A 52,641-nucleotide genomic window follows, 5' to 3' on the forward strand; every position below is an offset into this window, starting at 1 on the left:
TATATCGTTATAATGATGCACCTATGGAGACGTGGCAGAGTGGTTGAATGCACCGGTCTTGAAAACCGACAAGGGTTTGTAGCCCTTCGAGAGTTCGAATCTCTCCGTCTCCTCCAAATTTGAAAGCCGCAATCATTATTAATGATTGCGGCTTTTTTTGTTGCATTTTTATTTTATATCGTTATAATGATGCACCTATGGAGACGTGGCAGAGTGGTTGAATGCACCGGTCTTGAAAACCGACAAGGGTTCGTAGCCCTTCGAGAGTTCGAATCTCTCCGTCTCCTCCAAATTCGAAAAAAGCCCCAATCACTATTGATTGGGGCTTTTTTTATGTGTTTTTATAATGACTTTTTTAATGAAATTGCGACGAACTAACTTTTAATGAACTAGGGCGTGTCATCAATTAGATTGTAAGGCTTAAAATGAGAAAAATTGTAGATAAACAAGGAAGGAATTGCCGTTAATATGAATATATTGACAAAATTACTAGCGCTGTTTAGCAAAATTTAGCCATTTTAAGGCCACTAAATGTATTAATGTGCTAATGGATGACACGCCCTAGCAATGACATCCTTTATTTCATTAGCGACTCATCAAACTCCACGGTTTGTCCGTCCTCTAACTTTAAAACACCTTCGCTAATCATGATGGTCAAGTCCTTGGTGTTTTTTATGGCACGCATAACGTTGATGTCTTCTATGCTACTCTCGATGATGATTTTGCCAGACTGCTCGGGTTGAATGGGCGGAGCAAACTGTGTCGAGGGCACATTGAATCTTTTGCCTTTCGTCAGCTTCGCATCTTGCATGATTAGCGTCCCTTTAAAGCTTTGAATAGCGACCTGACCGTGGTTTGATAGCATGAACTGTAGTTTTACTTGGTTTAGGCTATCGTCGTCGCTGGTCTTGACTGGCAGTAGGGCGATAGGGTAATTCTGTGCATTAGCGGTTGCTGCTTGCTGACCCTTGACGATAGGGCTTTTCTTACCCGTAGGATTGTTTGGATGTAAGCGCTCGTATTCACGCTGCTGTATGAGAGCCTGTTTGATAGTGGTACGTGGCATCGCGCCTGACTCATAAGCGCCGCTGAGCTTCATTCGCAACATATAGCGGCTAAGGACTTGCTGATCAGCCTTGGGTAGCTGCTCAAAGGTAGTACCGAGCTTTTTTTGCCACAGGTCTGAGTTGGTCGGTATTGTTTTTTTGTTTGGATCCGTTTGTGGCTGTGAGCACGCAGAAACGACTGGCAGCACTGCCAAAGCAACTGCTAGTAACAACGCTTTGTCTAAACGCTGATATAAACCCATCATCGTACACCTCCTTGTAAACCCCTATGAAAAATAAAGAGCGATAATATAGTCACGTTTATATAAATCTGCTACACCGTCATCTTTGCTTAGTCTTTTGATATCGACATTATATTGAACCGACTATAGTGGTCTTTTTATTAATATACCTCGTTTGAAGATTACTTGTGTTTAATTATCGCTAAAGGGAGCATGGAAATAAAACAGATATGTTTTTATGTTTGTGACAGCAGAAAGGTGTTGGTCAGAGTGGATGATAGTAAGGACTAGCAAAGGATATGTTTATGATGCCCATAAAAAAAGACTGAGTGCGATTAGGTGGACTCAGTCTTTTTTTATTAAAAGCCGTAAAACTGGATGATTAATAGTGGTTTTGAACGGTTATTATTATTCAATATACATTGGCATGTTGCTTTTAATGTAACTGGTTAGTTATTAGTTTGGTCATTAGCTTGATCGTTTTGTTGTAGCTCAGATAATGAATGCGTAATATTATTATTATGCGTCACAACAATAGCCTCATCAATAATATGCTGGCTAACACCGCGCTTACGTAGTGTTTCGATAAAAACTTCATCATGGGCTAACGTATAATCCTGATGATCACGATCAAGACCCTGACGAATATATAGGCGGATAAGACCTTGAATACGTTTAAAACCTAAATCCGACGAAGTCGCTTCTAGTAGCGAAATCATTTCTTCAGACAGGCGAATGCTGACTGGACGCATGATTTTTTGTGGATGATCAGAAAATCTATTTTTTACACGTACAGGTATCATAATAAACCATTACTTTTAGTGAGTAGGAGTAAAGCGCTCAGACAAAAATTAACCCAATCAATACTTCACTTACCATACAACAAAAATGCACAAAAGAACACAGTAGCCATGCGAATATTATGACCATCACATATATAAATGGCGACCATAAAAAAAACCTTCATCAAGTAATGATGAAGGTTTTCAGTATATGGCTCTCCAACCTGGGCTCGAACCAGGGACACACGGATTAACAGTCCGTTGCTCTACCAACTGAGCTATTGGAGAATAGATGGTCATAACAGTAAGTTTAGTAAGCATTATATAAGAACAATTGCTTATCTTGTTTGCGTTATGTGGGGCGTATTTTAGCCAAGTCATCATAGGCTGTCAACCTTATTACGCCATTAATTATCAATATTGTTGTAATTAATTCAAAATAGCTCGTTATCGCCTGTTAAATGGGCAGTTCTAGTAGATAGGTGAGTCTCAAGTTGTTATTTATTGGCTCGGCCGTCGATAATTTTATTAAGTGCATCGACCAAAGAGAAAAGTGCTTCTAATAAGTAGTCGAAGTAACCTTGCATTCGTCTTTGCGCTTAGGTTTCAAGCCTATATTTGATTAGACAACTCGTCTATCTTTTTGAATATTAACGCAATACATACATCACTTGAAACAAAAAACTTATGAGTTAGCCCTTCACATTGCTAGAATATGTCTATAGAATACCGACCGTACGGTATCTTTAATACATGCTCAAACAATTTATTATGACCAATTGATATTGAATCGAGAAACATGCTTGATTCGAAAAGGTATGTTAAATATGAGTCCTACCACTATTGCTTATGGTTACTTAGCCATTGCCATCATTTGTGAAGTGATCGGCACTACTTTTTTGATGAAGTCAGAGCAGTTCACGCGTTTGGTGCCGACGCTCATTATGGGTTTGCTTTATGTCATCTCATTTTACTTGTTGGCGCAGACCCTTAAGACCATACCGCTTGGTATTGCCTACGCGCTGTGGGGCGGACTCGGAATCGTACTGACATCGCTTGTTGGCTTGGTGTTTTTTAAGCAAAGCCTTGATACAGCGGCAATGGTTGGTATTTCTATGATTGTAGGCGGTGTGATGGTGATGAATTTACTCTCTAATTCTGTGGTGCACTGATATGGAAATTGAAAACGCTCATAAACGTAAAAAACAACCAGAAGTTATTCGTCGTGCGCTGCTCGATCAGGCTGCACGAATAACGCTAGAGCAAGGGTTGTCGAAAGTCACTTTCCAAGCCGTGGCAGATGCGGTTGGGGTGACCAAAGGTGGCATCATGCATCATTTCGCCACTAAAAACGCGCTCATTCTTGAAGTATTTCATGATGCGATGGCGAAGTTTGAGGCAGAGGTGGATAGCGCAATGGCGAAAGATCCAGTGCGTTATGGCTCTTTCACCCGCGCTTATATAGATGCCACGATAAGTCTAGGCGAAAAAGGGCAGGAAGAGTTTGACAGTCAAGCGACGCTATATGTATTGATGCTAGGTGATAGTGAGCTGCGTGAATTGTGGGCCAAGTGGTCAAACGAGCAATTGAAGAAGCATGAGGCAACCGATAATACCGAGACATTGTGTATGGTGCGGTTGGTCGCTGATGGGATTTGGCTTTCTGACTTCTCAGGTATCAATATCTCGGATAAGAAATCGCTACGTGAGCGTCTAATAAAAATGACGCAACGTGGTTTTGATTCATAAGCATGATATAGCACGTTAATTAAAGTGCCACACCCAAAGATTTATTAAAGAACAATTGATAATCGCATAACGACTTTTAACCACATAACGACTTGTCATCATATAACGATGCAACTTTTATTTTTAAAACTGAAACCATGACGAAATTATTCGGTAGGCGTGATTTTATAGCGCTTGTACCAGTCGTCGTAAGGAGCACTCCATGACAGCTACTCATACAAACTCAAATAACTTAACAGACATTATCGACTTAGAAAAAATACAAACTGCTTATATCAATGGTCGTTATCTGGCTGTCGATGAGTCTTTGACTACTTTTGAAGACATCAACCCAGCGACAGGTGAGTTGTTGGCTACCGTTCAACAAACGACCAATGAGCAAATCGACGAGGCTGTGAAAGCAGCACAAAAAGGTCAAAAAGTTTGGGCGGCGATGACATCAGTTGAGCGTGGTCGCATTCTATTAAATGCAGTAGCCATACTGCGCGAACGCAACGATGTACTGGCATTGCTTGAAACCAAAGACACAGGTAAAGCGTATTCTGAAACCAAGTATGTCGATATCGTTACGGGTGCTGATGTCGTTGAGTATTATGCGGGTCTTGCACCAATGATAGAAGGTCGTCAGATTCCACTACGTGATACCAGCTTTGTTTATACTCGCCGTGAACCACTTGGCGTGGTTGCTGGTATTGGTGCATGGAACTATCCAATTCAAATCGCGATGTGGAAGGCAGCACCAGCACTAGCTGCTGGTAACGCGATGATCTTTAAGCCGTCAGAAGTGACACCGTTAACTGCATTGAAACTGGCAGAAATTTTGACAGAAGCAGGTTTACCAGATGGCGTATTCAACGTCGTGCAAGGCAATTATAAAGTGGGTGAGGCATTAACTCAGCATCCTGATATCGCTAAAGTCTCGTTTACCGGTGGCGTACCAACGGGTAAAAAAGTCATGTCGAGTGCGGCAAGCTCATCTCTTAAAGACGTGACATTAGAGCTGGGTGGTAAATCGCCATTGATCATCTTTGATGATGCAGACATCGATACGGCTGCGGACATCGCGATGATGGCGAACTTCTATAGCAGTGGTCAGGTATGTACCAATGGCACGCGTGTGTTTATTCCTAAAGCGATGCAAGCTAAGTTTGAGCAGGCTATTTCAACGCGTGTTGAGCGTATTAAGTTGGGTGATCCAATGGATGAAAACATCAACATGGGCCCACTAGTCAGCTTCCCGCATATGGAAAGAGTACTTGGCTATATTGAGCAAGGTAAAGCCAGTGGTGCACGACTGCTAACAGGTGGTGACCGTGTGACAACAGGCGAATTGGCAAATGGCGCATTCGTTGCCCCGACTGTATTCACTGACTGTACTGATGAAATGACTATCGTCCGTGAGGAAATATTTGGCCCAGTAATGTCGATATTGACTTATGAGACTGAAGAAGAAGTTATTCGCCGTGCCAATGATACCGAATATGGATTGGCAGCTGGCGTCGTGACTGCTGACTTGACCCGAGCACATCGAGTCATCGCTCAAATTGAAGCAGGTATCTGCTGGTTAAATACATGGGGCGAGTCAGCCGCTCAAATGCCAGTCGGCGGTTACAAGCATTCAGGTGTTGGCCGAGAAAATGGCATTGAAGCCCTTGAGCATTATACTCAGACCAAATCTATCCAAGTAGAGTTGGGTGCGTTTGAATCTGTCTTTTAATTACTTTTATTGAGAAAGTTTTTGATCAGTTTTTTAATCAGTAAAGTAGTTCAGTAGAGATAATTTGTTTTTTATTCGACTTTACTGATAGTAAATGATTTATTTTTCAATATTATGGAGCGTTTTATGACATCAACCACACCTGAGTATGACTACATCATCGTTGGCGCAGGATCAGCAGGCAATGTGCTGGCCACGCGTTTGACCGAAGATGCCAACATTAAGGTGCTGCTACTAGAAGCGGGTCGTCCAGACCATCGCTTAGATTTTCGTACGCAGATGCCAGCAGCGCTCGCCATGCCGTTGCAAGGAACAACCTATAACTGGGGCTACAAGACAGATCCTGAACCGAATATGAATAATCGCGTCATGGACTGCGGTCGCGGTAAAGGACTTGGCGGCTCGTCACTGATTAACGGTATGTGTTATATCCGTGGTAACGCACTAGATTTTGATGATTGGTCTAAGATTAAAGGCCTAGAAGATTGGACGTATCTGGATTGCCTGCCTTATTTTAAAAAGTTAGAAAACCGTGATGCTGGCGAGAATGACTATCACGGTGTAGGTGGCCCTGTTGAGATGACCACTTCAAAACCTGGGGTCAACCCACTGTTTCAAGCAATGATTGAAGCAGGCGTGCAAGCTGGCTATCCAAGTACCGACGATTTAAATGGCTATCAGCAAGAAGGTTTTGGGCCAATGGATCGTTTCGTGACGCCTAATGGTCGCCGCGCTTCAACGGCTCGTGGTTATCTTGACCGTGCTAAGCCACGCAGTAATATCACGATTTTGACGGGTGCGCTAACCGATGTGATCTTGTTTGATGGCAAACGCGCTATCGGTGTCAAAGTCGAGCATCAAGGTCAAACCAAGAACTTTCATGCCTCTCGTGAGGTGATTGTCTCATCTGGTGCGATTGCTTCGCCACAATTATTGCAGCGTTCTGGTATTGGCCCCGGTCAATGGCTAAAAGATTTAGGTGTCAATGAGATTCTGGATTTGCCGGGTGTGGGTAATAACCTACAAGATCATTTAGAGCTGTACATGCAGTATGAATGTAAGCTGCCAGTGTCGATTGCACCTGCCAATAAATGGTGGAACAAGCCCGCCATCGGTGCAGAGTGGTTATTCAATGGTACGGGTCTGGGCGCGTCAAATCAGTTCGAAGGTGGTGGTTTTATTCGTACCGATGAAAAATTCACCCATCCTAATATTCAGTACCATTTTTTACCACTCGCGGTACGTTATGATGGTCGTAGTGCGGTTAAATCGCATAGCTTCCAAGCGCACGTGGGCTCATTACGCTCGCCAAGTCGTGGCCGTGTCAAGCTGACATCGAAAGATCCAAGCGCTCATCCAAGTATCTTGTTTAACTATATGTCTCATGATCAAGACTGGCAAGAGTTCCGTGCTGCCATGCGTATCACTCGTGAGATTATGCATCAGCCAGCGCTTGACCCTTATCGTGGTCGCTCGATTGCACCAACCGATGATCTAGTGACCGACGCGCAGTTGGATGAGTATGTCCGTAACCACAGCGAGACGGCTTATCATCCATCTTGTACCTGTGCGATGGGCGAAGACAATGATTCGGTCGTCAATGGCGAAGGTCTGGTACATGGTATCGATGGTTTGCGAGTCGTTGATGCCTCTATCATGCCCAACATCATCAGTGGTAATCTCAACGCGACCACGATTATGTTGGCAGAAAAAATTGCCGATAAGATGCGCGGTGTGCAGCTACCACGTTCGACGGTAGATTATTTTACTGCTAATGGTGCACCATTGAGAGCTGAGCCGATGCGTGCTTATGGTTCTGTTTAAATTAAATATTAATAAACAACTGTCTAGATATATGATATATAGTCGATTTAATTCAAAAGCAGTACAAGGCAGCCGAGTGTAGATGTATATTAAATACTTCAAGCGAGGTTAACGCAGTAATACTTTTATAGTGAAATGACTATAGTGTTTATGAATAATGTTGATAAGAAGGCCTTTTGATAAAGGTCTTTTTTATCCCCTCTACTGTTTTAGAAAATGAATACGATTAAGATTGGTTTTTTAATCACTTACCTTGTTGCTTAAGTGCTAATTATTGAAGTAGCAATTACTGAAATGATCATTACTTAAGTAGCAAATCTTTATTTATTGGTACTGCTTTGTCCGTCATAATCTTATGACTGATAGTCATAAGATTATGACGGACAAAGCAATATCAGACCCTGTTTAATTTACCTATTGAGGTCTTTTATGTACAGCTCGCCATCAAAGGATGCGGCAAAACCCCTGACTCTAAATAAGACGGTTTTTTTAGGCTCAGCTATTATTTCTATTTTATTGATAATTTGGACGATTGCGTTTCCAACTTATAGTGAGACATTGTTAAGTTCGAGTATGTCATGGATATCAGAGAGCTTTGGCTGGTATTACATGCTGGTGGTTGCCGCTTACAGTATATTTTCCTTGTTTGTTGGTTTCTCCAAGTACGGTGATATCAAGCTTGGGCAAGACCACGAAAAAGCACAGTTTCCTTTCCTAGCATGGGCGGCGATGCTGTTCTCCGCTGGTATCGGTATTGATTTATTGTTCTTTGGTGCCTCTGAGCCTTTGATGCATTATTTGACACCGCATACTGGTTTAGAACCTGCCAGTGCCGAGGCCATGCGCGAAGCACTTGCGCAGACCTTTTTACATTGGGGGCTACATGGCTGGGGTATCTATGCCTTGATCGGTATGGCATTGGCATACTTTGCTTATCGTAAAAACATGCCATTGGCGCTACGTTCGCCGTTGACGCCTATCTTTGGTGAACGACTCATCAAAGGCTGGCTTGGTGATGGTATTGATACCTTTGGTGTTGTTTGTACCTTGATGGGTATCGCCACCAGTTTAGGTATTGGGGTATTGCAGGCCAATGCTGGACTGACCCATGTCTTCGGTATCGAGTCTAGCAAAACGGTTCAGACAATTATTATCGTCTGTGTTGTTGCGGCGGCAGCTGTCTCTGCGATGACAGGTGTTGAGAAAGGCGTACGCCGTCTCTCTGAATTCAACATGCTATCGTCGATATTGCTATTGATTGCGATATTAGTAATGGGTAATACGGTCTATTTGCTCAATACCTTTACTCAAAATATTGGACAGTATTTCCAAACCATTATTTTCAAAACCTTTGATGTTTATGCTTATGACGGTCAAGCTGGTGCTGATTGGAAGTCAGGTTGGACGATATTTTTCTGGGCATGGTGGGTCGCTTGGGCACCGTTTGTAGGATTATTTATCGCACGTATTAGTCGTGGTCGTACCTTGCGTGAGTTTGTCTTTGGCGTGATGTTTATCCCGCTCGGTTTCATCTTTGCTTGGTTCTCTATCTTTGGTAATTCAGCGATAGACTTGGTTGCCAATGGTGCCACTGAGCTTGGCGAAATCGCTGTTAATGATGCAGCGATGGGTATGTTTGCTCTGTTTGAGCACTTTCCTTACAGCGATATTTTATCATTCGCTGGTGTGATTATTGGCCTTATCTTTTTTGTGACCTCAGCGGATTCAGGCGCGTTAGTATTAGCGAACTTGAGCTCAAGAGGCATGACCAATGACACAGATGCCCCTGTTTGGTTGCGCTTGTTTTGGGCAGCGGCAACAGGTTTTATCACTTTAGGACTATTATTTGCCGGTGGTTTCGCCTCATTACAGTCAGTATCTGTCATTGCAGGCTTGCCATTCTCGCTCATTCTCGTGCTCTATATGGTATCGATGTGGAGGTCATTAAAAGAAGAAGGCAATAAACGTAAGGCCAGTACGATTGGTACAGCTAATGTGCTAGATAGCGGTAAGAGCTGGAAAGCACGCTTGCAACGTATTGTCAGTTTCCCTAAACATGCACAAGTGGAACAGTTCTTACAAAATGTGGTCAGACCTGCCATGACGGAAGTTGAAAAAGAGTTTGCGGCAGGCGGTCTAAAAACATCTTTGGATATCCGTAACCCTGCACATATCGGACAAGATATAGACGAAGGCATGGATGAGAGTAGCGGTCAAATAGATGGTCTAAAATTGCGAGTTGGACATGGCGATGAAGATGACTTTATTTATGAAGTTAACTTGATTAAAGCGGAACGTCCTAACTTTACATTGAGCACCTCAACTAAGAATGCAGAGTACTATTATCGTGCAGAAGTGTTCTTAAGCGAAGGCTCGCAAGAGTATGACTTGGTTGGCTATTCCAAAGAGCAAGTATTGGTTGATATCCTAAATCAATACGAGCGTCATTTACAGTATCTACACTTAGAGCGTTAATTGATTTATCAACACGTTCTGAATATTTAAGTAAATATATCGTAAAAAATAACCCCATAAGTTGAATTCAGCTTATGGGGTTTGTTTATGCCTCACAACCTAAATGATGACACGCTCTAATAAAGCGCACCAATATAAGGTAAAATTCATTTAGACCGCGTCGATACGTGGTAACGCATCAGTAAAGGATAGGTTCGTGACCAAATTAAAATACATCGCTCATTATTCTGAGCAAGTTCAAACCCAAGCCGCGCTACTCATTAGCGATGGTAACTTGGGCGCCTATCTAGAAAAAAAGTATCCCACTCAGCACCAAATAAAAAGTGATAAGGCTCTTTATCAGTATATCAATGATATTAAAAACCAGTATATGCGCAAAGTGGGACAGCTATCGAATGTCAGCTATAGCAGCAAGTTAAAAGTTCTCAAACATGCGCTAGGTATTCATACCACCCAGTCTCGTATACAAGGCAGCAAGCTCAAATCGCACAACAGCATCACGGTGGCCAGCTTGTTTCAAGAAGCGCCGCCTGAGTTTTTGCGCATGATCGTCGTGCATGAGTTGGCACATTTTAAAGAGCATGAGCATAACAAAGCGTTTTATCAATTATGCTGCCATATGGAGCCTGAATATCACCAGTTTGAGCTAGATACGCGGCTTTGGTTACACTGGCGAGAGTTGTAACCTGAATAGCAACCTTAATAAGATTCATAGCAATGCTAATAACAGCCATATAAATATTGTGTCCTTTTCTGCAGCAATCATCTGAGCCGCTAGTGTAGGGCGTGTCCTCAATTCAATTGATCATATCTAAACGGGCTAAAAATGGCTAAATTTTGCCAAACATCGTTAAATAGCTGGTTAATATCCCGATATGACCTGCGCTATTTTCCTTGTTTGACTGCAATTCATCTCATTTTTATCACCATTTTTAAAATGAGGACACGCCCTAGAATTACGTTATAATCCTAACCAAATAATCTATACCCCAAGTCAATAAAAGGTTGTAAGCAATGATTAATACCAAAATATATAAATCTATTTATAAATTGGCAGAAGAATTACTAGAGGCTGACCGTATCGGTAATCAAGAAAAATTTGATGCGTTTTATGCTGAGTTAAAAGCCGTCTGTACGGATAACGAAAACACAGACAAAGATCATCCAGAGCAGTGGGAAACGCTTGCTGACTTTACAGAAGATTTGGACGAAGCACTGGTCATTTATGACAAAGCACTGGCCAAAGCCACGGCGATCAATTCAAAGGATCATCTGTCGTCGATTGCTTTTTCTATGGCGGTGTTACAGCTTGAGACAGGTAACAAAGAAGCGGCTATTCAAAGTCTACAAAATGCCAAAATCACGGCAAATAAGATTGAAGATAAAGAGTTTAAAGTTGAGATAGATGAGATGCTGACTAAGTTGTTGGGTGAGTAGTTTCACTCGAACAATTTTGATCGAGTAGTCCTGATTAAATGTACTTGATGAGATAGGACGTATTTGATATGCAAAACGTACCAGTGGTGATAGTCGGTGGCGGATTAAGCGGATTGTATGCCGCCTTTTTGTTAGAACAAAAAGGTATCGACTATATATTGATAGAGGCTCGTGATAGATTGGGCGGGCGTATCACTGTTGCCAAATCATCAGTAGCTCAGAATGCTAGCAGTCAAAGTGGCGATCATGAAAAATCAAACGATGGCTTTGATTTAGGGCCGTCGTGGTTTTGGCCAGAGTATCAGCCGCAGCTGAGCAGTCTTATCGAAGCATTAGGTTTACCACGTTTCGCTCAGTTCGAAGAAGGCGATATGATGGTAGAACGTGGTGCTAGTGAGTTGCCTATTCGTGCGCAAGGTTATCAGAGTTCGCCACCATCTATGCGCCTCGTGGGTGGACTGACGGCGCTAACTGATGCTTTATACGCTCGCTTGGATGCCAAGCGTATCGTAACAGGACAGACAGTAAGACGCTTAACCAAGACTGGTCAGCATATTAAAATAGACAGCGAATATGATTCTGAACATATCAACGCTGGTCAAATAATCACTTATCAAGCGCAGCATGTATTACTTGCGCTACCACCGCGGTTGGCTGTTAGTAATATCGTATTTGAACCTGCTTTACCGCAAGATTTAGCGATAGAGTGGCAAGAGACCGACACTTGGATGGCACCACATGCCAAGTATGTGGCAGTCTATGATTCGCCCTTTTGGCGAGATAACGGTCTCTCGGGTGCAGCACGAAGTGCGATAGGGCCGCTTACTGAGATTCACGATGCCTCACTAGTGGAAGGCGAAGGCGCTGTGTTTGGTTTCTTTGGTGTTCCCGTTAAGGTACGCCAAAACGTTTCAGAGATGGCGCTAAAAGCACATTGCCGAGCGCAGATGGTACGTCTATTTGGTGTACAAGCAGACAAACCAAAGGCTGAATATATCAAAGACTGGTCTCAAGATGTATTTACCGCGACAGCTGCCGATGCGAGTGGCTCAGGGCAGCATGCTGTAGCCCCGCCATCAAAACCAAAGACAGGCGAGTGGCAGGATTGTCTAACAGGTTGCGGTAGTGAGTGGTCAGAGGCGTTCCCTGGCTATGTCGCTGGGGCTATCGACGCGGCAAGCAAAGCGGTACAAAGCTTATAGGATCGTTGATGAGTGAGCCTACGGAACAGCAAATATCTCGCAATAGAAACACATGGCTGATTCCTTTCGCTTGCTTGTTGACTGGCGGTGCACTCACCGGTATCTCAACCAATTTGGCGAAATATGCAGGCGACATTGGCCTTACGCCATTAGGGTTTTTGTTTTGGTCGATCACTGGTGCGGCCTTCATTTTATCAATTGTTGCACTAGTAAGGCATGAGCCACCGCCGTTTAGCAAGCGTAGCTTTGAGTACTATTTTATCGCTGCACTGGTCAGCGTTGCAGGGTCCAATTTACTGCTGTTTTCTGCTATCCCTCATGTCGGGGCAGGTTTCGTTGCGCTGACTATCTCGCTACCACCACTTCTTACCTACCTCGGGGCACTGGCTCTACGCATAGAAAAATTCAACATCATTCGTGCTACTGGCGTGGCTACCGCACTGATTGGGGCTGGAGTATTGGCTGTGCATAAATTCTCTGCACCAGATGCCAGTATTTTTTGGATATTAATAGCGCTTTGTGGCCCTGTCTTACTCGCCATTGGCAATATATATCGCACGCTACGCTGGCCTGATAAGGCATCTCCTAGCGCACTTGCTCCAGGTATGCTGATTGCGGCGGCATTCCTGCTAGGCTTATTCAGTATGATGTCTGATTTTTCTATCGATATACCACGAGAAGGGCTGTTGCCACTAGGTTTAATCGCTGTCCAATCTTGTGTGTTTGCTGGTCAGTTTTTGTTGTTATTTCTGCTGCAAAAAACAGGCGGGCCAGTGCTATTAAGTTTGTTAGGCTCGGTAGGGGCCATTGTCGGTGTACCTGTCGCTATATTTCTGCAAGGAGAGCAGCCACCAGAAGGCTTATTCTTAGGGGCTACATTAATAGCCATTGGCGTAGCTCTAGTGACATGGGGTGGGGTGAAAATGGCACGACCGTAACAGGAAATAAAATTAAATAAATGCGTATTCAGCGACAGAGCTATTAAAGCCTCTATGTGCTTGCGAGCATTCTTTCACCTGCTTTGATTATCAGTACCTGCTATGGTTCAATAATTGGTTACGATTAACTTAAATCACTTTTTGTAGATACGATGAAAAAGGAGTATAAGTATCGTGGTTATTGTTGTCATGGACTCAGGCTATGAATGCAGCCACACGTTATCGCTTATTGAACAATTTTACGATTCTCATTAGTGTCATCGGAGTAGCTATTGCTCTATTCGATAGTGGTTTCACACTACCGACGTGGCTACAGCAAGTGTTCCATATTTTTTATCTGGTGATTATATTTTTAAGTTTTATAGTGACTGCTGGTCGCTATATCTACACAAAAAAACCGCTAACCTTCAATAAAGTTGCTGTCTTTGACACATTGACCAGCATCGCAATTATCATTCTATTAACCGCGCATTTCACAGACCTAGTGCGCTCGGGATTGTCCGCTGCGGTTGATGGATTTGTTGCAATCAAAATAGCCGTGTTCGTCACCTTTATCCGCGAACTCTCTGATCATAACTTCAATCTCAATCGTACCTTTCTGCACCCCGCACAGTTTTTTATTCTGAGCTTTCTCGTAGTGATATTGGTTGGCGCGCTACTACTAATGATGCCTAATGCGACGACGCAGCCACTGTCTTTTATTGATGCGTTGTTTACTGCGACCAGTGCGGTTTGCGTGACAGGGCTTATCGTCGTCGATACGGCTACCTATTTTACGACTTTCGGGCAAGTTATCATCATGGGGCTGATACAAATCGGTGGCTTAGGTATCCTGACCTTTGTGACGTATTTTAGTTACTTTTTTAAGGGTGGTGTCAGCTATGAGACGCAAGCAAGTATCAGCGAGATGTCTTACATGCGCGGTATGGGTAATGTGGTCTCGACACTCAAGTCTATCTTGTACGTCACCTTTGCCGTCGAGGCAGTGGCGGCAGCGTTGATTTATATTAGCATCTACGACATCCCCGATATGAATTGGTCTGAACAGTTATTCTTTTCTGTCTTTCATGCGATTTCTGCCTTTTGTAATGCTGGGTTTTCTACCTTTAGCGCTGGCTTGTATGATGATTCACTACGCTTTAACTATCCACTACAGCTGATCCTTGCGATGACATTTATCTTTGGTGGCATGGGCTTTACCATCGTGGTCAATGTTTTACGGTATTTGCGTCATCGTGCTCAGCGGCTGATATATCGTCATGACCAGCGCTACATTTATCAGCCTTGGCTACTCAATATTAATAGCCGCATTACTTTGATTACGACAGGCGCGTTATTGCTGGTCGGTCTGATCGGCGTGATGATATTTGAATACAATAACGTGCTCGCTGAGCATAGCAGCTTCTTTGGTAAGCTAGTGACTGGCTTCTTTACGGCGGCTACTCCGCGTACGGCAGGGTTCAATGTCATTGATATGGGTGAGCTTACGTTTCCAACGGTGATGCTGACGATATTTTTGATGTGGATTGGTGCTTCGCCAAACTCGACAGGTGGTGGTATCAAGACCAGTACTTTTGCTATTGCGCTATTAAATACGTTGAGTCTGGCGCGTGGGCAGACCAAAATAGAGATATTTAAACGGGAAATTGCGGAGATTTCTGTACGCCGCGCATTTTCTATTATGTGGTTGTCGCTACTGGTCATCGGTACGGGCGTGACACTCATTAGCTATGATCAGCCAGAGCTTGACTTGATTAAAGTGGTGTTTGAGTGTTTCTCAGCTTACAGCACAGTGGGGCTCAGTTTGAACTTGACGGCAGACTTATCAGATTTCAGTAAAATCGTGGTTTCGGTCATTATGTTCGTTGGGCGTGTCAGTATGCTGACGATATTTATTGCGCTGCTCAAAAATATGCGCCAACGCAATTATCGCTATCCCACTGAAGAGATTACAATCAATTAAACCGTCACGAACTGGCTGTTTTATGCTCAAAAAATACTAAAGAAAGGTCATAAATATTATGAGATATATCATCGTAGGGCTAGGAAATTTTGGTGCATCGCTAGGCGCGGCGTTGACCAGTCAAGGCCATGAAGTGATTGCCATTGATAGTAGTATGCAAAGGGTAGAAGCCTATAAAGAAGTCATCTCTCATACCCTCTGTATGGATGCCACTGACGAGTATGCTGTTAGTGGATTACCCATCGTTGATACTGATATTGTCATCGTAGCGATTGGGGAAGACCAAGGTGCGAACGTCATGGCAACGGCACTGTTTAAAACCTTAAAAGCCAAACGTTTAATCAGCCGTAGTATCAACCCGTTGCACGAAAAAGTCCTACAAGCTATCGGTGTGGATGATTTGATTCACCCTGAAAAAGAAGCGGCCAATCGCTGGGCCAAACGACTGTCGCTACGCTACTTTGTTGATTCGTTTGAGTTGAGCGATAACTTCAGTATGGTAGAGATTAAGATTCCAAACGTTCTAATCGGTAACACCGTTGACGAGTTACAGTTGGAGCAAAGGTTCAATATCCGATTGCTTAGTACCATGCGCTATGAGTATTATGAAGACAGCTTTGGTCGTACGCAGAGTAAGCCTAGTATTCAAGGTTTGGCGACGCCTGAGCAAGTATTGCAAGAGCGAGATGTATTGGTTATTTATGGTGCCAATAAACACATCAACCAGTTCTTACGTAGTGTGGGTGTAAAAATAAAGGTGTAAAAATCAAATAACGGTTTGCCAATCGCAGTGATGCTGAGGCCACAGGGAAATTATTATGAATAAGCGCAGAGTATCCGTTCTATTGATTGCTGTGATGGCACTACTGTCAGGCTGTGATGAGTCCGCACAAGACCCGAACGTCCTTCTGTCCGAGCATCAAAAAGATCCAATTGAAGCATTAGAGATTACCTCAGACGTGGATCACAGTCAGTTCGGTTATAAACAAACCTTTTATGTGCCGATTTATTCTGATATTTATACCGATAGAGACGCTCGCAAAGTGTTACTGTCGGCGACGCTGAGCGTGCGTAATACGACGTTCAAAAAATCGCTGTATATCAATAAAATTGATTATTACGATACAGATGGTGCACTGGTAAAGTCATATCTAGACAAACCCATTGAGCTACCAGCGATGGCCACGCTCAATTATATCGTCGAAAAAGAAGAAGATAGAGGTGGCTCAGGTGCCAACTTTATTATCGAAGTCGAAGGCATAGATGAAACGGTGAGACCAGTTATCGAAGCCGTCATGATTGGTAACTTTAGCAATAAAGGATTTGCCTTTAGTACGGAAGGCACGCCAGTGGTACATTAGTGGATAAAGTGGGCAGGTCATCATCTATAAAACTAAAAGCGCGCAGTAGCAAAAACTGATGGGCTCTTTTGGTAGTCAGCGATAACGATATAAAGCTATTCAGTCAAATCAAGGTATTAAGTGCAGTAACAAGGACCATTCAATTCAAGGAAGAATTATGTCTGCAACCAAAGAAGAAATCAGTGCCTTTATGGCATTGGAGTTTCCACAAACCAAATGTGTCGTCGAGGCAGTCAGTGAAAAAGGCGCGATCTTATCGCACGAAATTGGTGTAGATGAGCTGCGCCCTGGTGGCACAGTCTCTGGCCCCGTCATGATGGCCGTTGCTGATGTCGCCATCTATGTGGCGATACTCGGAAGAATCGGCATCGTCCCACTGACAGTAACGACAAGCCTGACCATCAACTTTTTGCGTAAACCATCAGCAGATGCTCGTATTATCGCCGAATGTACCTTGATGAAAGTAGGGCGTATGCTGATAGTAGGTGAGGTGTCTCTTTATTCAGAAGGCTCTGATGATGCCGTGGCTCACGTAGTCGGCACCTATTCTGTACCGCCCAAACGTATTTAGCTCTTTTCATAGCAACCTATCACTTAAGAAACCTATCACTCAAAAAATAGGTGCTCTTCCAATATTTGGATACTAGGGCGTGTCCCCATTTTTAACCCACTTAGATCACTATTGATTGAAGTGAGGACACACCCTAACCACTTATGACTTCTAAGAGGTTTTTAGTCATGTAGTATATCGGTGTTGTGTTTTTCAAGATCTCTAAACTGCTTACTCTCTCTAATCAACGTTGAAAATTTCGACTTATTACTAAAAGCAGTGAGATGTTCGTTCTCTCTCTTCAAATTGCCTTCTTTGGATAACGCTTTTTTAATCAATGCTGTTTCAGTAGTAGACGTGGTTTCAGATAACTCTGTCTGAAAAAACTCTGAGCCCAGTGGCAATATAGCAACCGCAGAAGTCACCGGCATGATGGTCGATCCAAATACGGCTAAGCCCAGTAGTAACTGTTGATTGGTACGAGTCAGTTTGTATTTCATGATAAAACTCCTTTTACACAGAAAATAGGCTACTACGTTGCTAGCAGAATATAGCGTAACCAGTATTAGAGCGTGATATTGGATGTCTGTTAAAGATACCTGATATCACAGTCGAGATTTTTTGCTTAATTAAGATTTATGATTTTTGTCGTATTTACTGTCTGTCGATTTATGGTCAGATGTTACGTTTTTAGACTTGCTAGGTTGTTGTTGTGCTGTAGATTTTTTTGGCGTGACAGCTTTTGTGTTTACAGACTGCTTTTTATTATTGGTCTGGTCAGCCTTTTTGACGACTTTAGCCGCTGGTTGTTGTTTGACAGTCTTTTGATTTGTAGATTTATTTTTCTGTGCAGACGTGTCGTCTTTATGGTTTTGTACTTGGACGCTATGCTTTGATGAGTCGTGTAGCGCCGCATTGGCTGATCCCATCATTGCAACGCAAGTAGAAGTCGCTAGCATTAGGCTTATTATTATTTTTTTCATTATTTTTATTTCCTATTGAGGTAAAACATAGTGGCAACGCGTTACACGTTCGATAGAAGAGATGATAAACGATTGCAATGTTACGTATATTTATGAAACTTAAAGAAAGGTAACGATTGTCATTAAGTATTGTTCGAACATACCATGTGGCATTTATATGGACATGCACTAAAACCATTCTTTTTATATATAAAAGCACCTCACTGGAGCAGTAAGTTGTATCAAAACAGTGCTTTTTCTACTCAAATTAAGCGATAAGACGGATTTTTCTGTGGCATAAAACTTGCGCTACCCTAGATGTAAGACAATGTTGTTATGTTTCATTTATCAAGGGTATATTCTATGTTTAAAAATACAGTTCTTTCATTATTCGTTCTCAGTGCACTAGGCGTATCAGCCGCTCAGGCAGAAGACTTTACTGTGCTTAAGCAGATGTCAGATAAACCCACGCAGCTAACAAATGGCGAATACAAAGGGAATTATTACGTACCTTCGACTCTAGATACGATAACGTGGGGATATTTGCCGAATAGAGATGCCAAACCTATCATTTCTGTAGCCTCTGGTAGCGTGGTAACGTTTGATACAGTCTCACATGAAGGCTTACTCGAAGATCAGGGACGTGATGCCGCCAAGTACTTTAAGTCCAAAGGGGTCAAAGATGACTTTATCTTGGATGAAGCAAAGAAAATCACGCAATCCAAATTAGATCATGACTTTGATAAAGATGGTCCGCATATTGTGACAGGACCGATTGAAATTAAAGGCGCGCAACCGGGCGATATTTTAAAAGTAGAAGTCATCAAAGTTGAGCCGCGAGTGCCTTATGGCGTTATCTCTAATCGCCATGGTAAAGGCGCATTAGCAGGAGAGTTCCCAAAGACCCCAAAACAAGCCAATGCTTCCGCTGCTCATCCTGAGCGTTATGGCAATGTGTCCGTGTTTACCCCGATAGAAAAAAATGCCAAAGGCGACTATGAGGGTGTGCTAAAGACCGACTCTGGCAAATCTATCCGTTTTCCGCTTGAGCCTTTTATGGGTTTGATGGGCGTCGCAGCCAATACCTCAGATAAAGTACACTCTGTGCCACCTGCTATGTATGGCGGCAACATCGATATCAATGAATTGGGTGCAGGTTCAACCGTTTACTATCCTGTGCAAGTTGCTGGCGCGTTGTTTTACACAGGTGACAGTCACTTTGCACAAGGCGATGGTGAGGTTGCGTTAACGGCGCTTGAAGCCTCTGCGCGTGCTACGTTCAAATTTACCTTGTTAAAAGCTGGCAAGGATAAAATCCCTGGTAAAGAAATTGTTCAACCTTTAGCCGAAAATGCGGAGTTTTGGATCACACCAGGGCTAGATGAAGATTTGGATGAAGCGATGAAAAAGTCGACTCGTGAAGCCATCCGCTTTTTAAATCAAGAGTACGATATTGATGAAGCGACCGCTTATGCTTACCTCAGTGCTGCTACAGATTTTGAAGTATCACAGGTCGTGGATAAAACCAAAGGCATCCACGCTAAAATTCGTAAAGCAGATTTTAAAGAGTTCGATAAGTAATTTGATAAATGACAGCAAGGTTATCATCAGCTAGTTAGAACTCTTCTAGTTAGAGCCCTTGAAGGCAGCATGATAGCTCTCAAGGGTTTCTAATTGAGTGATTAACAAGCAGTACAAAGTCCAAGTTACTGGTTATTTGTTGACTATAAATCAAGCTAATACATTCACAGACGGGCATTTCGTCCAAAGTTGTGACAGTTAGGTTTCTCAATACGTGTAGATAGGCTAATATACTGTCTTTAGAAAAACAACAAAGCCACATCTATATCTGGTTATACAAAATAAGCCACTTTGAGTGGCTTATTTGTTTTTCTAAAAACTACTATCAGTTCGCGTATTTTAGCGTGGCTACTGTGATGTGAAAACAGCAATCGCCTGCATCAGTTTTACATGGTTTTTATCAATAAATAATCTCAAAGGAGAGAATCAATGTCAGTTTCAATGTCGGTTAATGACGCATTGCTGGACGAAGTCAAACAATGGCGTAAACAGATTCATAGCCAACCTGAGCTAGGATTTAAAGAATTCAAAACCTCGTCATTTATCGTTGATAAGTTACAGTCTTTTGGGATTGAGGTTCATCAAGGATTGGGTGGTACTGGCGTTGTCGGCACATTAAAAAACGGCACAGGACCTACCATTGGTATAAGAGCCGATATCGACGCTTTGCCCATCGAAGAGCAAAATGACGTTGAGCATAAGTCTACGCATGCAAACTGTATGCATGCCTGTGGCCATGATGGTCACACTTCAGTCTTGCTAGGTACGGCTAAGTATCTGAGTGAAAATAAGAATTTTAGCGGTACTATTCACTTAATTTTCCAACCTGCTGAAGAAGTCTTGGGCGGTGCCAAAGCCATGATTGATGATGGCTTATTTGATAAGTTCCCAATGGATGCAGTCTACGGGCTGCATAACTGGCCGGGTCTGCCTGTGGGTCAAATCGCCGTAAATGATGGACCGATGATGGCGTCTTTTGATACGTTTGAAATTACTCTAACCGGTAAAGGCACGCATGCTGCCATGCCGCATTTAGGCGCTGATCCTATTGCAGCGGGTGCCGCGCTTATTACAAACATCCAGTCGATTATCTCGCGCCGCATATCACCATTGCAGTCAGGCGTCATCAGTGTCACGCAGATGAATAGTGGTGACACGACCAATGTCATTCCTGATGTTGCGATTTTGAAAGGTACGGTACGTAGTTTTGATATGGATGTACGCCAGTCGCTACAGAGTTTGCTCACAGAAATGGTGACGACGTTGCCACCGTTATATGGCGTCACAGGCGAGATGGATTATCATATCCGTTATCCAGTGACCACCAATGACAGTCAGGCTTATCTCGAAATAAAAAATGCAGCGACCAAAGCATTGGGTGCTGACAAGGTAAACACGGACGTAGAACCATCAATGGCTTCTGAAGATTTCTCATTCATGAGTCAAGTCGTAAAAGGCGCTTATTTTTGGTTAGGTGTTGATGGCAGTACGCCGTCTAAACCTTTGCACAATGCAGCCTATGACTTTAATGACGATGCTATTGAAACCGGTATAAAGGTTTGGGTGTCTCTAGTTGAGTCTGAATTACCGAAAACATCTGCATAAGAAAAACTTTATAAAAACTCTTGATGGACATTTGCTTCATAAAAAGCGTCTTCGTAAAAAGTTGCTTCGTAAAAAATTTCTTCATAAAAAATCGCTTCGAAAGTTGAACGATTAAAATATACAGTAATCATATACAAAGAGAATTGATATGAATAATAATAGCGTGTTGTCACCGACAATGACAAAGCACCTACTGGATTGGAAGCTGCATTTATTGGTCATTGCTGTGTCATTACTGGCAGAATGGATCGGTATTATCAAGATTCCTATCGGCATTGGTATTTTGGTATTACTGCCTCTACTTTATGCTTTTATCTTTGCAATTCTACTCAACCCAAACGTCATTCCTTCTATGAAGGCGGTCATAACCAAAAAACGCGCCAAGTTTGCCAGTTATGCCATTCTTTTAAGCATCATGCCTTTCATTGCAAAGTTCGGTGTGGGCGTTGGTCCTAATATCGAAGAAATCATCGCGGCAGGTCCTGCATTGCTATTACAAGAGCTGGGTAATGTAGCGACTGTACTGATTGCACTACCGGTTGCGGTATTGGTCTTTGGTATGGGAAGAGAGGCTATCGGTGCAACACACTCGGTTGCTCGTGAGCCTAACGTGGCATTGATTGCTGATAAATATGGTCTCCAAAGCGCCGAAGGTATCGGTGTGATGGGCGTCTATGTGATGGGTACTTTGTTTGGTGCCATTTACTTTTCATTGATGGCGGGCATCATTGCCTCTATGGATATCATGGATGTTCGAGCGCTCGCTATGGCTTGTGGTATTGGTAGTGGCAGTATGATGGGTGCGTGTTCTGCTGCGTTGGCAGAGACAGTGCCAGATCAAGCTGAGACCATTACAGCATTTGCAGCAACTTCTAACTTATTAACCTATGCTACCGGACTATTCGTTAGCTTATTTGTCGCGCTACCTTTTACAGAGTTTTTATATAAGGTCGTTAGCAAATTTAAAAAGAACACTGCAGACGCTACTACCGACACAGATTTCGGTGCGGTTATGGAAGAGCCTGCCGTATTGTCGATGGGACAGACATTCATCTTGCTAGCTGTGATATGTGTGGTGCTGCTACTCAGTAACTGGGTAGGGCAAGGCGTTGATCCAATCGATGGATTACCTGCCATGCTGATTCTGTTTGCTTGCTGTGTGGTCGGCATATTACTCAAACGAGTCATCCCTTTCAACGTGCCTGCTATCGCATGGATATCGATTGTGGCTATCCTTATATCCTTGCCACAGTTTCCGTTTAACGCCTATGTGTTGGAAGAAACTGCGAAAATGGGTGTATTACAATTACTGACACCTGTGCTTGCGTACGCTGGTTTTGCTATCTCGCAAATGGAAGTGGATTTATTCAAAAAATCTGGATTTAAGATTGCAGTGGTTGCGATACTGACCTTTACAGGCACGTTCATCGGTTCGGCTATGATTGCACAAGTGATGCTGTAGTAAGTACTCACTTTTAGATCTGATATTGAACCGACTGTAGATTAATCGTTCAAACTAAAAAAACCCGAGGATTTAATGAACTTAAATCTTCGGGTTTTTGTTAAATAGATAATGGAGGTGTTTTTGCAGTGATTTTGGTAGGAATGTAGGAGCCTTTTTCTAGAAAAAATTATTAAATCGTCTAGTCTTTAGTATTATCAGGACTCATCGTTGCCACCAAGTCTGTAAACTTCTCTCCCTGAACTGACACGTGCTCTTTAATCAAACGCTCAGCCAAATCTTCATCAGAATTGATAACGGCATCCACGATGCTTTGATGTTCCTCAAAAGAGTGCTGCATTCGATTGTTTACTCGCAACTGTAGTCGTCTATAAGGGTGCAGTCGGTTATGTAAGTTGCTGGCTTGCTCTATCAGAAAACTGTTATGACTGAGTTGATATAGAAAAAAATGGAACTTTCTATTTGCTTCATAATAGCTTTCTGTATTCCCTTCCATCAAATACGCTTTACATTCATTATGCAGCGCCAATAGCTCAACTTTCTCTTCCTCATTGATTCTTCGAGCAGCCAACCGTCCACACATACCTTCAAGATACGCCATCACCTCAAACATCTCAAACAGCGTCACGATATTTAGTGTAGGGATAATTGCGCCTCTACGAGGGCGGATTTCTACCAAACCTTCAGATGCTAAAAGCTTTAGAGCCTCACGGATAGGTGTTCTTGATACCTCATATTTTTCACAAAGTTTTGCCTCATCAAGTTTAGTACCAGGTGGAAGACGACCGTAAATAATTTCATCTTCTATCTTTTTACTAACTTGTACAGATAAAGGTAAGTCGTCAATTAAACTCATAAATACTCCATTTGTATACAATAAGTGATTTAATAAATACAATATGGTTGCACTTTCAAACCAACTGTATTAGATTATATCAAACAAGTGGGTGGTAGGTGGTAGATCCTTACAAAGGTTTTGAGCTTTATCAAGGCTGATATTCTTTGTGAAGGGGAGGGGGTAGATAGGGAAAGTCAAAGAACCTCAAAAAGTATTACCAAACGACAGTTACCCGTACTTGGTTCTCTATCTGGTTGTTATCAATTGAGGTTTTTATTTTATGCAGCCCGTGTATCAAGTTAAATACTACTAAAGCGGCTGTCATTCATATCCAAGGAAGGTTTTTATGATCATATATGGTACTGCTTTGCTAGCAGTTTGTTATCTACTCGGGGTGTTCCTCGGTGGGCTATTGGGACAAATACTAGGTGTCCAAGCCAACGTCGGCGGTGTAGCAATCGCAATGATTCTATTAATTATCGGTAAAGAGCTGCTTGCCAAAAAAGGTATGCTGCCGAAATCTACGCAGTTTGGAGTTTTGTATTGGGCAGGAATGTATATTCCTATTGTAGTTGCAATGGCGGCCAAGCAAAACGTAGTCGCTGCACTATCTGGTGGAATGGTAGCAGCCGTTGTTTCTGTTATTGCGCTGACTGCGACCGTGTTCGTTGTACGTTGGCTTAATAACATAGCCAACGATTACGACACATTCACATGGGACGATGATAAAGAGGTAGTTGTCGAATAACTCTTATCTATAAATGAGAACTATTAATAATATACGAAAATCTACGCAACTAATTAAAGCGCGAAATGGAGTAATTAAATGGACTTAATTATACAGACGCTCACTAAAAACGCCTTCGTCACTGCTATTGCAGTAACAGGTCTGGTGATGCTTTTCTCTCAAATATTATCTAAATATCTAACTAGAGGCAAACTACAGTCATCTGCTATTGCTATCACCCTCGGTTTGATTGCCGCTTACTTTGCAGGTCTATATACAACTGGTAGCAAAGGCATTTCTGATATTGAAATTTTCTCTGGATTCACCCTCTTAGGCGGAGCGATGCTTCGAGATCTTGCTATCTCATCCACTGCATTTGAGGTAGATGTCAAAGAACTAAAACGTGCTGGAAAAATTGGCGTGATTGCCTTGTTATTAGGCTGCGTTATCCCGTTCGTGGTAGGCGCTGGTGTTGCATGGACATTAGGTTATAGAGACGCTATTTCTATGACGACTATTGGGGCGGGTGCGATGACCTATATTGTGGGTCCAATTACAGGTACTGCTGTTGGTGCAAGCTCTGATGTGATTGCCTTGTCTATTGCGATTGGTTTAATCAAAGCCGTATTTTTTATGATTTCAACGCCATTGCTTGCTAAGTTCATGCAACTTAAAAGCCCTCGTTCAGCCATGATTTTTGGCGGCTTAGTGGGTACGACGAGTGGTGTGGCAGCTGGGCTGGCAGGTACAGATGTAAGATTAGTTCCCTATGGCGCATTAGTGGCTACGTTCTACACAGGGCTAGGGTGTTTATTAGGGCCATCTATATTTTTCCTAACTTTAAATGCCATATTTTAATAAGTAGATAAAGGAAGTCTTATGAAAACGAATATTAAAGAAAAAACATGGGATATACAAAAAAAGCGACGGGCTACAAAGCTGAATGAAGCGAAGCATAAAGGCTTGGAAAAACTGGTACCGAGTAATAGAACGATTGAATTACTGGAAACGGTACTGGTGCCTGAAGATAAGGTCTGTATAGAAGGTAACAACCAAAAACAAGCTGACTTCTTATCGGAGTGTTTGTCTCAGTGTAATAATGAAGTGCTGAATGATTTGCACATCTTACAGTCCGTTTTAGCACTTCCGAGTCATATCGATATCTTTGAAAAAGGTATTGCGAGTAAGGTCGACTTTTCCTTTTCTGGGCCACAAGCATTAAGACTGGCAAAGCTGGTTCAGCAACAAAAAATTCAAATTGGCTCTATCCATACCTATCTAGAGTTATATGGTAGATATTTCATCGATTTAATACCAAACGTGTGCTTGATCACGGCACATTCTGCAGATGCTGAAGGTAACCTATATACGGGCCCAAATACCGAAGATACGCCAGCAATTGTAGAAGCCACAGCATTCAAAAGTGGTATTGTCATTGCACAGGTAAATGAGCTAGTAGATAACGTACCACGCGTTGATATTCCTGCGGACTGGGTGGACTTTTTCATTGTGGCACCTAAGCCCAACTATATAGAGCCTTTGTTTACACGTGACCCTGCTCAAATTACGGAAGTACAGATACTGATGGCAATGATGGTCATAAAAGGTATCTATGCACCTTATCAAATTAAACGCCTGAATCATGGTATCGGCTTTAATACGGCTGCCATTGAGTTGCTGTTACCTACTTACGGGGCAGAATTGAACCTTAAAGGTAAAATTTGTACTAATTGGGCGCTCAATCCTCATCCTACTATGATTCCAGCGATAGAAAGCGGGTTTGTCGACAGCATTCATAGCTTTGGCTCAGAAGTAGGGATGGACGAATACATTCAAAGTCGCCCTGATGTGTTTTTTACGGGCAAAGACGGCAGTATGAGATCCAACCGTGCTTTTAGTCAAACAGCAGGTTTGTATGCTTGTGATTTATTTATAGGGGCAACTTTACAGATTGATTTACAAGGTAATAGCTCGACAGCGACGGTAGATCGCATTGCAGGTTTTGGCGGGGCTCCTAATATGGGGTCAGATCCACATGGACGTAGACATTCTAGCTATGCATATCTCAAAGCAGGTAAAGAAGCGACAGACGGACGCGTGGTAAAAGGTCGGAAGCTAGTGGTGCAAATGGTAGAAACTTACCGTGAGCATATGGATTCTGTCTTTGTTGAAGAGCTTGATGCATGGCAACTACAAGAAAAGATGGGAAGTGATTTTCCACCTATCATGATCTATGGCGATGATGTCACGCATATCGTGACCGAAGAAGGGATTGCAAACTTACTATTGTGCCGCACTCCAGAAGAGAGAGAGCAAGCGATTCGCGGCGTAGCGGGGTACACACCTATCGGTATGCAACGAGATCATGAAAAAGTCAAAGAGTTAAGGCAGCGTGGGATTATCCAGAGACCAGAAGATATTGGCGTAGATGCTTCAAAAGCGACGAGAGATCTATTGGCAGCCAAATCTGTCAAAGATTTAGTGAAGTGGTCCAATGGTACTTACTCTCCACCAAGTCGTTTCAGAAACTGGTAAAAATAATACTAAGGATATAACTATGAATGTACTTAATTTCGACTTCATTTCACAACCCATCGAAAACATCAAAAAAGAAGTTATTTGCGGTGTGGTTGGGTCAGGCAACTTAGAAGTATTAGTAACACCGCTAGCGAACAATGAAAGTAGCAAATTCATTATTGATACCTCAGTCGCAGGCTTTGATCATATTTGGGAGACTGTGTTACAGGATTTCTCTAGTCGTTATGCAGTAGGCGGATTGGAGTTTAAGGTCAATGATATGGGCGCGACTCCCGCAGTAGTGAGTCTACGCTTAAGCCAAGCGATTAATATCTTAGAGGAAGAATCACATGGATAATTCAAATATTCAACAAAGCTTTTATGAAAAGACGGCACGTAATCGAATCGCCAGTATTGTTGATAAGAACAGTTTTCAAGAAGTTCTTAAGCCCGGTAGCATCCCTGTGAGTCCTAATCTTGCCTCGTTAGATATCGTAGGCAGTTTCGATGATGGTGTCATTATTGGGCAGGCAAAAATTCAAGATGAGCCAATATACATGATTGCTCAAGAAGGCAAGTTCATGGGTGGTGCTGTAGGGGAAATACATGGGGCAAAAATTGTCGGCATGTTACTCAAAGCTATTCAAGAAAAGCCCAAAGCCATCATATTTTTGGTTGATTCAGGTGGTGTTCGCCTTCACGAGGCAAATGCTGGTTTGATTACGATTTCTGAGATTATGCGTGCGATGTTAAAGGTTCGCAATGCGGGCATTCCTATTATTACCGTCATCGGTGGTACGAATGGTGCCTTCGGTGGTATGGGTATATGTGCGTGTCTAAGTACACATGTCATTATGACAGAGGAGGGGCGTCTGGCTCTTTCAGGCCCTGAAGTGATTGAAACCATTAAAGGTGTAGAAGAGTTTGATTCTAAAGACAGAGCTTTAGTATGGCGAGTGACAGGTGGTAAGACACGTTATTTGCTCAATCATGTCGAATTTTTGGTAGAAGATGATGTAACTGATATTACTCAAGGGATTGTTGAGGCTCTGCAGCAGCCTGCTATTGATTTGGACTTAGCGTATTTACAGCAACAGCAAGCCTCATTGCAAAGCCAGTATGATAAATGGTTTGGTGAAAAAGACAGCATACCAATTTGGCAGTCGATGAATATAGACAACCCTGAATCTATTTCCATGCTTAGCGCTCAACAGATTAGAGCTATTAAAAAAGGATAATATCATGCAAACGAAAACAATTTTAGAAGCGTTGTTTCCCAACGAGCTTGAGTATCACATTGAGCATTCAATGATACGAGGTAGTGCAGAAACCAAAATGGGCAAGGTTGAAATCATTGGTACCGTTGATTCCGCCGCTATGAACCAACTGATTGCAATGACACTTGCCAATGAGATATTAGATGTCATAGCACAAGGTAAAAAAACGCCTATCGTATTTATCGTAGACACGATGGGACAAGACTCATCGAGAGCTGATGAGTTGTTATGTCTCAATAGAACGTTTGCTCATCTGGCATCTTGTGTTGATCTGCTCAAACGCAGCGGTCATCCAAATTTAGCCATTGTTTTGGGTGAGGCGGTCAGTGGTGGATTCTTGTCTTATGGTCTCATGGCAAATCAAGTATTTGCTATGCAATCCAGCCAAGTGAAAGTGATGGATTTAAATGCGATGTCGAGGGTGACTAAGATACCGTTAGATAAGCTGAAGTCGTTATCACAGACATCAGCCATTTTTGCACCAGGTGTAGAGAACTACTATGCAATGGGCGCGGTTAACGATATTTGGAAAGCGCTTGATGAACATCTGGTCGAAAACGCTCTTGAATCCCAACTGACACATATTGATGATTTTCTTACAGATAATCGCCGGCAAGTGGCAGAAGAAAGAAAAGGGCGTTTGTTATGCAATGATATTGTTCAGTCGGTTTTGACCGCTTAATGTTAAGCAAGTCTTTATAGAGGTGAGATGTATGCAACGTCATGATTTAGTTTACTTACAGCCCCATGAGCCATATGACTTTATGAATGCATCTCTACCTTTATCGGTGACCATGGCTGTTGGTAAGATGATTGAGTCTCAACAACCACTGACGGCTTGTAGACAAGATATAAACGATGTCATCAAGGTTGCAACCAGTTATATAGAGGACGGTCTTAAATATCGATTGGCACTAACGCTATCTACAACTCCTGACGTTATCAAGTCACCTGTAGCGCTTGAGGCTTTAATACCTCAGTTACCGAAAACGATTCAAAGACCTATTCAACAATTTATCGAACGCTGTGCTCATCTAAATTGTGATGTGCATGTCTATGGCTCCTTTGCCAATCAATACTTTACGGGTTTGCCTTTTGTGAAACCAACATCAGATTTGGATATTTTAATCGTTGCACACAGCAATAATATTTCACAAATATTATTAGAAGTGGAAGCCTTTAACCTGCTTGCAAAATCTGCCGTGGGTTTAAAGATAGATGGGGAGATAAGGTTACATGGATGTAACGACGTGTCTTTTAACGAGCTAATCTACGCCATTATGTTTGATGTCCCAACCGTTTTAGTAAAAACCCTTTGTGATATCAAACTTCAAAAAATAGACGTATTACTAGGATGGAATACTGATGAATTTGAACACTTTATTAGATCGAACAAACAAAACCTTGTTGCCCACGCAGGCAGTCTGGCAACAGATTGATGAATTAGCATGTGAAGCTTTATATGATGAATTAAGTCTGGAGAATAAACCAGGATTGGTATGTCCTTCGGGTAATGGTAGTCACACAGATATGAACCACCTTACCTTTATTAATAGTATCACTTCTTTGAAAGGGTATTTTTCCACGTTGAGTCAGTTTGGCTATGATGATAGACCATTCGATGACTTAAAAAATATGGGAATTTACCAAGAAGCAAAAATGAGAGAGGCGACCAAAAATATTAACACTCATAAGGGTGCAATATTTAATTTAGGTTTTGTCTGTGCAGCGATTGGTAGATGTATACAAGCAGAAATACCATTAACCGCTAAGAATATCTGTGAGCAACTGGTGGATCGGTGGCAGTTTGATTTAACGACTCGTCTACAGCGTGAGCTAGATAGCCACGGTCAAAAAATGTTTAAGAAGTACGGCATAACTGGTGCTATTGAGATGGTTTCTAATGGCTTTGAGATTGTTTTAACTGACGTTTTGCCATGCTTCTATGACACTATCTATAGCACTCGAGATTTTGAAAAATCCAGTATGCAGTCATTAATGACACTAATATCTGTATTGTCAGATACTAATATCGTGTGGCGAGGCGGAATAAAAGACTTAGAAAATGCGCAATCGTTGGCGAAACAGTTTTTGCAAGCAGGGGGCGTACATCAATCAGATTGGCGCCAAAAAGTAAGTAATATCAATCAGTATTTTATTCATAATAACCTCAGCCCAGGTGGTAGTGCTGATCTATTGGCCGTCACGATATTTTTTTATAAGGTGGAAAATGAATTTAATTATCTTATTTAGTGGGCAAGGCCTACAAAGCCAAAAGCACGTGAATGAAATATTGACCTATACCTCAGAGCACGAGCGATCGATTCTAAGTGCTATGGCACCAGAGCTCTTCGATGAAAATTCTGATAGTGATAAATTATTTGATAACAAAGTTGCGCAACCGTTTATTTATACTTTGCAATACTATCGATGGCATCAGCTACGTCAATTGATTGCAGCACCAACGGCTTTTGCTGGATATTCTTTGGGAGAAGCAAGTGCCTTTTGTTGTAGTAGCCAACTCACATTTGAGGACGGGTTAGATTTAGTTAGTAAAAGAGCCAACCTCATGCAGCAAGAAGTGACAGAGTCTAGCGGGTTATTAGCAATTAAAGGTGTGCCTGATAGTAAGCTGAATCAATTACTTGAAGAGAGTAAAACCTACCTATCTATTAAGATTAATAGAGACCAATTCATTATAGGTGGTCACAAAAAAAATCTTGAACAGGCTACACAAGTTGCCCAAACATTGGGTGCGCAAAATGTGCAACTGCTAAATGTGTCAGTGCCGTCGCACACGGTAATGATGCAGGGTGCGTCAGCGAAGTTCCGTAAATATACAGAGTCATTGGCTTTATCTGCTATGACAACACCGATTGTTAGTGCGACTGAAGGTATAAGGTACAGTGAGACAAATCAAGGTTTAGATATCTTGTCACGTCAAATCGATCATGCATTAGATTGGTACTGCTGTATGGAAAGTATTAAAGAATATCAGCCAAGCATGGTGATAGAGATAGGCCCGGGAAATGCTTTGTCCAGAATGGTAAATAACTTGCTACCGCATGTGCCTTGTAGGAGTTGGGACGACTTTCGTAATGTAGATGGTCTAAAAGACTGGATAGAAAGAAATCGTTAATGTGCTAGCCGTAAATTTTAGAATACAGAGCCAGATATCTGGTTTTTAGAATATTGTTAATAAAGCTATCAGGTCAAAGTAAATCTTAATGATTTACTTTGACCATAATCAAGAGGTAGGATCTAGATGTTATATGTGTGGTTTATTATTGCAGGGGCATTCGCAGGCGTTAGTGCTGGCTTGTTTGGTGTGGGCGGCGGCATGATTATTGTCCCAGTACTCGTATGGATTTTTACGGCGTATAATTTTCCTCCTGAAGTTATTACTCATCTAGCGATTGGTACTTCTCTTGCGACGATTGTTGTGACCTCTATCAGCTCACTAACGGCTCATAATAAACGTGGTGGTATACGCTGGGAGGTCTGGCGTCATATGGCCTTGGGTCTAGTTATTGGAAGTTTGGTTGGCGCAGGCATTGCTGATATGATTGAAGGTCAGATGCTACAAATTATTATTGGTATTGGTGCATTACTAATGGCGCTAAAAATGTTGTTCTTCTCTAATCAAGAGTCAGTAGAGAAGCCATTACCACCTGCTAGTGTACAGTTTGGGGCGGGTACGGGTATTGGTATGGCATCGTCTATTTTCGGTATTGGCGGTGGTAGTTTGACCGTTCCATTTTTAAATTGGGCAGGCCTGCCAATGAAGCAGTCAGTTGGGACTTCCGCTGCCTGTGGTTTACCGATTGCTTTAGCTGGTGCGGTAGGCTTTGCATGGTTTGGTCAAGACGTGGCGAACCTTCCTGAAGGTACGATAGGCTTTGTGCATATTAGTGGCTTCTTATGTATTTCGGTGGCGAGCTTTGCGATGGCAAAAGTTGGTGCCAAGCTTGCCCATGTATTACCGGCCTTAATGCTTAAGCGTGCCTTTGGCTTATTATTGTTAGTGGCTGGTGGACAGTTACTGTTAAGTGGTATTGGCGTATTGTAGGTGGTTTATAAGCCAGCTATTAATCCAATAAGAATCATAGCAATGGATTAAGCGTCTATGTAGGCTATCCATTAAAAGCCAATTTAATAAGTAAAAGTATAGTAGACAGCTCAATTAGGAAAACTGACAAGAATTTTTCTATTATTAAAAAAATGTGAATGGCGTTTCAATCACATAGACCAAAAAAGCCATTCACATCAATCAAGCAGAGATGAAATTATTACTAAGATACCTATTTGAGGCATTGCCAAAGCTCTTACCCTTGTTCAATACCCTAAAAACCTAGACCCACCCTCAATCCAATTATCTTACGGATACCGATAGCGTGCAGAACACGCATGCGCATCCAAATCCTCATGTTGAGCTAATATATCAGCAGTTTTGGCTAACGGCTTGCTACCGCTTTATACTGATTGAAGCTTATTCTTTAGCTTCATATTTGCCAATAACAAACCCGACAAGATCAATATCATCGCCAGCATCTTCCACCACGTCACTACTTCCCCTGTGAGTAACACGGACGTTGTCATACCAAATACGGGTACTAATAGAGCAAACGGCATCACCTTAGAGGCTGTGTTTTGGCTAAGTAGATGTGCCCACAGTCCAAAACCAATCAATGTTGAGACATACACGATAAACCCAAGCGATAACCATGACTTGAGCGATGCGTCTGTGAACGTCGCCAACTGCCATGCGTCAGTCTCAAATATGAGAGAAGACAGCGTCAAGATTACACAAGCAATTAGACCGCCCCACACCACTAGTGCTAGCGCAGATAATGCAGACGCTTTGTTTTTACCAGTGGTAGGCGAGATGTTAGACACGCTTGATTCATGCTGCGCGGACTTTAAGGTTGCTTGAGCCGATGCTTGCTTTGATGCGATATTGCCAAAACTCCAGCCTATGGCTGCAATCAATATACAGACAAATCCAGCCAATGGCATATCACCGCCAAGGTTTAGCGCAATCACGCCCAATCCTAGTAGGCCAACTATCATACCGATGATTTGCATGCGATTTACTGCCTCACCCAGCATGACATATGCTAGTAGCACGGTGATAAAAATCTGAATTTGTAGCAATAGCGCGGTCAAGCCTGCCGACGCACCCAAATGCATAGCAGTAAATACAAAGGCATATTGCATGACAAACGTACCGATGGCATAGATAAATAATGTACGGTTGAACTTGGGTGGCTTAAGAAAAAAAACCAGTGGTATAGCGGTAAAGAAAAAACGTAGGGCCGTGAGCATCAGTGGAGGAAAGCTGTCGAGCCCCCACGCAATAAAGGTAAAGTTCACACCCCAAATAAAGGTAACCAGTACAGCTAATGCAGTATATAAAGGGGTCATATAATTGGCCTAAAAAATGATGACTGGTTATTAGAATTATATTCGAGAACATATCATCAGCCATTCTATCACTAGGAACATTGGCAAATTAGCTAAGCGTAAAAATATAACTCACAGGCTTATTTTTAACTTTCAAACTTATTTATCTCTCATTTATTGAGGAATTGTCGTGTGCGCGACAAACTTCTAAGCGCTGTTATGAAATTATGGTCTGTAGGCAAGGGGTGTCGTCAACGACAAGCCTTAACTTATCACTAAATAAATTAATCAGGGATGAATGATGAATAGTAATCAAAATGCTTATGGCACCGATACGCTTGATCCAAAAATCAGATCGCGTTTTGTTGATAACAATAACGGCTTGAATGTTCATATTTTAGAAGCAGGGTTTGAAGAAACAGAGTCTGAGAAAGGAAGCCGACCAGTTGTGCTGCTTTTGCATGGTCATCCAGAGCTGGCCTATAGCTGGCGAAAGCAGCTATTACCTTTGGCTGACCAAGGATTTTATGTGATTGCTCCGGACTTACGCGGCAGTGGCAGAACGACAGGGTGGGAGACAGGTTTCGACTGTAATCTTGACCAGTTTAGTTTATACAATAACGTGCAAGACATGATTGGGCTGGTATATGCATTAGGCTATAAATCAGTCGCAGCCGTTGCAGGCCATGACTTTGGTTCTCCTGCGGCAGCACTATGTAGTTTTATCCGTCCTGATATTTTCAAGTCTTTAATCATCATGAGTACGCCTTGGCCAGGCACGCCGCAATTTCCATTTAATTCAGCCAATCTACCAAAAGATGCCACAAGCTACGATCCAACCTTGACCAAAAGTATGGAAGAGCAGCTAGGCTCTTTAGTACCACCCCGCAAACACTATCAGATGTATTTTGCCTCGCCTCATGCTAACGATGAGATTATGCATGCACCTCAGGGAATTCATGATTTTATGCGGGCATACAATCATGCCAAGAGTGGCGACTGGCAAGAGAACAACCCGCACAATTTACAAGCTAAAACGCTTGAGGAGTTTTCTAAAATTCCAAAATACTATGTGATGGATTTGGATAAAAGCATGCCTGAGCAAGTCATGGAATTCATGCCAACCCAAGCGCAAATAGATGCCTGTGAATGGTTACCTGATAATGAGCTAAAAGTATTTTCTGACGAGTTCACTCGCACGCAATTTCAAGGCACTATGAATTCTTATCGCTGTGCCACCAATCCAAAATATTTCCATGCGATAAAAACCTTCAGCGGTAAATCTATCGATGTGCCCGTAGTATTTATAGCAGGCGAAAAAGACTGGGGGCCGTATCAAAGCTATGGCAACTTTGAAGCGATGAAGGCGAGTGTCGCACAGCTAGAGATTCACTTTGTAAAAGGCGCAGGACACTGGGTGCAACAAGAGCAGCCAGAAGCGGTGAATGACATCATGATTGAATTTCTCAAAGATAAAAAATAACAGCGCAAATACTTGGCATTGCGGTTCATTATTTGAATCTGCAATGCTCACTACGTGGCTGATTTTAAATATGGCTGACTTTAAAGGTAGCAGGCTTTAGAAGTAGCTGACCTTAGAAGTGGCTTGGGAGAAAAACAATGAGTAAATATGATGTCGTGGCTGTTACGACCAATGATTATAAAAGACAGGCCAAACAACGCTTGCCCAATTTTTTGTTCGATTACATAGAGGGCGGCGCAAATGCTGAGCAAACATTGCAAGCGAATACAGCAGACTTTAAAAGATATACGCTAAGACAGCGAGTCATGCGAGACGTGTCAGCCGTTGATACCTCAACGACTCTTTTTGGAGAGTCTCTGTCGATGCCGTTGGCACTAGCACCTGTCGGTATGGCTGGACTGTTTGCAAGGCGCGGAGAAGTGCAGGCGGCGAGGGCAGCAGAAAAGAATGGCATACCGTTTACCCTGTCTACTGTGGCGATATGTTCGTCTGAAGAAGTGCAAAGTGCGACCAATCAGCCTTTTTGGTTTCAGCTATATATGCTGCGTGATAGGGCACTTGTGCTAGATATGTTGCATCGTGCTGCTGCATCAGGGTGTAAAACGCTGGTATTCACGGTTGATTTGGCGCTGCCTGGTATGCGATTAAGAGACTATCGAAATGGTATGTTAGGTGGCTCTACTAAAGGGAAAATCTCTTACCTAACGCAGTTATTTACGCGGCCAAGATGGTTGCTCGATATTGGTATATTAGGAAAACCACATAGTTTAGGCAACCTGAAACACAAAGTTGAAAGTGCAAGCGACCTTGATCGATACAAAGCGTTTGTAGAGAGTCAGTTTGATCCAAGCGCCACATGGAAAGATATCGCATGGCTTCGTAATAACTGGAATGGCAATATCATTATCAAAGGTATCATGGATGCAAATGATGCCAAAGCAGCGGTTGATGCAGGTGCAGATGGCATTGTTGTCTCCAATCATGGCGGCCGTCAGCTAGATGGTGTCTCGTCTACCATTGATAAGTTGCCGAGTATAGCGAATAGCGTCGGGCAGCACACCAGAGTTTTATTGGATGGTGGCATACACAATGGTGTCGATGTCGTGAAGGCCATAGCACTTGGGGCGGACAGTGTCTTGATAGGGCGCTCTTGGGTATATGCCATGGCAGCTCAGGGAGAGGCTGGCGTGAACAAGCTGTTGGCTCTCTATCAGCAGGAGATAGCTGCGACAATGGGATTGATGGGGATAAGTCGTATCGAAGAGCTCAATAGCGATGTCATCGAGCGATTCAATCAATCAACCAACCACTTAATAATTCTCTCAGTTAAACACCCTCTATTTGGAGAAGCCATATGACTTGCATGACCACTAAGACCATGACACATGGCGTATATCCCGTTGTTCATACGCCATTACATGGAGATGAAAGCATTGATTTTGACGGTTTAAAAGCGTGTTTAGAGTATTACAATCAAACAGATTTACCGGGCGTTACTTTGCTTGGAAGCGGTGGAGAGTTGCCTTATTTTTCAGACAGTGAGCAATATGACATTATTAAGGCAGCTTTTAATTATCTAAACGGTAGCAAGGTGATTATTGCTGGTGTCCATGCATATAGCAGTATGCAGGCGATAGACAAAATAGCCTCATATAGCGCTTACGTTGACTACATATTGCTATTGGTTCCTGATTATTATCAAAGCACTTTTGAAGATTATCTACAAACATTGGAATGCATTGCGCAACACTCTGCAAAACCTATCTTGTTTTACTATTTCCCGCAAATCACCCAAAAGTCATTTACGTCAGAACAGCTAATTACCATTCTTTCAATCGACAATATTATTGGTATCAAGGACAGCTCTGTACATATTCCGACGGCCAAACGCATCTGGTCTAATGTACCTGACACACTATATTTTAGCGGGCTTAGCTTGTTATTAGAGCCCATGATAAAGCTGGGCGCAGTAGGTGCAATTTGTCCTATTGCCTCGGTACTGCCACAGCAAGCACATGAGTATTTTTGTGCCATTAAAAACAGCGATAAAAATCTCACAAAATATAGAGCACCATTAAAGCGTATGTTGCCGATTGTGAATGCATTAAATCTATCGGAAAAAACCCAGTATCTGGCGTTAAGTCTGCTTAGTGCTAGCCCCGTCAAGTTAATAAAAAATGTGACCAGCTCTCACGCTAAAATCAAAGAAGCTCTGAGATTTAAGGGCTTGCCTATTCAAAGAACGGTTAGAGCGCCTTTACCCAGTCTATCTGACACAGAAGCTGAAAAAATTGCGCTAATTATGGATGATTTGGCATCGCTTTGATCGCTTGTTTAATTAGCATCGTGATAGGCTTTTGAGAGTGCATCCATATTGTTGATAACGATTTTTCCGTATTGAATACAGATAAGCTTGTCCCTCTCCATTTGTTTGAGCTCTTTACTAACGCTCTGCCGAGAGACACCTACCATCCTTGCCAAATCTGCGTGTGAGATAGTGATTTCTAGCTCATTGTTTTGTGCTATTTTTGAGCTTTGATTGAGCACAATTCTGTATATGCACCGTGCTAGCCTTTGATGTAAGGGAAGCGTTAGGTTGTCAGTATTTATCTCAAAGGCCACCCGCATTCGGTGAGAGAACATGATTAGGAGCTGAGTATTTATCTCAGGGTGCTTATGGTTAAGTCGAAAAAAATGCCTCTTGCTCAATACATTGACGACAGAATCACCTACCGAATAGGTATTGGTCGCTCTAGGCAACTCATCTATCAGTCCCTGCTCACCAAATGTTTCTCCTGACAACAGCGTACCGATGACAACTTCTGTGCCATCTTGGCTATATATATTGCATTTTATTTTACCCGATACTACTTGGTACAGCTCGTTCGATGCTTCTTGTATACGAAACAAGGCTTCTCCGTCAGATAGCGTTCGCTGAGTCATCGCTGAACGAATGTCCTCTTGAATATCTGCATGGAGTTTTTCAAACCAGTTATAAAATATTAACGTATTCAGAAGAACGCCCTCATGTGAGTTGAGACTATTAATTTAACATGTTTTGGTTTAAACCGTTTTATACGTTTATAAATGATGCAATGTGGAAGTAGAGGTTAAAAACAGTGTCTTTGGTTTAAATGCTTTAATGTATGGTTCGATTTTTTTATCACTTATAACTGATTGAGTAATTTTGATTATAGACTGATTTGAGCATAATTTTCCGCTACAGCTCTTATGTAAAATCGAGAAAAAAGCCCCAGTCGTGAGATTAGGGCTTTTGAGTTTGTTAAGCATAAATAGGCTAGAAATGTTGACCTTAAATGATGTGTCTTATATGTCGTAGAATGCGTAATCACAATCATAGATATAAGTTTTTTTAAAGGTGATTTATAACTATTGTGTAGTAATATGAGTCAGAATTAGATTCTACTACGTTTTTTCAGGTAATAATCTGCATAATTCACTCGTCAAAAAAGACTGGTATATAAAGAAAATTCTTAAATTATTAGCTAGTTCTATAGTTTGTCAAGGAGCGAAAAATGGCGCTATTTTAGATAACTAAAGTTGTTTAAAGTAGGGGTCTGTAGCAACCAAACCAACCAATATGATTATGTGTTTCAGGAATCTATAGCCTAAACAGCATCGGCCTTAGTCTCGTCAAAAGATAGATTGAATATCGTCAATCGTAATTGAGTCAAAAATGATAGAAGCCGAATACAGTACCCATAAGAGTATGATGTTTGCCATAAGAGAAGCAATGACATTGTACTTGTTTGATAAAAAACGTGAAAAAGACATTCCTAAAATTGCAGAGATTTTTTTATCAATGGACAGTTACGGCGGTGATAGAGTACCTATGTCGGCTGTTATGAAAGAAGTAAACGACTTATGCAACACCTTGCAAGACAACTATTTAGGATTAAGCTTAAATTTTTTGGTTAACATTGAATCATTACCGTCTTATAAAGCTATCAGCGAATGTGTCAGGCCTTTTGCCAATGTAAATAATGAGCTGCCTTTCTTGTTGGTCAGTCGGCTTGTATATCGTTTTTCCCCCCTGATTACACAGTCTATTACCCTCAAACTGTCTGTAGAGAAAGGATTGCTTCGATTTGATTTTATCTCCAACGCGCCAGATATGATGAATAAGCATCAGATTGATGGCGCTATGGTACTGGTCTATCGAATCGTAGAAGCATTTTGTCCAGGTATGTTGCAGAAACTATATGTTGCACAGCGTCATACCGTTTATGAGTTGGAGTACTATAAATCTGTCTTTGGGGCACCTGCTGAGTCTGCTAATAAAACAAGTTTGGTCTACGCCTTAAAGTGTAAAGATCATTATAAAAATGCCGCTAGCTTATTGATAAAAGCTGAAGAGGAGCTTGGCAGAAAGTTTTATATCAACCCTTTGTTTAATATGTTGTTTACTCAATTTTATGAAATCAGTTACAAACAGCGCTGTGAGATAATTATCGATACCATGATGGGTGTGAGCTCGCCAACTCGTATTCAGGTCGCAGACTCAATGAATATAAGCGTCAGTACGCTACAAAGAAGGCTACATGACGAGGGAGCTACGTTCCAAGAGATCTTAGAAGAAACCAGAAAGCGATTGGCCAAACTGTATCTAACTGAAAGGAAGATTTCAACAACGGACGTTGCGTATCTATTGGGCTACAAATCCCACAGTCAATTTTTTAAAGTTTTTAAAACTTGGTTTGGGATAACACCGAAAACGTATCAAAGCAACCAGCTAACAGAAAATGATATCTAAGCATGTTTGGTATTGGAGCAAGACATTGATAACAGTAGATTGAATCAGTATTCACGCCAATACACTTTGATTGCTCCAAATTGCGTAAAAAACCCATTAAAAAAGCCACTTAAAGATAAGTGGCTTTTTTAATGGGTTTTTCAGTAATAAGTCTTACTTTACTGAAAATAAGAGTATGACAAACACTACTCATATCGATTGTAATGTTGTTCCTTTACTACTGAAGGTTTTTAGTTATTTGTTGCATTTCGAGTCAATATGATATGGCGTTGTCCGCGTGCGAGTTAACCTATATTAAAGAGGTTATCAGATAGTAATAGGTCTCTTATAATCTACACTTTCACAAAAACATTCGTTCACTGACTAATGCTAGTAGCGTTATCAGAACTGATGATGACTGATACAAGCGGCTTAATAAGATACCGCAACTGATTGTCTAATGTGAATATATAGTTAAATCCATATAAATCCGCTCCATCGTTATCCTTGCTAACCATACTAGTGTATAGCTTGCGTTCGGCTTCCTTGCGTCGAAATTATTTGAATTCAACTATATCTCAATCTGTATTATTTGACTTAAAAAATAAAAGGTAAATATAAGTATATGAATACTATAGTCAAAACTAATGATAGAACTCAGATTGTAGACCAAGTACAACTAATGACTGAAGATGGCAAGTATTACCATATGTCAGATATCGGTGATACCTTTGAGTGCCTAACACAGCTGGTAATAGGTAGTGAAGAAGGGCAAGCGTTAAGGGATGTAGAATGTCCTGCGGCAGCGATACCTTGGTGGATGCCGACAGCAGCTGCGACTGGGCCATTAGATATGATTGCTGATAGCAGTCATATCAATAGCAATGATTTTAATGACAATAGTACGCTGTTTTCTAATAACAACAGTGTGACGACAGCCTATCATAGGCCAGTTTTGACAAACATAGTTAGCAATGACACTGGTGCAGACAGCGATCTATTAAGCATAGAGGAATTCACGATTGACGGCTACACCACGGTTTATCAACCAGGTGACACGGCGACGGTTCCAAACATTGGCACCTTAAGCATTACCACTAAGGGCATGCTAACCTTTACGCCAAATGAAGGTTACGCAGGCGCTGTACCAGACGTGACCTACACTATGACTGGTGGCCACGAAGACCGCGATAAAGGCACTATAATCTTTAATGATGTATCGGTAGTTTCAAAGCAATCAGCAGTTGCCAGTGGTAACCGTGTGAAGACTGCACATAATATGTCAGTTGAGATAAAATTTTTTGGCAATAACACTGATCTAGAAAGTGATCCATTAAGCGTAGAGGGGTTCACGATTGAAGGCTATACCACAGTTTATCAATCAGGTGATATGGCGACTATTCCAAATGTCGGCATCATCACTATTACCAATGATGGCACGTTAAACTTCACGCCAAACGATGGTTACGCAGGTGCTGTACCAGATGTGACCTACACCGTGATTGGTGGTAATGGCGGTATAAATACAGCTATTGTGACCTTTGACGATGTACCTGCTGGAGTAACGGGTATTAACTTTGATGGCACTGAGGATATTGCTGCAACCGCTTCTGATATTATAGATGCTGCCAATCAACCAACAGCGGATGCTTTCGATATTGATCTAACTGACTTAAGCTTAAATATCCAAAAACGGTCTACCTCCAGTTATACACCTGTTTGAAACACGCTCAAGTGAATAAGATAATAAATGTCATACAAAGATAATCCCCGCTACAATAATTAAGACCACTCCAATCAAAGAGATAATATCTGGCGTGTCTGCAAAGAATGCCAATCCTCATAACATAGCAAATCTAAGCAAAGTCAAACCTGTCAATGACTGCAGGTGCTGCATTTTGATAAGCAGTTGCAGTTCCTAATTAGGTTTGTAGTACAGTCACATCCATATAAACCCGCTACATCGTCAACCTCGCTAACCATACTAATGTATAGCTTACACTCGGTTTCCTTGTGTTGAACTTATTTGAATTCACCTATATTCAAGATATTTTTTAATTAGAAGTTACTACAAATTCGAATCGTCTTCTTTAAGATTATTGATTCTCTTGAGTGTTAACTTGATGAGCTGGCAAAGCTAACACTCATCCCAATAAGGATTATCACCGAAACGCTCAGCGATAAAATCAATAAAATAGCGGCACCGCTGAGACAAGAATCTATTCTTTGGATAGACCGCATATGCCGTTAGCATGGGCAGTTGATATTGCTGCAAGATGGGCACTAGATCGCCATTGGCTACGGTTTGGTAAGTGATAAAAGTGGGTAAAAAGGTAATGCCATGACCTTTCACCGCCATATCATGCAAAAAATCACCATTATTGATTTTTATTTTTGAGTTAACGTCCACCTGATGTTTTTTGCCTTGCTCATCTGTCAGTGCTATCGTGTTAGATTTACTCAAGCTGTATTGTAAAAATTCATGATCCGCTAAATCTTCTACCGTTTTTGGTGTGCCCATCTTATCTAGGTATTCAGGACTGGCGCATAGGGTATGACGAATTAATGATATACGTTTGGCCTGATAGCTAGAATCTTGCATTTCTCCAATGCGAATGGCCAGCTCAAACCCTTCTTCAACTAAATCCGTATGCCGATCAGAAAAATCCAACTCAAAATTCAGATTGGGATGTTGGTTGGCGTACTCATCAATAATATCCTTTAAATGAAGCAAGCCAAACGATAGCGGTGAGGTCATCTTTAGTGTGCCTTCGATACGTGTCGGCGCACCACTGGATGCTTCATTCAGAGCATCAACCTCATTAAGTATATTGGTTACTCTGTAATAATATTGCTCACCCGCTTGTGTTAAATTCGATTGTCGTGTGGTTCGGCTGATTAACTGACTGCCCAAGCGTGTCTCTAACTCTTTGAGGCGGCGGCTTACAGCTGACTTGGCGATATTCAACTGCTCTGCAGCTTTGGTAATACTACCTGCTTCGACAATGCGTACAAACATCACCATATCTTCTAGTTGTCCCATTTTAGCCATCCCTTAATTGTTCTTTAAATGAGAACTTACATTTGCAATTATCGATGTTTATCTGTAATTAGATAACAATTATAATATATCCATAACTTAAACCAATTAACTAATCAGTATTTATCGTTATTTAACTTCTGAATAAATAAGTTAATAACTAGGGATAAATGATGCAAACGATCTATCATGCAGCAGACTCTCGTGGCAATGCCAGTCATGGCTGGCTAAAAAGCAACCATACCTTTAGCTTTGCTAATTATCACAATCCAGAACGTATGGGCTTTGGCGCGCTACGTGTCATTAATGATGACTTTGTGATTGGCGGGCAAGGTTTTGGTAAGCACTCACACCGTGATATGGAAATTATTACTATTCCCTTATCAGGCAAGCTCAGTCATGGCGATAACATCGGTAATGAAGGCATTATTGCAACGGGTGAAATACAAGTCATGTCAGCCGGCACGGGCATTACTCATAGTGAGATGAATGGTAATGCTTATGAGGCTGTGCAGTTTTTGCAAATATGGGTGCTCCCTAATAAAATTAACGTCACCCCTCGCTATCAGCAAATGCGCATGGGTGATATCATGCAGCCGAATATGTTCAACCAAGTGCTATCGACAAACGCTGACGATGCAGGTGTCTGGATTCACCAAAATGCATGGTTCAGTATGGGTGACTTTGAGAAAGGCGTGACAGCGTCTTATCAGCTAAAAGATGCTGATAACGGTGTTTATCTCTTTGTCATTAGCGGAAAAGCCACTGTAAATGGTAAGACGTTAGACACTAGAGATGCGCTTGGTATTTGGGATGCTCAGCAATTCACTGTGGATATCGAAGAAGACGCCAAAGTGTTACTCATGGAAGTACCGATAACTGCTTAATACCTTTCTATGCTCATTATTTATAATACACAAAATGTTAAATGGCGAGATTGAACCTAGAACCAGGCTTTGAGTACGGTATCTTGGTTTCAAAGGCTAATGACCACTTATCCCAATGCATCAATATTTTATCCCAATGCACCAATATTTAATTTTAGTCTATAAAAACTACTGGAGAAAACCATGTCAAATTTACAAGATTTACAGAAATTAGCAGAAAAACGCCGTTCTATTTACGCGCTAAGCAATCAATTATCAGTATCGAATGATGAAGTAGTAAAGTTGGTTGAGCATGCTGTTCTGCACACGCCATCAGCGTTCAACTCACAGTCAACGCGCATTATCGTGTTGTTCGGTGACGAGCATCAAAAGCTATGGCAAATGACGGAAGATACCTTACGTGATATCGTCAATGACGATGAGAAGTTTGTGTCAACCAAGCAAAAAATTGATAGCTTTAAAGCGGGTGCAGGTACGATATTATTCTTTGAAGATCATGCAGTGGTGAAAGGCTTACAAGAAGCAGCACCGTTATATGCTGACAAATTCCCAGTGTGGTCTGAACATACCAGTGCCATGCATCAATATATGATCTGGATGGCATTATCCAGTTTAGATATCGGTGCAAATTTACAGCATTACAATCCTATTATTGATAGTCAAGTTGCCGACGCTTGGAATGTGGATAAGGATTGGGAGTTGGTTGCACAAATGGTATTTGGTGCGATCGAGCAGCCTGCAGGTGACAAAGCGTTTAAGCCTGTAGACAGTCGCTTAAAAGTGTTTGGCTAATAAATCTTAGCTTTGAAGACCGTAAAAATAATGAACCCGCTATGAATAGATATCATAGCGGGTTCATTGGTTTTTTATAACTGATATGCAATCATAAGATTACTGTCATTTGAAATACAGACATTTGAAATACAGTTATTTGAAATATGAGTCTGAATGATGTTCAGGACATACTTCAGTTAGATTGCAATCAAAGCTCCGACTCTAACACTTATGTTCTGTAAAGCACTTTAACCACGTGCCAGCCAAATTTGGTTTTTACTAAATGCGGGGTATAAAGTTCACTGCTGAAACAGACTTTATCAAATGCTGGCACCATGTCGCCTTTTTGAAATTCGCCTAAGCTGCCACCTTTCTTGCCTGATGGGCAGTTTGAGTGCTTTTTAGCCAGCACATCAAATTTAGCGCCCTTTTTAAGCTTGACAATAATGTCCTCAGCCACTTCTTTGTGTTTTACTAAAATGTGTAATGCGCTAGCGGTACGAGCCATAATGTAAACCTTTCATAAAATATCGATTATCAAGATATTATATCACGGCTCATCTTGGTTCCTCATCTCAACTGTCGGCTCTACTTTATCAAAAGTAATGGAGCGACAAGTTATGCAGCCAAAATGGAAAGTCCGTATGTAGCTCACTGAGTTGGAAGGTACTACAAAGCAAATAAAGCCGTTAATAGTATAGATGGTGGTGATAATATATTATTGGATCAATTTGACTTATTAGCGTCAGATTGCTCTATGCAAGCGGTATAAACAAGAGTAATAAATCACTCTCATTATTAGAGAAGATATGACATGACATTAAAATCCTTATTTAGACCGTTATTGCTAGCCTTGTGCCTACTACCGTTATCATCTTGTAGCTCATTATTTAAGCCCAAAGCTATGACCATTGAATACGATGAAGAGGTCAAGCTGCATGATGGTGAGATGATATGGGTACATATCACACGGCATTACATAGAAGGGGGCGGTAAAGAAATTTCCGAGATGTTTCGTGGAGGTGGCAAGAATGTCATTCCTACTTATGTAGAGATTAGCTGGGATACGGGTTTTGAGGGGGTGGGTCGTAAGTCGGTTTATTTTCGAAATGTTGCATATATATCAAAATATGATAACAAATGGTATGTATTTGGCTTTATGCCTCAAGGGTCTGCAAATAAGAAAAATGGAAGTGTGAGTTGTGAGACTGTTGGAGTTAAGGTAGGAAAATTTGGCTGTACTGTAGTAGTAGGTTCAAATGGTTTAATTAAAGCTCCAGATTCAGATACTAATCTTGAGTGGAAGGGTTGGAATATCCTCTATCCAATTGGTATTAAAGACTGGGGGTCTGTCCCACGGCCTTTAGAAGGGCAAAGAGTTACATGGTCTGAAAAGTTATCGCTTGAAAGCAAACAAGACGAAAGGTTTAGAAGATTAGAAATACCTATCACGATACTTAATGAAAAGGAAACTAAATAATGAGCAACTTAACCAATCAACAGAAAGCTACCTATGCTCTATTAGCGGACAATGTCTACTGGGATGTCAGATATGGCTATGACGATACGAATCCTACAGATAAAGACTTCACCAACTCCAACTGGACACCCGTGCCTGAGGGTTGGACGGCGTGACTGTAGGATAGTCATTTTTTTCTAAGTTACCCGAAACCCCCTCTCGAATACTTTCAAGCCCTTACTGAAGATAAATACCCTGTGGCAAATATGCCAGATGAGCCGTTAGAAACCCCACCTGAGATTAATATTGAATTCAATAGCCTAGTCGTGACAAGCTCATGAAGCGCAGGTGGTCTCTCTTCTTGATAATAAGAAAGTACATGCTCTAATAATGAGAATTTGATGTCTTAAATAAATGTTAAGGATAACCTCTACCATGTCAAGGTAGGTCAACCAACCTATTTCAAATGATCTAATTCTACATAAACTATAAATAAAGGGATATAGCCTATTTTGGTAATTACATATCGGTATGATATTTATGTAAATTAATATTTAACTCTTATTTAGGCACTATATTTTTATAGTGTTTTTGACGTTTACTCTGTCCCTAATATCTTAGGTGATAGTTGGTCTTTAGCCATTTATAACGGTCAATCATCTTATTTTAAGGCAAAAGTATTTTTTGCTAGCCGTATGTTATTGTCTAATTATTACTTATGTAGTGGCTTTAAAAACCAAGTTAACCAGATTAAATGCTGAGCTTAAACAATTGCAAGATCATGCTCAAGTTCTGCAAGAGAAGCATCTGATGGCACTGACAGAAGGGGAAGTTCAAAGTCGAATCTTGGATACCGCTAGACACATACGGCGGTATCTTCTATATCTCTACCAAGTTGTTCTCTTTATCTTTCGCAAATCATACCGCCTCACATCGTTCAATATGCACTTCTATAACGCTACTCCTCATAGTAATTAAGCATTCAATATATCAAGGTTACAATCCACGTTCCAGTCTGTGTTTGCACTTCTCTATATTCCTTTTCTCAATCATGATTTTTCTAGTCGTGTCGTTAGTACGTTAGGACATCCATTTCATGAAGATATTAAACTCAAATTGGTTATATTCAGAACAAAAATCCAATTAAAGCTATACACTTATGTAAGCAATTGTTAGTATACGTTACTGTTTATCTGTGAAACACTACCGTTCATGCAAAGAATAACTAACCTCGCTAATAAAAAACCAATCATGAGTTTAGCGATAATACTCATGACGTCTACTTTACCTGCCTGTGATAAGACGCCTTCCGAGTATATCCAAGCCCTTACCGAAGATAAATACTGTGTGGCAAATATGCTAGATGAGCCGTTAAAAACTCCACTTGAGATCAGTATTGACCACAAGCGCTTAGCCATAAATAGCTCATGGAGCGCAGATGGTCTATATAGTGATAATAAAATAGTACATGCTCTAACAATGAGAATTTGTTGTTTTAGATAAATGTTAAGTATAAGGAATTGGATTATGTCTTTTGATTTTGAGAGTCATCATATTTTATACATTAAGATAATAAATGATTGAGAGACGTACAATTTTTCAATAATTTATCATTATTAAATCGTGAAGTTTGGCTTACCAATTTTAATGTACCAAATCAGTTTTCTCATAAGTTTTTAAGAAAAAGTTAGAAAATTCGTCTCAGTGTATGATGGGCAATGTGAAAATAAAAAAAATTTCTGATAGATGATTTTATAAGGTATCTGAATATCTTGTACGACGCTAGAGACTAACGGCTCGATGCACTAATTAAAAATACGTTTAAGCGAATATAAAATGATAGTAAATCTACGTGACTATATAAAGCAATTCACCAAATCTCAACAATTCGGAATTTATATAATATTTTTTTTAATTTATCTAGGTTTATTTATGAAAATTTGGGGGTATCGCTTAATAGCCGATAAGTTAGCCGAAGATCCAAGCAATTTCAAACAAGGATGTATGTATTATGAAAGTACATTTATAGATAAAAAAATAAATATGAAGATTTTGACACTATCTATAGATGGCTATAAAAAAGAAGATATTCATATTTTTTCGAGAAGTTTTCGTGGAAATCAAGATTGGGAAGGAGAAAAATATGAGGAGTTTATCGATTATATAGAAGCACATCGACGAGACTGCCACCCTGTAGAATACATAGAATTCCCTTTACTGATAGGCCGCGAGATTTATATTTATAATTATTTAGGTGATTTTGGTAACACCATTAGCTCCTCTGATAACACTGACTCTACTTTTAATACCACTAAGGACTAATACTATGACGACTGTTAAAAATAAAGTAGTAAACAATGAAAATCTTAGCGACATTTCTAGCGGATTAAGTGCTTTTAATAATATTTGGTCTGAGCTCAACAACATCGCTAGTGATAATCCAAAAGAGGCGGTAAGATCTTGCTTTTTATTGATGACGGATGTCGTTGATGTTTTCCATAAAAGTAGAGTTGGTAGTGTAGTGAATAATGCTTCGCAAACAGCAGCGATGGGCTATAGACTATATGATAATATTAATAAATTTGATAGGGAAGTTGAGAGTAATAAGGGATACGTTACTAAAGTAACCGTTGTCGATATAGTAGCAGATGCCAGTGCTATCTTCAGTTTAGCAATCACTATTACTAAATTTAGCCCTTTGGGCTTTGCGCTGAATATGGTGTCGGAGTTTGCCACCGCTGTCAGCAACGCTATGAATAGCTCTGGCAACAATGAAGGCATGATCCATGTTGACGACATTGCCACCTTTGTTACTGATGCCGCCTTTGCAGTGATTGTTGGACATGTTAAAGCTGCGGTTGAACTAATAGCAACTTTGGAGTCATTTATACCTGATGATTATGAGGCTTGGGAGCAAGGCCCGCACGAAATAATCGGTGATCTTGAGCAAAACTATATTAGAGCCGAAGACATTATTAAAGAGCGTGCTAAGGGAGTCTTTAAAGATGAACATGGTGAGGAGTATGAGTTTAGATACGGCTCTCAATATACCTCTCAGGCAGAAGCAGATGCTGCTTTAGAGGCAGCATTTGAGGCTGAATACGCTGATAAAGTAGCCGACAGACCTGCCACTATTTTTGGCTTAGGCGGTGCAGATACGATTATTGGTACTGAGCTACAAGATGATCATATTCATGGGGGCGATGGTGATGACACCGTATATGGATTAGGGGGTGATGACTTCATATTAGGGGGCGATGATAACGATACTATTTATGGAGATTCGGGTGAGGGCGGCGGACTTATAGGCCTATTAGAAATGACAGGCAATGATAAAATAATAGGAGGTTTAGGCTCGGATACAGCTTATGGTGGTGGAGGTGATGACATCATACTGCTAGCTGAAGGTCGTATAAATGCAGGATTAGAGGAAATAAAAGCGGACTCTCACAATGATACCGAAGTGAATACAGCATTCGGTGGTGAAGGTGATGACACTATATATGGGACGGGCGGAAAAGATACTATTACCACTGGAACGTCTAGCGAAAGTAGTGACAATGGTAGCGTGAACCATGCTTATGGTTTTTCTGGTGATGACACACTGATAGGTCAAGCGGGTCAAGATACGTTAGATGGAGGTCTCGATAATGATACGCTAATTGGGGGTGATGGTGATGACACTTTATTGGGAAGTAGTGGCAATGACACGTTGTACGGTGATTCACAAGATGAGAATGACGGTTTTTTGGGATTTGGTGAGACTAAAGGTAACGACATTATTATTGGCGGTATAGGCAGTGATAAAGCTTATGGAGGCCGTGGTAATGACACTATTATACTAGGGGAAGGTGAAAAATCAGACAGTAAAGGTACTTTAGAAAGCAAGGCAAAAAGCGATACCGAAAGGAATATCGCATTTGGTGGGGAAGGTAACGACACTATATATGGAACAGACGGTCGTGATAGCATCATTATGGGGCGACAAGATGAAGATAGTGATGAAGGCACAACCAATTATGGATATGGTTTTGGTGGCAATGATGAATTAGTAGGACTAGCTGGAAAAGACTATTTATATGGCGGTAAAGGCGATGACACTTTATTTGGCGGTAAAGGTGATGATGAGTTAGTAGGTGGTGATGATAACGATACGCTATATGGTGAAGACGGCATCGACTTATTAGAAGGCAGTGACGGTAATGATACCTTACATGGTGGGGAAGGAGATGACGTATTAGATGGTGGTGATGATGAGGATACGCTATATGGTGAAGGTGATAATGATACGCTTCAAGGCGGCAAAGGTGCAGATACGCTTTATGGTGGCGAAAATGATGATGTTTTATATGGAGGTCATCAAGTAGGTGGTGGGCGTGACAGTAATGCACAGAATGAGATGTATGGTGAAGCTGGAAATGACACTCTATACGGATCAGGTCGCCTTGAGGGTGGAGTAGGTAAAGATACCTATAAGGCACTAGATACTGCTGTTGTAAACGATATAGATGGTAAGGGTATTTTATATTATGAAGATAAGCATCTTCATGGTGCTAATATGAAGTATGAGTCAGATAGCCTAGCTCCTCCTCCTTCGTTGGATTTTAGCGAAAGTGGATATGATATCAATGATAAAACTACTGTGCGGTTGCAGGAGATATCACGTAGTGAAGAAATGGTTCGGTATCTAGTTACTGGTGATAATAACTTTCAATATGGTGGATTGACTACGGAAGCTTTAGATAGCGGAGAGCTAGGTGTCAAATTCTACGTGACTGTATACAAAGAGATTCCACCACCGCCTCCGCCTTTTACTCCTCCAAGTACGCCTCCTACACGATCTGACCCTCTTACCTTAGATCTAGATCATGATGGACAGATCAATACTATTTCGATTGGGTCTAATATTAAGTTTGATCTAGATGGTAATGATTTTGCTGAAAATATTTCTTGGGTAGCACCGCAAGATGGTTTTGTTATCCTTGATTTGAATAATAACGGCAAGGTCGATAATGGTGGAGAATTGTTTGGTACAGATACTTTGTTAGATGAGGCTGGCACTAAAGCAGAAAATGGGTTTTTAGCATTAGCACAATATGATTTAAATAGTGACGACTTGATTGACTCAGAAGATAGTATTTTTACTCAGTTAAAGATATGGCAAGATAAAAATCAGGATGGTATATCACAAGAGGACGAGTTAGCGACATTAGCTGAGCTTGGTATTATTTCTATATCTTTAAATAATGAATTTATAGAGGTAACGGATAGTAATAATGTTATTCATACTCATAGAGGCAGCTTTACTCAGTTAGCTGAAGAAGATGGTCAATTAACTACTAAAACAGGAATAGCAGAAACTCTTTTATTTGAAGTTGATACCTCTAACACAGTTTGGTTAGGCGAAGCTGAAGATGAAACAGGTATTAGCGATGATATCTTAGACTTACCAGACTTTGCTGGGTATGGTTCTGCTACATCTCTGCATCTAGCAATGGCAAATGACCCTACAGGTATGCTAAAAGAGCTTGTCAGTCAATTTGCAACTACTGCACCTGAAAACCAGATAGCCTTAACACATCAAATTTTATTGCATTGGACAAACAATCAAGATATCTCCGAAGATGTCTCGACTTATTATCAAGAGGGTATGAGCAAACAGGAGTTTGAAATACTAAAAACCCTTTGGGGTAAAGAGCAAGAGTGGAACAATTGGCCTCCCCATCATTCTGCTGCTAGAGAACTAGAAGGACATTATCAAAAAGTCCTTGCCAGTGCATATAGTCAGCTTCTCATTCAGACTACTGAAAGAGATTGGATTGACCTTGTGGATTTTATAGACGAAAAAGTGTTCGAAGTGGATGGTTCAGTTACAAATGGCAATCATACAACCATTACTAAAGTAATAGTAACGACATTCGAGGATCGGTTACCAGAAAGTGAATATAACAGTGGATCATTAATGGATCCTGTACTAGTGGGCCATATTTGGCATGCAGACTTCAGCTTAGTGATTGAACGACTTATTGATCTGACAGCTCAAGATCAACAACTTGGTCAATTAGAAATTGAGAAAGTCCATATCATTATTCAAGGGTTAGACCCGAATCACTCAGCTTTAAATAACGAGTTTCTCGAACAGTTTAGCTCAATAGTACAACAAGTTGCTAATGCTGAAATAAGAGAGGCAGTTTTAGAAGCTGTTTATGCACTAGATGATACTATTGAAGGTACTTCTGGTAATGATGAAATTGTAACATGGGCAGGCAATGACACCTTAGACGGTGGTGCAGGCAATGACATTCTAGAGGGTGGTGCTGGTAATGATACCCTAGAAGGTGGTAAAGGCAATGATCGACTAGACGGTGGAACAGGCAATGATCGACTAGACGGTGGCGCTGGTAATGACACTTATCTGTTTAAACGTGGTGATGGCACAGACACGATTTATAGTTATGAGAATAATGCCAACAAAGTAGACAGCATTGAATTTGACACTAGCGTTACAGCAGAAGACATTAATATACATCGTCAAGGAAATCATCTCGTTATTCAGTATAGTGAAGACGATCAAATTACCGTTGAGA

The 52,641-nt window shown here is 41.3% G+C and carries 46 protein-coding genes and 3 tRNA genes; 39 read left to right on the forward strand and 10 right to left on the reverse strand.

All coding sequences use genetic code 11. The features are described 5' to 3' along the window. Positions 1–25: 25 nt before the first annotated feature. Together AAEY75_RS13505 and AAEY75_RS13510 are read left to right on the forward strand one after the other, a co-directional pair. Positions 26–116: transfer RNA gene (locus AAEY75_RS13505), tRNA-Ser, on the forward strand. 83 nt (positions 117–199) lie between these two features. Continuing rightward, positions 200–290: transfer RNA gene (locus AAEY75_RS13510), tRNA-Ser, on the forward strand. Between the two features lie 287 nt (positions 291–577). Here the strand turns inward: AAEY75_RS13510 and AAEY75_RS13515 are convergent. The 3 genes from AAEY75_RS13515 to AAEY75_RS13525 all read right to left on the reverse strand — a co-directional run bounded on the left by AAEY75_RS13515 (position 578) and on the right by AAEY75_RS13525 (position 2,358). Beyond that, positions 578–1,312 carry a hypothetical protein gene (locus AAEY75_RS13515; RefSeq protein WP_352259840.1) on the reverse strand — a complete coding sequence of 245 codons (735 nt, stop codon included), beginning with the start codon at positions 1,310–1,312 and terminating at the stop codon, positions 578–580. 425 nt (positions 1,313–1,737) lie between these two features. Then, on the reverse strand, positions 1,738–2,091 hold the full coding sequence (locus tag AAEY75_RS13520) for a CopG family transcriptional regulator (protein WP_352259841.1): 354 nt from the start codon (positions 2,089–2,091) through the stop codon (positions 1,738–1,740). Positions 2,092–2,282: 191 nt separating this feature from the next. After that, positions 2,283–2,358, reverse strand: a tRNA-Asn gene (locus AAEY75_RS13525). Between the two features lie 518 nt (positions 2,359–2,876). Between AAEY75_RS13525 and AAEY75_RS13530 the strand changes: the two genes are divergently transcribed. From AAEY75_RS13530 to AAEY75_RS13590, 13 genes are all read left to right on the forward strand, one after another. After that, complete coding sequence (locus AAEY75_RS13530) at positions 2,877–3,242, forward strand: DMT family transporter (RefSeq protein ID WP_502944412.1); 366 nt, start codon at positions 2,877–2,879, stop codon at positions 3,240–3,242. Position 3,243: 1 nt separating this feature from the next. After that, complete coding sequence (locus AAEY75_RS13535; RefSeq protein ID WP_197216804.1) at positions 3,244–3,819, forward strand: TetR/AcrR family transcriptional regulator; 576 nt, start codon at positions 3,244–3,246, stop codon at positions 3,817–3,819. Positions 3,820–4,021: 202 nt separating this feature from the next. After that, positions 4,022–5,536: a betaine-aldehyde dehydrogenase gene (gene betB, locus AAEY75_RS13540; protein ID WP_352259843.1), complete on the forward strand. Its 1,515-nt coding sequence runs from the start codon at positions 4,022–4,024 to the stop codon at positions 5,534–5,536. Between the two features lie 126 nt (positions 5,537–5,662). After that, positions 5,663–7,360, forward strand: a complete 1,698-nt coding sequence (gene betA, locus AAEY75_RS13545) for a choline dehydrogenase (RefSeq protein WP_352259844.1) — start codon at positions 5,663–5,665, stop codon at positions 7,358–7,360. A gap of 429 nt (positions 7,361–7,789) precedes the next feature. Further along, a complete protein-coding gene (gene betT / locus AAEY75_RS13550; RefSeq protein WP_110924292.1) occupies positions 7,790–9,835 on the forward strand; it encodes a choline BCCT transporter BetT in 2,046 nt (681 codons plus the stop codon). 196 nt (positions 9,836–10,031) lie between these two features. Continuing rightward, positions 10,032–10,520 (forward strand): M48 family metallopeptidase, encoded by a 489-nt coding sequence (locus tag AAEY75_RS13555; RefSeq protein WP_197176029.1) that lies wholly within the window; start codon positions 10,032–10,034, stop codon positions 10,518–10,520. Positions 10,521–10,849: 329 nt separating this feature from the next. Then, entirely contained in the window at positions 10,850–11,272 is a 423-nt protein-coding gene (locus AAEY75_RS13560; protein WP_110924290.1) for a tetratricopeptide repeat protein, read from the forward strand. A 68-nt stretch (positions 11,273–11,340) separates the two neighbouring features. Then, positions 11,341–12,474, forward strand: coding sequence for a flavin monoamine oxidase family protein (locus AAEY75_RS13565; RefSeq protein WP_197216806.1), 1,134 nt, complete (start codon positions 11,341–11,343; stop codon positions 12,472–12,474). 8 nt (positions 12,475–12,482) lie between these two features. Further along, positions 12,483–13,412 (forward strand): DMT family transporter, encoded by a 930-nt coding sequence (locus AAEY75_RS13570; protein WP_352259845.1) that lies wholly within the window; start codon positions 12,483–12,485, stop codon positions 13,410–13,412. A gap of 202 nt (positions 13,413–13,614) precedes the next feature. After that, positions 13,615–15,375, forward strand: coding sequence for a potassium transporter TrkG (locus tag AAEY75_RS13575; protein WP_197216808.1), 1,761 nt, complete (start codon positions 13,615–13,617; stop codon positions 15,373–15,375). Between the two features lie 58 nt (positions 15,376–15,433). Further along, complete coding sequence (locus AAEY75_RS13580; protein ID WP_197216809.1) at positions 15,434–16,138, forward strand: potassium channel family protein; 705 nt, start codon at positions 15,434–15,436, stop codon at positions 16,136–16,138. A gap of 55 nt (positions 16,139–16,193) precedes the next feature. Further along, positions 16,194–16,736: a DUF3124 domain-containing protein gene (locus AAEY75_RS13585; protein WP_197216811.1), complete on the forward strand. Its 543-nt coding sequence runs from the start codon at positions 16,194–16,196 to the stop codon at positions 16,734–16,736. Between the two features lie 157 nt (positions 16,737–16,893). Next, the gene (locus AAEY75_RS13590; protein ID WP_197216813.1) at positions 16,894–17,307 is read left to right on the forward strand and encodes a PaaI family thioesterase; all 414 of its coding nucleotides are present in this window, start codon (positions 16,894–16,896) and stop codon (positions 17,305–17,307) included. Between the two features lie 161 nt (positions 17,308–17,468). Here AAEY75_RS13590 and AAEY75_RS13595 read toward each other — a convergent pair whose 3' ends face one another. Together AAEY75_RS13595 and AAEY75_RS13600 are read right to left on the reverse strand one after the other, a co-directional pair. Further along, complete coding sequence (locus AAEY75_RS13595) at positions 17,469–17,786, reverse strand: hypothetical protein (protein WP_197216815.1); 318 nt, start codon at positions 17,784–17,786, stop codon at positions 17,469–17,471. A 129-nt stretch (positions 17,787–17,915) separates the two neighbouring features. Beyond that, entirely contained in the window at positions 17,916–18,269 is a 354-nt protein-coding gene (locus tag AAEY75_RS13600; protein WP_197216816.1) for a hypothetical protein, read from the reverse strand. Between the two features lie 342 nt (positions 18,270–18,611). Between AAEY75_RS13600 and AAEY75_RS13605 the strand changes: the two genes are divergently transcribed. From AAEY75_RS13605 to AAEY75_RS13615, 3 genes are all read left to right on the forward strand, one after another. Continuing rightward, positions 18,612–19,829 (forward strand): acetamidase/formamidase family protein, encoded by a 1,218-nt coding sequence (locus AAEY75_RS13605; RefSeq protein ID WP_352259846.1) that lies wholly within the window; start codon positions 18,612–18,614, stop codon positions 19,827–19,829. Positions 19,830–20,258: 429 nt separating this feature from the next. After that, positions 20,259–21,434 carry a M20 aminoacylase family protein gene (locus AAEY75_RS13610; protein ID WP_265090852.1) on the forward strand — a complete coding sequence of 392 codons (1,176 nt, stop codon included), beginning with the start codon at positions 20,259–20,261 and terminating at the stop codon, positions 21,432–21,434. A 148-nt stretch (positions 21,435–21,582) separates the two neighbouring features. After that, a complete protein-coding gene (locus AAEY75_RS13615; RefSeq protein WP_197216818.1) occupies positions 21,583–22,896 on the forward strand; it encodes a DUF3100 domain-containing protein in 1,314 nt (437 codons plus the stop codon). Between the two features lie 181 nt (positions 22,897–23,077). Here AAEY75_RS13615 and AAEY75_RS13620 read toward each other — a convergent pair whose 3' ends face one another. Continuing rightward, complete coding sequence (locus AAEY75_RS13620; RefSeq protein ID WP_110924279.1) at positions 23,078–23,752, reverse strand: GntR family transcriptional regulator; 675 nt, start codon at positions 23,750–23,752, stop codon at positions 23,078–23,080. Between the two features lie 328 nt (positions 23,753–24,080). On the opposite strand from AAEY75_RS13620, the gene madL reads away from it, so the two are divergent. The 10 genes from madL (at position 24,081) to AAEY75_RS13670 (ending at position 32,324) form a co-directional block, all read left to right on the forward strand. Next, positions 24,081–24,482: a malonate transporter subunit MadL gene (madL, locus tag AAEY75_RS13625; protein ID WP_197216819.1), complete on the forward strand. Its 402-nt coding sequence runs from the start codon at positions 24,081–24,083 to the stop codon at positions 24,480–24,482. 78 nt (positions 24,483–24,560) lie between these two features. After that, positions 24,561–25,319 (forward strand): malonate transporter subunit MadM, encoded by a 759-nt coding sequence (madM, locus tag AAEY75_RS13630; protein ID WP_197099928.1) that lies wholly within the window; start codon positions 24,561–24,563, stop codon positions 25,317–25,319. A 21-nt stretch (positions 25,320–25,340) separates the two neighbouring features. Then, positions 25,341–26,996 (forward strand): malonate decarboxylase subunit alpha, encoded by a 1,656-nt coding sequence (gene mdcA, locus AAEY75_RS13635; protein ID WP_197216820.1) that lies wholly within the window; start codon positions 25,341–25,343, stop codon positions 26,994–26,996. A gap of 22 nt (positions 26,997–27,018) precedes the next feature. After that, a complete protein-coding gene (gene mdcC, locus AAEY75_RS13640; protein ID WP_110924275.1) occupies positions 27,019–27,336 on the forward strand; it encodes a malonate decarboxylase acyl carrier protein in 318 nt (105 codons plus the stop codon). Further along, positions 27,329–28,216 carry a biotin-independent malonate decarboxylase subunit beta gene (locus AAEY75_RS13645; protein ID WP_201592839.1) on the forward strand — a complete coding sequence of 296 codons (888 nt, stop codon included), beginning with the start codon at positions 27,329–27,331 and terminating at the stop codon, positions 28,214–28,216. Before mdcC ends, AAEY75_RS13645 begins: the two co-directional genes overlap by 8 nt. 4 nt (positions 28,217–28,220) lie before the next feature. After that, positions 28,221–28,937: a biotin-independent malonate decarboxylase subunit gamma gene (mdcE, locus tag AAEY75_RS13650; protein ID WP_197216823.1), complete on the forward strand. Its 717-nt coding sequence runs from the start codon at positions 28,221–28,223 to the stop codon at positions 28,935–28,937. A gap of 31 nt (positions 28,938–28,968) precedes the next feature. Beyond that, positions 28,969–29,694 carry a malonate decarboxylase holo-[acyl-carrier-protein] synthase gene (gene mdcG, locus AAEY75_RS13655; RefSeq protein WP_352259847.1) on the forward strand — a complete coding sequence of 242 codons (726 nt, stop codon included), beginning with the start codon at positions 28,969–28,971 and terminating at the stop codon, positions 29,692–29,694. After that, on the forward strand, positions 29,621–30,508 hold the full coding sequence (mdcB, locus tag AAEY75_RS13660) for a triphosphoribosyl-dephospho-CoA synthase MdcB (protein WP_352259848.1): 888 nt from the start codon (positions 29,621–29,623) through the stop codon (positions 30,506–30,508). The genes mdcG and mdcB overlap by 74 nt, the downstream gene beginning before the upstream one ends. Continuing rightward, on the forward strand, positions 30,486–31,394 hold the full coding sequence (mdcH, locus tag AAEY75_RS13665) for a malonate decarboxylase subunit epsilon (protein WP_352259849.1): 909 nt from the start codon (positions 30,486–30,488) through the stop codon (positions 31,392–31,394). Before mdcB ends, mdcH begins: the two co-directional genes overlap by 23 nt. A 126-nt stretch (positions 31,395–31,520) precedes the next feature. After that, a complete protein-coding gene (locus AAEY75_RS13670) occupies positions 31,521–32,324 on the forward strand; it encodes a sulfite exporter TauE/SafE family protein (protein ID WP_197099933.1) in 804 nt (267 codons plus the stop codon). Positions 32,325–32,728: 404 nt separating this feature from the next. Here the strand turns inward: AAEY75_RS13670 and AAEY75_RS13675 are convergent, their stop codons facing one another. Further along, the gene (locus tag AAEY75_RS13675) at positions 32,729–33,679 is read right to left on the reverse strand and encodes an EamA family transporter (protein ID WP_197216831.1); all 951 of its coding nucleotides are present in this window, start codon (positions 33,677–33,679) and stop codon (positions 32,729–32,731) included. A 280-nt stretch (positions 33,680–33,959) separates the two neighbouring features. Here AAEY75_RS13675 and AAEY75_RS13680 point away from each other — a divergent pair, with 280 nt between their 5' ends. The 3 genes from AAEY75_RS13680 (at position 33,960) to AAEY75_RS13690 (ending at position 37,467) form a co-directional block, all read left to right on the forward strand. Next, positions 33,960–35,141, forward strand: a complete 1,182-nt coding sequence (locus AAEY75_RS13680; RefSeq protein WP_352259850.1) for an alpha/beta fold hydrolase — start codon at positions 33,960–33,962, stop codon at positions 35,139–35,141. Positions 35,142–35,278: 137 nt separating this feature from the next. Further along, the gene (locus AAEY75_RS13685; RefSeq protein WP_352259851.1) at positions 35,279–36,499 is read left to right on the forward strand and encodes an L-lactate dehydrogenase; all 1,221 of its coding nucleotides are present in this window, start codon (positions 35,279–35,281) and stop codon (positions 36,497–36,499) included. After that, positions 36,496–37,467: a dihydrodipicolinate synthase family protein gene (locus AAEY75_RS13690; protein ID WP_352259852.1), complete on the forward strand. Its 972-nt coding sequence runs from the start codon at positions 36,496–36,498 to the stop codon at positions 37,465–37,467. Before AAEY75_RS13685 ends, AAEY75_RS13690 begins: the two co-directional genes overlap by 4 nt. Positions 37,468–37,475: 8 nt before the next feature. On the opposite strand, the gene AAEY75_RS13695 is transcribed toward AAEY75_RS13690, so the two are convergent. Beyond that, positions 37,476–38,084, reverse strand: a complete 609-nt coding sequence (locus tag AAEY75_RS13695; RefSeq protein WP_352259853.1) for a Crp/Fnr family transcriptional regulator — start codon at positions 38,082–38,084, stop codon at positions 37,476–37,478. A gap of 754 nt (positions 38,085–38,838) precedes the next feature. On the opposite strand from AAEY75_RS13695, the gene AAEY75_RS13700 reads away from it, so the two are divergent. After that, the gene (locus tag AAEY75_RS13700; RefSeq protein WP_352259854.1) at positions 38,839–39,915 is read left to right on the forward strand and encodes a helix-turn-helix transcriptional regulator; all 1,077 of its coding nucleotides are present in this window, start codon (positions 38,839–38,841) and stop codon (positions 39,913–39,915) included. Positions 39,916–40,519: 604 nt separating this feature from the next. Further along, on the forward strand, positions 40,520–41,617 hold the full coding sequence (locus AAEY75_RS13705) for an Ig-like domain-containing protein (protein WP_352259855.1): 1,098 nt from the start codon (positions 40,520–40,522) through the stop codon (positions 41,615–41,617). Positions 41,618–42,031: 414 nt separating this feature from the next. On the opposite strand, the gene AAEY75_RS13710 is transcribed toward AAEY75_RS13705, so the two are convergent. Next, the gene (locus AAEY75_RS13710) at positions 42,032–42,937 is read right to left on the reverse strand and encodes a LysR family transcriptional regulator (RefSeq protein WP_352259856.1); all 906 of its coding nucleotides are present in this window, start codon (positions 42,935–42,937) and stop codon (positions 42,032–42,034) included. Positions 42,938–43,107: 170 nt separating this feature from the next. Between AAEY75_RS13710 and AAEY75_RS13715 the strand changes: the two genes are divergently transcribed. Together AAEY75_RS13715 and AAEY75_RS13720 are read left to right on the forward strand one after the other, a co-directional pair. Beyond that, a complete protein-coding gene (locus tag AAEY75_RS13715; protein ID WP_352259857.1) occupies positions 43,108–43,821 on the forward strand; it encodes a pirin family protein in 714 nt (237 codons plus the stop codon). A 183-nt stretch (positions 43,822–44,004) separates the two neighbouring features. Further along, positions 44,005–44,613: a nitroreductase family protein gene (locus AAEY75_RS13720; RefSeq protein ID WP_352259858.1), complete on the forward strand. Its 609-nt coding sequence runs from the start codon at positions 44,005–44,007 to the stop codon at positions 44,611–44,613. A 211-nt stretch (positions 44,614–44,824) separates the two neighbouring features. Here AAEY75_RS13720 and AAEY75_RS13725 read toward each other — a convergent pair whose 3' ends face one another. Next, positions 44,825–45,103 carry a peptidylprolyl isomerase gene (locus tag AAEY75_RS13725; protein WP_194198313.1) on the reverse strand — a complete coding sequence of 93 codons (279 nt, stop codon included), beginning with the start codon at positions 45,101–45,103 and terminating at the stop codon, positions 44,825–44,827. Positions 45,104–45,499: 396 nt separating this feature from the next. Here AAEY75_RS13725 and AAEY75_RS13730 point away from each other — a divergent pair, with 396 nt between their 5' ends. The 4 genes from AAEY75_RS13730 to AAEY75_RS13745 all read left to right on the forward strand — a co-directional run. Then, entirely contained in the window at positions 45,500–46,075 is a 576-nt protein-coding gene (locus tag AAEY75_RS13730; RefSeq protein ID WP_352259859.1) for a hypothetical protein, read from the forward strand. Beyond that, positions 46,075–46,230, forward strand: coding sequence for a hypothetical protein (locus AAEY75_RS13735; RefSeq protein ID WP_352259860.1), 156 nt, complete (start codon positions 46,075–46,077; stop codon positions 46,228–46,230). The genes AAEY75_RS13730 and AAEY75_RS13735 overlap by 1 nt, the downstream gene beginning before the upstream one ends. 1,756 nt (positions 46,231–47,986) lie before the next feature. Then, positions 47,987–48,376, forward strand: a complete 390-nt coding sequence (locus AAEY75_RS13740; RefSeq protein WP_352259861.1) for a hypothetical protein — start codon at positions 47,987–47,989, stop codon at positions 48,374–48,376. A gap of 4 nt (positions 48,377–48,380) precedes the next feature. Then, on the forward strand, positions 48,381–52,641 hold a 4,261-nt coding region (locus AAEY75_RS13745; protein WP_352259862.1), incomplete at its 3' end, for a calcium-binding protein.

This window comes from Psychrobacter sp. TB55-MNA-CIBAN-0194 (assembly GCF_040309505.1).
GTDB lineage: Bacteria > Pseudomonadota > Gammaproteobacteria > Pseudomonadales > Moraxellaceae > Psychrobacter > Psychrobacter fozii.

Bases quoted from the DNA above. Each gene is read 5' to 3' on its own strand.
- AAEY75_RS13585 (WP_197216811.1), top strand. From the start codon at position 16,194: ATGAATAAGCGCAGAGTATCCGTTCTATTGATTGCTGTGATGGCACTA.
- AAEY75_RS13725 (WP_194198313.1), bottom strand. From the start codon at position 45,103: ATGGCTCGTACCGCTAGCGCATTACACATTTTAGTAAAACACAAAGAA.
- mdcG (WP_352259847.1), top strand. From the start codon at position 28,969: ATGCAACGTCATGATTTAGTTTACTTACAGCCCCATGAGCCATATGAC.
- madL (WP_197216819.1), top strand. From the start codon at position 24,081: ATGATCATATATGGTACTGCTTTGCTAGCAGTTTGTTATCTACTCGGG.
- AAEY75_RS13685 (WP_352259851.1), top strand. From the start codon at position 35,279: ATGAGTAAATATGATGTCGTGGCTGTTACGACCAATGATTATAAAAGA.
- AAEY75_RS13615 (WP_197216818.1), top strand. From the start codon at position 21,583: ATGAATAATAATAGCGTGTTGTCACCGACAATGACAAAGCACCTACTG.
- AAEY75_RS13600 (WP_197216816.1), bottom strand. From the start codon at position 18,269: ATGAAAAAAATAATAATAAGCCTAATGCTAGCGACTTCTACTTGCGTT.
- AAEY75_RS13740 (WP_352259861.1), top strand. From the start codon at position 47,987: ATGAAAATTTGGGGGTATCGCTTAATAGCCGATAAGTTAGCCGAAGAT.
- AAEY75_RS13515 (WP_352259840.1), bottom strand. From the start codon at position 1,312: ATGATGGGTTTATATCAGCGTTTAGACAAAGCGTTGTTACTAGCAGTT.
- AAEY75_RS13610 (WP_265090852.1), top strand. From the start codon at position 20,259: ATGTCAGTTTCAATGTCGGTTAATGACGCATTGCTGGACGAAGTCAAA.
- AAEY75_RS13695 (WP_352259853.1), bottom strand. From the start codon at position 38,084: ATGACTCAGCGAACGCTATCTGACGGAGAAGCCTTGTTTCGTATACAA.
- AAEY75_RS13730 (WP_352259859.1), top strand. From the start codon at position 45,500: ATGACCATTGAATACGATGAAGAGGTCAAGCTGCATGATGGTGAGATG.
- betA (WP_352259844.1), top strand. From the start codon at position 5,663: ATGACATCAACCACACCTGAGTATGACTACATCATCGTTGGCGCAGGA.
- AAEY75_RS13560 (WP_110924290.1), top strand. From the start codon at position 10,850: ATGATTAATACCAAAATATATAAATCTATTTATAAATTGGCAGAAGAA.
- madM (WP_197099928.1), top strand. From the start codon at position 24,561: ATGGACTTAATTATACAGACGCTCACTAAAAACGCCTTCGTCACTGCT.
- betT (WP_110924292.1), top strand. From the start codon at position 7,790: ATGTACAGCTCGCCATCAAAGGATGCGGCAAAACCCCTGACTCTAAAT.
- AAEY75_RS13715 (WP_352259857.1), top strand. From the start codon at position 43,108: ATGCAAACGATCTATCATGCAGCAGACTCTCGTGGCAATGCCAGTCAT.
- AAEY75_RS13570 (WP_352259845.1), top strand. From the start codon at position 12,483: ATGAGTGAGCCTACGGAACAGCAAATATCTCGCAATAGAAACACATGG.
- betB (WP_352259843.1), top strand. From the start codon at position 4,022: ATGACAGCTACTCATACAAACTCAAATAACTTAACAGACATTATCGAC.
- AAEY75_RS13705 (WP_352259855.1), top strand. From the start codon at position 40,520: ATGAATACTATAGTCAAAACTAATGATAGAACTCAGATTGTAGACCAA.
- AAEY75_RS13675 (WP_197216831.1), bottom strand. From the start codon at position 33,679: ATGACCCCTTTATATACTGCATTAGCTGTACTGGTTACCTTTATTTGG.
- AAEY75_RS13645 (WP_201592839.1), top strand. From the start codon at position 27,329: ATGGATAATTCAAATATTCAACAAAGCTTTTATGAAAAGACGGCACGT.
- AAEY75_RS13720 (WP_352259858.1), top strand. From the start codon at position 44,005: ATGTCAAATTTACAAGATTTACAGAAATTAGCAGAAAAACGCCGTTCT.
- AAEY75_RS13690 (WP_352259852.1), top strand. From the start codon at position 36,496: ATGACTTGCATGACCACTAAGACCATGACACATGGCGTATATCCCGTT.
- mdcC (WP_110924275.1), top strand. From the start codon at position 27,019: ATGAATGTACTTAATTTCGACTTCATTTCACAACCCATCGAAAACATC.
- AAEY75_RS13590 (WP_197216813.1), top strand. From the start codon at position 16,894: ATGTCTGCAACCAAAGAAGAAATCAGTGCCTTTATGGCATTGGAGTTT.
- AAEY75_RS13595 (WP_197216815.1), bottom strand. From the start codon at position 17,786: ATGAAATACAAACTGACTCGTACCAATCAACAGTTACTACTGGGCTTA.
- AAEY75_RS13535 (WP_197216804.1), top strand. From the start codon at position 3,244: ATGGAAATTGAAAACGCTCATAAACGTAAAAAACAACCAGAAGTTATT.
- AAEY75_RS13575 (WP_197216808.1), top strand. From the start codon at position 13,615: ATGAATGCAGCCACACGTTATCGCTTATTGAACAATTTTACGATTCTC.
- AAEY75_RS13520 (WP_352259841.1), bottom strand. From the start codon at position 2,091: ATGATACCTGTACGTGTAAAAAATAGATTTTCTGATCATCCACAAAAA.
- mdcB (WP_352259848.1), top strand. From the start codon at position 29,621: ATGAATTTGAACACTTTATTAGATCGAACAAACAAAACCTTGTTGCCC.
- AAEY75_RS13680 (WP_352259850.1), top strand. From the start codon at position 33,960: ATGAATAGTAATCAAAATGCTTATGGCACCGATACGCTTGATCCAAAA.
- AAEY75_RS13700 (WP_352259854.1), top strand. From the start codon at position 38,839: ATGATAGAAGCCGAATACAGTACCCATAAGAGTATGATGTTTGCCATA.
- mdcE (WP_197216823.1), top strand. From the start codon at position 28,221: ATGCAAACGAAAACAATTTTAGAAGCGTTGTTTCCCAACGAGCTTGAG.
- AAEY75_RS13605 (WP_352259846.1), top strand. From the start codon at position 18,612: ATGTTTAAAAATACAGTTCTTTCATTATTCGTTCTCAGTGCACTAGGC.
- mdcA (WP_197216820.1), top strand. From the start codon at position 25,341: ATGAAAACGAATATTAAAGAAAAAACATGGGATATACAAAAAAAGCGA.
- AAEY75_RS13710 (WP_352259856.1), bottom strand. From the start codon at position 42,937: ATGGGACAACTAGAAGATATGGTGATGTTTGTACGCATTGTCGAAGCA.
- AAEY75_RS13565 (WP_197216806.1), top strand. From the start codon at position 11,341: ATGCAAAACGTACCAGTGGTGATAGTCGGTGGCGGATTAAGCGGATTG.
- AAEY75_RS13580 (WP_197216809.1), top strand. From the start codon at position 15,434: ATGAGATATATCATCGTAGGGCTAGGAAATTTTGGTGCATCGCTAGGC.
- mdcH (WP_352259849.1), top strand. From the start codon at position 30,486: ATGAATTTAATTATCTTATTTAGTGGGCAAGGCCTACAAAGCCAAAAG.
- AAEY75_RS13670 (WP_197099933.1), top strand. From the start codon at position 31,521: ATGTTATATGTGTGGTTTATTATTGCAGGGGCATTCGCAGGCGTTAGT.
- AAEY75_RS13735 (WP_352259860.1), top strand. From the start codon at position 46,075: ATGAGCAACTTAACCAATCAACAGAAAGCTACCTATGCTCTATTAGCG.
- AAEY75_RS13620 (WP_110924279.1), bottom strand. From the start codon at position 23,752: ATGAGTTTAATTGACGACTTACCTTTATCTGTACAAGTTAGTAAAAAG.